This is a genomic window from Streptomyces sp. NPDC055955 (assembly GCF_042270245.1).
GTDB lineage: Bacteria > Actinomycetota > Actinomycetes > Streptomycetales > Streptomycetaceae > Streptomyces.
In genome coordinates, this window is sequence record NZ_JBHJYS010000006.1 from 55,842 (window position 1) to 113,512 (window position 57,671).

At 69.4% G+C, this 57,671-nt stretch carries 44 protein-coding genes and 1 pseudogene (2 of these 45 cut by a window edge); 21 read left to right on the plus strand and 24 right to left on the minus strand.

Features of this window, described 5'->3' with window-relative positions; all coding sequences use genetic code 11:
* Together ACFC96_RS13930 and ACFC96_RS13935 are read left to right on the plus strand one after the other, a co-directional pair.
* Positions 1-154 carry the 3' portion of a hypothetical protein gene (locus tag ACFC96_RS13930; RefSeq protein ID WP_376612365.1) on the plus strand. Its footprint begins 65 nt before the window's first position, so only the last 154 of its 219 coding nucleotides appear in the window; its start codon lies beyond the left edge, outside the window; the stop codon is at positions 152-154.
* 111 nt (positions 155-265) lie between these two features.
* Positions 266-1,423, plus strand: coding sequence for an RNA-guided endonuclease InsQ/TnpB family protein (locus tag ACFC96_RS13935; RefSeq protein WP_376612366.1), 1,158 nt, complete (start codon positions 266-268; stop codon positions 1,421-1,423).
* Positions 1,424-1,806: 383 nt separating this feature from the next.
* On the opposite strand, the gene ACFC96_RS13940 is transcribed toward ACFC96_RS13935, so the two are convergent.
* Both ACFC96_RS13940 and ACFC96_RS13945 read right to left on the minus strand, forming a co-directional pair.
* Positions 1,807-4,044: a SpoIIE family protein phosphatase gene (locus ACFC96_RS13940; protein ID WP_376225674.1), complete on the minus strand. Its 2,238-nt coding sequence runs from the start codon at positions 4,042-4,044 to the stop codon at positions 1,807-1,809.
* A 702-nt stretch (positions 4,045-4,746) separates the two neighbouring features.
* Positions 4,747-6,441 carry a serine/threonine-protein kinase gene (locus tag ACFC96_RS13945; RefSeq protein ID WP_376612368.1) on the minus strand — a complete coding sequence of 565 codons (1,695 nt, stop codon included), beginning with the start codon at positions 6,439-6,441 and terminating at the stop codon, positions 4,747-4,749.
* A gap of 623 nt (positions 6,442-7,064) precedes the next feature.
* Here ACFC96_RS13945 and ACFC96_RS13950 point away from each other — a divergent pair.
* Positions 7,065-7,286, plus strand: a complete 222-nt coding sequence (locus ACFC96_RS13950; RefSeq protein WP_340458678.1) for a hypothetical protein — start codon at positions 7,065-7,067, stop codon at positions 7,284-7,286.
* A 433-nt stretch (positions 7,287-7,719) separates the two neighbouring features.
* Here ACFC96_RS13950 and ACFC96_RS13955 read toward each other — a convergent pair whose 3' ends face one another.
* The 3 genes from ACFC96_RS13955 to ACFC96_RS13965 form a co-directional block, all read right to left on the minus strand.
* Complete coding sequence (locus ACFC96_RS13955; protein ID WP_376225675.1) at positions 7,720-8,388, minus strand: DUF4097 family beta strand repeat-containing protein; 669 nt, start codon at positions 8,386-8,388, stop codon at positions 7,720-7,722.
* A 722-nt stretch (positions 8,389-9,110) separates the two neighbouring features.
* Entirely contained in the window at positions 9,111-10,532 is a 1,422-nt protein-coding gene (locus ACFC96_RS13960) for a lipase family protein (protein ID WP_376612370.1), read from the minus strand.
* A 21-nt stretch (positions 10,533-10,553) separates the two neighbouring features.
* The gene (locus ACFC96_RS13965) at positions 10,554-12,161 is read right to left on the minus strand and encodes a GMC oxidoreductase (protein WP_376226866.1); all 1,608 of its coding nucleotides are present in this window, start codon (positions 12,159-12,161) and stop codon (positions 10,554-10,556) included.
* 292 nt (positions 12,162-12,453) lie between these two features.
* Here ACFC96_RS13965 and ACFC96_RS13970 point away from each other — a divergent pair, with 292 nt between their 5' ends.
* From ACFC96_RS13970 to ACFC96_RS13990, 5 genes are all read left to right on the plus strand, one after another.
* Positions 12,454-13,065, plus strand: a complete 612-nt coding sequence (locus ACFC96_RS13970; protein WP_376612690.1) for a TetR/AcrR family transcriptional regulator — start codon at positions 12,454-12,456, stop codon at positions 13,063-13,065.
* Positions 13,066-13,109: 44 nt separating this feature from the next.
* On the plus strand, positions 13,110-13,526 hold the full coding sequence (locus ACFC96_RS13975) for a substrate-binding domain-containing protein (protein WP_376227118.1): 417 nt from the start codon (positions 13,110-13,112) through the stop codon (positions 13,524-13,526).
* 430 nt (positions 13,527-13,956) lie between these two features.
* Positions 13,957-15,171, plus strand: coding sequence for an MFS transporter (locus ACFC96_RS13980; RefSeq protein ID WP_376612691.1), 1,215 nt, complete (start codon positions 13,957-13,959; stop codon positions 15,169-15,171).
* A 117-nt stretch (positions 15,172-15,288) separates the two neighbouring features.
* Positions 15,289-15,645, plus strand: coding sequence for a hypothetical protein (locus ACFC96_RS13985; protein WP_376612372.1), 357 nt, complete (start codon positions 15,289-15,291; stop codon positions 15,643-15,645).
* A 373-nt stretch (positions 15,646-16,018) separates the two neighbouring features.
* Positions 16,019-18,622: a PEP/pyruvate-binding domain-containing protein gene (locus tag ACFC96_RS13990; protein ID WP_376612374.1), complete on the plus strand. Its 2,604-nt coding sequence runs from the start codon at positions 16,019-16,021 to the stop codon at positions 18,620-18,622.
* Between the two features lie 114 nt (positions 18,623-18,736).
* Here the strand turns inward: ACFC96_RS13990 and ACFC96_RS13995 are convergent, their stop codons facing one another.
* The 4 genes from ACFC96_RS13995 to ACFC96_RS14010 form a co-directional block, all read right to left on the minus strand.
* Positions 18,737-19,246, minus strand: a complete 510-nt coding sequence (locus ACFC96_RS13995; RefSeq protein WP_376612376.1) for a hypothetical protein — start codon at positions 19,244-19,246, stop codon at positions 18,737-18,739.
* Positions 19,247-19,445: 199 nt separating this feature from the next.
* The gene (locus ACFC96_RS14000) at positions 19,446-20,186 is read right to left on the minus strand and encodes a heparin lyase I family protein (RefSeq protein WP_376612377.1); all 741 of its coding nucleotides are present in this window, start codon (positions 20,184-20,186) and stop codon (positions 19,446-19,448) included.
* A 69-nt stretch (positions 20,187-20,255) separates the two neighbouring features.
* A complete protein-coding gene (locus ACFC96_RS14005) occupies positions 20,256-22,682 on the minus strand; it encodes a polysaccharide lyase 8 family protein (protein ID WP_376612379.1) in 2,427 nt (808 codons plus the stop codon).
* A gap of 119 nt (positions 22,683-22,801) precedes the next feature.
* Complete coding sequence (locus ACFC96_RS14010) at positions 22,802-23,917, minus strand: substrate-binding domain-containing protein (protein ID WP_376612381.1); 1,116 nt, start codon at positions 23,915-23,917, stop codon at positions 22,802-22,804.
* A gap of 416 nt (positions 23,918-24,333) precedes the next feature.
* On the opposite strand from ACFC96_RS14010, the gene ACFC96_RS14015 reads away from it, so the two are divergent.
* Both ACFC96_RS14015 and ACFC96_RS14020 read left to right on the plus strand, forming a co-directional pair.
* Positions 24,334-25,161 carry an SDR family oxidoreductase gene (locus tag ACFC96_RS14015; protein ID WP_376612383.1) on the plus strand — a complete coding sequence of 276 codons (828 nt, stop codon included), beginning with the start codon at positions 24,334-24,336 and terminating at the stop codon, positions 25,159-25,161.
* Between the two features lie 230 nt (positions 25,162-25,391).
* Positions 25,392-25,847 carry a hypothetical protein gene (locus ACFC96_RS14020; RefSeq protein WP_376612385.1) on the plus strand — a complete coding sequence of 152 codons (456 nt, stop codon included), beginning with the start codon at positions 25,392-25,394 and terminating at the stop codon, positions 25,845-25,847.
* Between the two features lie 500 nt (positions 25,848-26,347).
* Here the strand turns inward: ACFC96_RS14020 and ACFC96_RS14025 are convergent, their stop codons facing one another.
* From ACFC96_RS14025 to ACFC96_RS14050, 6 genes are all read right to left on the minus strand, one after another.
* Entirely contained in the window at positions 26,348-27,685 is a 1,338-nt protein-coding gene (locus ACFC96_RS14025) for an MFS transporter (protein WP_376612387.1), read from the minus strand.
* Between the two features lie 516 nt (positions 27,686-28,201).
* Complete coding sequence (locus ACFC96_RS14030; protein WP_340458251.1) at positions 28,202-28,426, minus strand: hypothetical protein; 225 nt, start codon at positions 28,424-28,426, stop codon at positions 28,202-28,204.
* 647 nt (positions 28,427-29,073) lie between these two features.
* Positions 29,074-31,185: a glycoside hydrolase family 6 protein gene (locus ACFC96_RS14035; RefSeq protein WP_376612389.1), complete on the minus strand. Its 2,112-nt coding sequence runs from the start codon at positions 31,183-31,185 to the stop codon at positions 29,074-29,076.
* 82 nt (positions 31,186-31,267) lie between these two features.
* Positions 31,268-31,438 carry a hypothetical protein gene (locus ACFC96_RS14040; RefSeq protein WP_376226825.1) on the minus strand — a complete coding sequence of 57 codons (171 nt, stop codon included), beginning with the start codon at positions 31,436-31,438 and terminating at the stop codon, positions 31,268-31,270.
* Positions 31,435-31,770 (minus strand): hypothetical protein, encoded by a 336-nt coding sequence (locus tag ACFC96_RS14045; RefSeq protein ID WP_376612390.1) that lies wholly within the window; start codon positions 31,768-31,770, stop codon positions 31,435-31,437. Before ACFC96_RS14045 ends, ACFC96_RS14040 begins: the two co-directional genes overlap by 4 nt.
* Before the next feature lie 1,147 nt (positions 31,771-32,917).
* Positions 32,918-34,186 carry an MFS transporter gene (locus tag ACFC96_RS14050; RefSeq protein ID WP_376612392.1) on the minus strand — a complete coding sequence of 423 codons (1,269 nt, stop codon included), beginning with the start codon at positions 34,184-34,186 and terminating at the stop codon, positions 32,918-32,920.
* 296 nt (positions 34,187-34,482) lie between these two features.
* Between ACFC96_RS14050 and ACFC96_RS14055 the strand changes: the two are divergent.
* Positions 34,483-34,638, plus strand: a pseudogene (locus tag ACFC96_RS14055) (IS5/IS1182 family transposase); the annotation flags it as partial.
* Between the two features lie 120 nt (positions 34,639-34,758).
* On the opposite strand, the gene ACFC96_RS14060 reads toward ACFC96_RS14055, so the two are convergent.
* The gene (locus ACFC96_RS14060; protein ID WP_376612394.1) at positions 34,759-35,397 is read right to left on the minus strand and encodes a LysE family translocator; all 639 of its coding nucleotides are present in this window, start codon (positions 35,395-35,397) and stop codon (positions 34,759-34,761) included.
* Positions 35,398-35,740: 343 nt separating this feature from the next.
* Here ACFC96_RS14060 and ACFC96_RS14065 point away from each other — a divergent pair, with 343 nt between their 5' ends.
* A complete protein-coding gene (locus ACFC96_RS14065; protein WP_376612396.1) occupies positions 35,741-35,995 on the plus strand; it encodes a hypothetical protein in 255 nt (84 codons plus the stop codon).
* Positions 35,992-36,366, plus strand: a complete 375-nt coding sequence (locus ACFC96_RS14070; RefSeq protein ID WP_340458242.1) for a fic family toxin-antitoxin system, toxin component — start codon at positions 35,992-35,994, stop codon at positions 36,364-36,366. Before ACFC96_RS14065 ends, ACFC96_RS14070 begins: the two co-directional genes overlap by 4 nt.
* Positions 36,367-36,776: 410 nt before the next feature.
* On the opposite strand, the gene ACFC96_RS14075 is transcribed toward ACFC96_RS14070, so the two are convergent.
* The 4 genes from ACFC96_RS14075 to ACFC96_RS14090 all read right to left on the minus strand — a co-directional run bounded on the left by ACFC96_RS14075 (position 36,777) and on the right by ACFC96_RS14090 (position 41,830).
* Positions 36,777-37,478: a hypothetical protein gene (locus ACFC96_RS14075; RefSeq protein ID WP_376266524.1), complete on the minus strand. Its 702-nt coding sequence runs from the start codon at positions 37,476-37,478 to the stop codon at positions 36,777-36,779.
* A gap of 605 nt (positions 37,479-38,083) precedes the next feature.
* Entirely contained in the window at positions 38,084-38,782 is a 699-nt protein-coding gene (locus tag ACFC96_RS14080; protein WP_340460054.1) for a hypothetical protein, read from the minus strand.
* Positions 38,783-39,053: 271 nt separating this feature from the next.
* A complete protein-coding gene (locus ACFC96_RS14085; RefSeq protein ID WP_376612398.1) occupies positions 39,054-40,691 on the minus strand; it encodes a hypothetical protein in 1,638 nt (545 codons plus the stop codon).
* 140 nt (positions 40,692-40,831) lie between these two features.
* Positions 40,832-41,830, minus strand: a complete 999-nt coding sequence (locus tag ACFC96_RS14090; protein ID WP_376612399.1) for a LacI family DNA-binding transcriptional regulator — start codon at positions 41,828-41,830, stop codon at positions 40,832-40,834.
* A gap of 78 nt (positions 41,831-41,908) precedes the next feature.
* Between ACFC96_RS14090 and ACFC96_RS14095 the strand changes: the two genes are divergently transcribed.
* The 4 genes from ACFC96_RS14095 (at position 41,909) to ACFC96_RS14110 (ending at position 47,486) form a co-directional block, all read left to right on the plus strand.
* On the plus strand, positions 41,909-42,886 hold the full coding sequence (locus tag ACFC96_RS14095; RefSeq protein ID WP_376612400.1) for a 5-dehydro-4-deoxyglucarate dehydratase: 978 nt from the start codon (positions 41,909-41,911) through the stop codon (positions 42,884-42,886).
* Positions 42,883-44,151 (plus strand): glucarate dehydratase family protein, encoded by a 1,269-nt coding sequence (locus ACFC96_RS14100; RefSeq protein WP_376612402.1) that lies wholly within the window; start codon positions 42,883-42,885, stop codon positions 44,149-44,151. The genes ACFC96_RS14095 and ACFC96_RS14100 overlap by 4 nt, the downstream gene beginning before the upstream one ends.
* A gap of 27 nt (positions 44,152-44,178) precedes the next feature.
* Positions 44,179-45,699, plus strand: coding sequence for a sodium:solute symporter family protein (locus ACFC96_RS14105; protein ID WP_376612404.1), 1,521 nt, complete (start codon positions 44,179-44,181; stop codon positions 45,697-45,699).
* Positions 45,700-45,839: 140 nt separating this feature from the next.
* Positions 45,840-47,486: a hypothetical protein gene (locus tag ACFC96_RS14110; protein ID WP_376612406.1), complete on the plus strand. Its 1,647-nt coding sequence runs from the start codon at positions 45,840-45,842 to the stop codon at positions 47,484-47,486.
* A 268-nt stretch (positions 47,487-47,754) separates the two neighbouring features.
* On the opposite strand, the gene ACFC96_RS14115 is transcribed toward ACFC96_RS14110, so the two are convergent.
* A complete protein-coding gene (locus ACFC96_RS14115) occupies positions 47,755-48,393 on the minus strand; it encodes a DUF998 domain-containing protein (RefSeq protein ID WP_376226256.1) in 639 nt (212 codons plus the stop codon).
* A gap of 387 nt (positions 48,394-48,780) precedes the next feature.
* On the opposite strand from ACFC96_RS14115, the gene ACFC96_RS14120 reads away from it, so the two are divergent.
* Positions 48,781-49,323 carry a SpoIIE family protein phosphatase gene (locus ACFC96_RS14120; RefSeq protein WP_376612408.1) on the plus strand — a complete coding sequence of 181 codons (543 nt, stop codon included), beginning with the start codon at positions 48,781-48,783 and terminating at the stop codon, positions 49,321-49,323.
* Between the two features lie 64 nt (positions 49,324-49,387).
* Here the strand turns inward: ACFC96_RS14120 and ACFC96_RS14125 are convergent, their stop codons facing one another.
* Complete coding sequence (locus ACFC96_RS14125) at positions 49,388-50,545, minus strand: RNA-guided endonuclease InsQ/TnpB family protein (protein ID WP_376612410.1); 1,158 nt, start codon at positions 50,543-50,545, stop codon at positions 49,388-49,390.
* A 130-nt stretch (positions 50,546-50,675) separates the two neighbouring features.
* Here ACFC96_RS14125 and ACFC96_RS14130 point away from each other — a divergent pair, with 130 nt between their 5' ends.
* Entirely contained in the window at positions 50,676-51,164 is a 489-nt protein-coding gene (locus tag ACFC96_RS14130) for a PP2C family protein-serine/threonine phosphatase (protein WP_376612411.1), read from the plus strand.
* Positions 51,165-51,468: 304 nt separating this feature from the next.
* Entirely contained in the window at positions 51,469-52,056 is a 588-nt protein-coding gene (locus tag ACFC96_RS14135; RefSeq protein ID WP_376266492.1) for a lamin tail domain-containing protein, read from the plus strand.
* Between the two features lie 244 nt (positions 52,057-52,300).
* Here ACFC96_RS14135 and ACFC96_RS14140 read toward each other — a convergent pair whose 3' ends face one another.
* On the minus strand, positions 52,301-53,338 hold the full coding sequence (locus ACFC96_RS14140) for a rod shape-determining protein (protein WP_376265988.1): 1,038 nt from the start codon (positions 53,336-53,338) through the stop codon (positions 52,301-52,303).
* Between the two features lie 206 nt (positions 53,339-53,544).
* On the opposite strand from ACFC96_RS14140, the gene ACFC96_RS14145 reads away from it, so the two are divergent.
* Positions 53,545-54,822 carry an MFS transporter gene (locus ACFC96_RS14145; RefSeq protein WP_376266043.1) on the plus strand — a complete coding sequence of 426 codons (1,278 nt, stop codon included), beginning with the start codon at positions 53,545-53,547 and terminating at the stop codon, positions 54,820-54,822.
* A gap of 110 nt (positions 54,823-54,932) precedes the next feature.
* On the opposite strand, the gene ACFC96_RS14150 is transcribed toward ACFC96_RS14145, so the two are convergent.
* A protein-coding gene (locus ACFC96_RS14150; protein WP_376612413.1) for an SAV_2336 N-terminal domain-related protein crosses the window boundary here: on the minus strand, positions 54,933-57,671 show its 3' portion. Its footprint extends 1,878 nt past the window's final position; 2,739 of the gene's 4,617 nt are visible here — the last part of the coding sequence; its start codon lies off the right edge, out of view; the stop codon is at positions 54,933-54,935.

The window sequence follows — 57,671 nt, forward strand, 5'->3', positions numbered from 1 at the left end:
CGCCCTGCCGGGGACCCTTGCCTATGCCGCCGGTCCCGCCGTCGCAGACGCCCGTCCAGAGCTCGTCGACCCGGCGACCCCGCTCGACGCGCAACCACACGTGGGGCCCGTGGCGGCACGGGCCGCGTCCACACTCGTCTTCAGCGGGATCTAGTGAGGAACCCCGGGCCTTCGGGCCCGGGAGGAATCACTTCTCAAAATTGGGGTGGCCTGCGCGTACGCGCGGGTCTGCTGTGTTGTCAGTGCCCCCGCATAGGGTTCCGGCATGAAGATCGTGGTGCAGGTGAAGCTGTTGCCGGAGGCCGAACAGGCCGCCGCGCTGCGCTCCACGCTGCGCACGGTCAACGATCTGGCGTGCTGGGTTTCCGAGGTGGCGTTCGCTCGCGGCGTGCCGCGTGAGTATGAGCTGCGTAAGCACACGTATCCGCATCTCAAGGCCGAAGGGCTGGGGGCGCAGGCCGCGCAGCATGTGATCAAGAAGGTGCGTGACGCGTACACCACGCTGCACGCCAACCTGCGCGCCGGACATCTCGGCAGGCCGAGGTCGAGGCGTCGGGTCAAGGCGGAGTCCAAGCCGATCGTGTTCCGCCCCGAGGCCGCGCAGCCGTATGACGACCGGTGCCTGAGCTGGCAGTACGACCAGCAGACGGTGTCCATCTGGACGGTGGCCGGGCGGATCAAGAACGTCTCCTTCGTGTGCGCCGCCGACGCGCTCAAGACGCTCCGCGACTACCGCAAGGGGGAGTCCGATCTGATTGAGCGCGACGGCGTGTTCTACCTGATCGCCACCTGTGATGTGCCCGAGGCTGAGGCGTACGAGCCGGACGGTTTCATCGGCGTGGACCTCGGCATCGTCAACATCGCTACCACGTCCACCGGCTACCGGGCCGCCGGGCGCGGTCTGGGCCGCTACCGCAAACGCCAGCTGGCCCTGCGGCGGAAGTTGCAGAAGAAGCGCACCAAGTCCGCCAAACGCCGGTTGAAAGAACGCTCCCGCCGCGAGCAGCGGCACGTCAAGAACACCAACCACATCATCGCCAAGACGATCGTGACCGAGGCTGAACGCACCTTGGCCGGGATCTCCCTGGAAGAACTCAAGGGAATCCGGCAGAGGGTACGGCTCCGTAAGCCCCAACGGGTCACACTCCACTCCTGGGCCTTCGCCCAGCTCGGAGACTTCATCGTCTACAAGGCCCGCAGGGCCGGTGTGCCCCTGGTCTTCGTTGATCCCGCGTACACGTCGCAGATGTGCTCGCAGTGCCGGCACGTCGACAAGCGCAACCGTGTGGACCAGGGGCTTTTCATCTGCCGGGGGTGCGGGGTCGTTGCCCACGCCGACCGGAATGCTTCCCACAACATCGCCGCACGTGGCGTTGCTGTGTGGACTGCGGGGCGTGAGTCACGCGTCCCTGCCACCCCATAACGGGGTGTCTGGACGGAGGGGTCCATCCCAGCAGCCAGTTGGGAACTACCTCCAAGCCCGGTCCTTGAGGGCACCTTCAGGGCCGGATCAAGTTGACTTACGACGGCACCCATCACCGCCCCCGATCTGATCAGCCAGGTCCGAGAGTTTCCCATCGCGTCCCACGAGGTCATCCCGTACGCCCAGGGCAACATTGCCGACGCGCCCCTGGACTACACCTCCACCATGTACGTGGACTACATCCGGGTCTGGCAGTAGTCACCCGGACGACGAGAGTGAACCCAGGAGGAGTCGGTCAGGAAGGAGGATGCTTCGCGGCGGCGTGCGACGACCGGTGCCCTCTGCCGTACCCCTCGAGCGGGTGCTGACAGGCTGCGCGTAGCTCATCCGGTGCCCGGTCCCGTGGTTCGCGACTCGAGTTCGGCCCAGACGGTCTTGCCGTCCTCGCGGTAGCGAACTCCCCAGTTCTCGGCGAGTGTTGCGCAGATGTACAGTCCGCGCCCGCCCTCGTCCGTCGCCTTGGCGTGGCGGGGGTGGGGGGCGGCGAGTGCGGCGTCGTCGATTTCGCACGTCAGAGCTGTCTCCCCTCTGATCAGACGGAGGGTGATCGGGGGAGCGCCGTAGCGGATGGCGTTGGTGACCAGTTCGCTGACGACCAGTTCGGCCGTGAACGGATCGATGTCGAGGCCCCATTCCCTGAGGCGTGTCTGTGTCTGCTCCCGGGCCGGTCCGGCCGACTGGAGTTCCGGCGGCACATCCCACTGGGCAACCTCGTCCGCAGACAGGTGCCGGGTGCGTGCGACGAGCAGCACACGGTCCAGGGCCAGGAGGTGCTGGACGTCGTCCGCCATCTCCTGCGGTCCGTGATCCGGATGCGCGAGGGCAGCGGCCAGGCTGCGGCGCGTGGGGCCCTGCTCGCGGGTGGCCGCGGGAGAGGCGAGGCAGACCGTGCTTCCCTCAGGCAGGACGAGACTGACGGAGGCGAACGGAGGACCGTCCCCTCCCAGAAGTGGCCCCGCAGGCAGCGGGGCGGTGTCCACGGTGCCGTCCGGACGGACGATCGCGAACAGTGAGCGGCCGGCCCGTGCGGCGTCCAGCCGTCCGCTGACGGGGTCGTGGACAGCGATGGTGCAGTGCGCGGTGGGATGGTCGATACTGCCCCGCAGGCTCTTCTGCTCGCGGGCGAGGCGCAGCACGGTGGAATGCAGCCGGGCCAGGAGTTCGTGCGGGTCGAGGTCCAGGGTGGCCAGGGCCTGGACCGCGGTCCGCAGACGGCTCATGGTGGCGACCGCGCTCAGGCCCGGACGGTCGACCTGGCCCACCACCAGCGCGACGCGGGCGCCGGGCAGGGGCAGCGCGTCGAACCACGATCCCGCACCGCTGCCGCCCGGCCGATGGCGCTGGGCGATCTCGGCGGCTCGCTGGGTCTGCCGTTCCTGCCCGATGGGCCAGTTCTGCAACGCGGTCATGACGATGTGCTCGCGGGTGAAGCGCAGCGCGTTCTCCAGACTGCTGGCGGCGCGCGTGGTGATCCCTTTCGCCAGGTCCACGTCCCCGGCAGTGAACGGATCACCGCCGAACCGGCGCTCGAAGGCGACGGCCCCGAAGACCTGACCCCGTGCCGACAGCGGTGCCACGAGCCGCGGCCCGTAGGGAGCGCTGCCCGAGTGAGCGCCCTCCACAGGCAGAATGGTGACCGACGACGGCAGCTTCGGGCCGAACAGAGCGGGCAGCAGAGTCGAACCCGTCGTCGGCGGCGGGTCGTCGGCGCGGGTACTGCCCGCCGCGGCACAGCGCAGCAGCATCTCGCCGTCGAAAGCGGCGAGTTCAGGCGCCTCGCCCCGCAGGACGGCGTCGGTGAGCGCCACCACGGTACTGTCGGCGAAGTCCGGCACGGTGACGTCCACCAACTCGCCGGCCGTGCGTTCCACGTCGAGGGTGCGCCCGATCACTTCGCGGGCCCGGTGCAAGAGGCGCAGGCGGGCCTGGGCGCGCTCTCGCGCGCTCACGTCCACCGTCGTCGCCACCAGTCCGAGGATGCGCCCCGCGCCGTTGCGCACGCGGTAGACCGAGACGGAGAAGACGTGCTCACGTTCCGGGTCGGCGGGTGGCCGGCTCCGCACCAGGACATCACGGGCCGGCCGGCCCGAGACGAGGACCTCACGGAGCATGCTTTCGTCGATCCGCAGGCCTACGGACGCGTATGCCTCCGTGGCCGGCAGACCGATGATGGTCTCCAAGGGGACGCCGCGCATGCCGATGGCCGATGGGTTGACCCGCAGGACCCGCAGCTGCGGGTCCAGGAAGTGCAGACCGACGTCTGCCTGGGTGAACACGGCGTCCAGGATCGCCTCACCCAGACCCGGCACTCCCTTGCCCCCGCTTCCTGTGCCGCCCTCGTCCTTCTCCTGCCACACCCCCCAGGTCCGTGCTTGGGGCTCCTCCACCAGGGGCACGATGCGCCACGCCCGACCGTGGGAAAGGGAGCCGACGACCTCGAACACACTGCTGCCCAAGACGTGGGCGGCCGTACGGCCGAACAGGTGCTCCGCCGCGACGCTCCACCCCACGACCAGGCCGTGAGCATCCACAGTGAGGAGAGGCTCATCGTGAGCCGGCATCGGCGTCCTCACCTGTTCCTGTCGGCAGCACTGTCCGCGGGTCGGTCCCCTCCGGGCGCCGGCGCGGTGCCGCACCCCAGCCTCGGGTTCCGCAGCCCGCATGCCGGCATCGGCTTCGGCTTCGGGGTCGATGTACGGTCCACCGCTGCCGTCGACCCCCACACGGCGCGGCGTGCCGCCGGTGAAGGCCCAGGGCCCGCGCCGAGGCAGGCCGCCTGCGGCGGTTCGGCCGGTCCGCCACACACGCTCATCGCGCCGAATCCGACGACTTCCGACCCGACGTTCGGCGCCCCTGCACGGCCCTGCGACGGCTCGTGGACCGACCAGCCCGTCACGGAGTCACCGACGTCGAGAATCGCCACGCCGCGAGATGTCGAAGTCACCGCTCACACCTCTTACCCCTGGACCCCCACCGCCGGCTGGCAGAGGCTCTTGCCCCCCATGCTTGGCCCACATCGAGCAGCGCGCCTGGTGACAGACGGTCCGTGTGGGCCGGGCGAGTGGGCCGTCCGGGGGAGTGGCGGGCTGCCGCTGGAACGGCAAGGAGGCGGGCGCACGAGGCACCGGACCCCGAGTGAGCAGGCCGCGGTGTGTTCCGGTGGCCCGGATCGCCTCGCTGGAGGGAGCGCCCATCGCGGCCAGCATGGCGGGGCCCGTGGCCTGCGAACAGGTCGGTCAGCGCACCCACCGCCACCGCCTCGACTACTCCTGGCCCGCCTGCCGCCACACCGTCATGTCCATGGACAAGAAAGCGATGTCCGGCATCGCGGTCGACTTCGTCTGGATCACGAGCAGCGCGATGTCTCCGTCGCTGCGCCGGACACAGATCTCGGTGCCCGACGCCGCCGCGGCGAGCGGGAGGCGATGTGCCGTTTGCCCCTTGGTGAGGCTGCGGCACTCGTCGAGGTCCGCGCCCGGTTCACCGAAGACCATGGTGAACACGCTGGTGTCGCTCTCCAGCGTGCAGCTGACCTCCTTCGCGCAGGTGAAACGGATGTCTCCCTTGCGGTCCTTGCGCTGGAAGGGTGCCTTGAAGCTCAGCGAGTTCTTCGCGTCCAGCCACTGCCCGGAGTGGGGCTCGCCCCGCACCGGCCCGGCCGCGGTGGGGGTGTCGCCCGCCGCGCCCCCCGCCCGGGCCGATTGCTCGCCGGCTCCGTCGCCGTCCGCCCCCGACGTCTTCCCCGCTGCCTGAGGTGCGGCCGATGACGACGCCGTCGCGCCTGTCGAGGCCCCCGGATCGGCCCCCGCCGACGTGCCCGTACGATCCGATCCCGTGTCGCCCCGGTCGCGGAACACGCCCGTCGCGTCCATGACCGTCCACGCCAGAACGGAGAGGACCAGAACGGCCGCCGTCACGCCCACTCCCACGGCCAGTCTGGGCCCGCGTCTTCCCGACGGCGCCGCCCCCGAGCCGGCCGGCGGCGCCCACGGGTCGTGCGCCTGCCATGGCTCCGCGGCGGCCAGCGGGAGCGTGCGCGCCGGCGTGGGATCGGGCGCAGGCGGCGGCACCGCCACCTCCGGCCCCATGATCTCTCGCCAGACGGTCGGCCCCGCGCCCGCGTCGGCGTCCTCGCCCAGTTCCTGCCGACACCACTCCAGGACCTCCGCGAGGGTGGCTCGTTCCGCTGGATCGGCGGCCAGGCAGCGGGCGATCAGCGGACGGAGCCGTGCGGGCAGCAGCGACAGATCGGGTTCGGAGTGAACGATCCGGTACAGCACGCTGACCGCGGGACCGTCCCCGTACAGCGGCTCACCGAGCGCCGCGAACGCCGCGGTCTGGCCGAGCGCGAACACGTCGGTCGCCGCGGTGACCTCGCCGCCGGACGCCTGCTCGGGAGCCATGAACTGGGGTGTGCCGATGGTGGACCCCGTGGCGGTGTACGAACTGACGCCCGCGGCCAGCGAGATACCGAAGTCGATCACGCGCGGTCCGTCGGAGGCGAGCAGGACGTTCGACGGCTTCAGGTCGCGGTGCACGATCCCCGCGCCGTGGATGGCCTGGAGAGCCTCGGCCACTCCGGCCATCAGCCACAGCACCGCGGGCACCGGCAGCGCCCCGCTCCGGCCGACAGCATCCGCCAGAGAAGGGCCGGGCACGTACAGCGTGGCCAGCCAGGGCGGCGCACCGTCCGCGTCCCCGTCGATCAGCTCCGCGGTGTACGCGCCCCTGACCCGCCGGGCGGCCTCCATCTCCCGGCGGAAACGCCGCCGGAACGCGGGGTCGTCGGCCAGTTCGGGCCGGACGACCTTGATCGCCACGGGCCGGCCGCCCTGCGTGTGGGACAGATAGACCCGTCCCATGCCGCCTGCGCCGAGCCGTGCGGCCAGCCGATAACCGGCCATCACGGGCGGATCGTCCGCCTGCAGCGGCTCGAACACCTCATGCGCGTCGCACATCGCCACTCGTCATCCCCTGATCCTCGGGATCACCAGACCCCGGATCCCCTTGCCCCCTGGTCAGCAAGCGAGTTGCTGCCGACCGACGGCAGTAGCCTAAGCCGTCCCCGCGCCCGGGGGATCTCCATGCCGAAAGGGCTTTCGGCTCGCCTGGCCAGGGCTGCAGCCAGTTCGTCCACATCCACGCCGTACGTGCCGTCGACCGTCTCGGGGCACTTGGTTGCGGAGCTGCCGGCGGTGTCGGTCAGGCCTCGAGTGCTGCTCGCCGTCGCAGCGCCACCTCGGGACCGTCTGCGACCCGAGTGCGCAGTTCGATCTCCGCGACATGCCCACCGGAGCGCTGTCGTGCGGCGACTTCGGGCCATGCGCGCGGCCCACGGCGTTACCGGCTGGTTCGCCCTCGACAAGGGCATCGCCGTCGTCGGCGACCGCACGGTCGTCGCGTAGACGCCCGCCGAGCCCTCGTGCAGCGCCCGACGTCTTATCGGCCGAGCCGACCGTGCGGCCGAACGTCCTTGCCTCGGAGAAATGGATGAGGCCACCGGGCCGTTTTGGACACATCCGGTGTGTGTCTGGCAAGGTCGCCCGTCCGTTCCCCTATGAACCCGGAAGGACGTGGCGCGGTGACCGAGGTGAGCACTCGCGGTGTCCAGGAAGCCGCCGCGGTGGAACAACTGCGTGCGAGTACCACGACGCTCTCCATCCCCCAGGGCTTCGACCTGTGGCAGCCCCACGAGATGGAGGACTGGCTGAGCGAGGTGGAGGAAGACCCGGACGTCTCGGACGTCGACTTCTACGAGGCCCGCCAGGCGGTCCTGCGCGCGATGGGCAAGGACGCCGACTGACGGCGCAAGGCGGGACGTCTTGCAGGACGTCCGGCCGGGGATCCCGGGGGATGGTGCGCGAGCGCATCAGCTCTTGGGCAGGAGCACGGAATCGACGATGTGGACCTGGGCGTTGACGTTCTTCACGTCGCCGGGGACCACGTCGGCCGTGTCGTACACCGTGTCGGACTCGCCGGTACCCGCCATGGTGACCGACGTTGAACTCCGGATGTCGCTGCGTTGCTGAGGTGGGTCTGATGGTCAGGCCCGTCTGGGCAAGGCGCCGCTGTTCGGCCGAGCAGGGCGAAGACGGTTCCTTGCACGATGGCGACCAGGTCGATGCCGTCGAGCACGACCTGGTCGCCGTAGAACTTGCGCAGCCTGCTTGCCGCGATTGGCCTGAGCACTGGCCTGGGTACTCAGGCCAGGTGCCCCTTCGATGGCTGCGGACGGCTCACAGGCTGCGGGCGGTGATGTCGCCGTAGGCGGTGGTCGCCCGGATGTTCAGGCCGGCGGTGCCTTCGGCGTTCTTGAGAGAGTTGATGATCCGGCCGAGGCCGGTGCCCGCGTCGAGTGAGGCGGAGATGCCGCGGGCGGCGCCGATGGTGATGTCGCCGGACTCGGTGCGCAGTTCGACGGTGCCGCCGGTGGCCTCGGCCACAGTGAGGTCGCCCTTCTGCGTGCTGACGTCTGCGGGGCCGTTCAGGCGGCCGACGAAGACGTCTCCGGCCTGGAGGGTGAGGCGGGCGCTCGCGGTCTCGTCGAGCTTCACCGAGCCCTGCGCGCCTTCGAAGCTGACATCGCCGAGCCGTCCGACACCCCTCAGTTCGGCGGCGGCGGCCTTGGCCTCGACGCGGGAGCCGGTGGGCAGTTGGACCGTCACCTCGACGGATCCGGAGTTGCCGAGGATCCGGCTCTTCGTGGTGGCCGCCTCGATGCGCAGAACGCCCTCGCTGTAGTCGACCGTGACCTGTTCCGCGGCCTTCGCGTCGCGGGAGCTGGAAGTGTCGGCGGCCAGGACCTCGACGGTGGTGTCGGCGCGGTCGGCGGCGATGAATCGGATGTGTCCCGCGGGGATGTTCAGGACGGCGAGGACGGGGGCGGGGGTGTCGAACTTCTGCATGGTGCTCTCCTTGGGTTCGTTGTTTCTGATGGGGAAAACGCTACGTTGCATTCAATGATCAGGCAACAGACTTGTTGTTCAATAGTCCTGTTATTGCAGGTAGTTGCGGGAATATCGTTGCAATGGCCTCGACCCTAATGCAACGAACCTCATGGTGGTTCGTTGCAATGAATTGGGAGTGAAGGCTCCGATCGTCACCGGACGCGGCGCACAGACGCCGCGCACGGACGGCGAACGCCGGGCGCCTTGAGGCATCGTCAAGTTCGAAGCCGGCGGCCGTATCGCGCCGGTCGTTCACACACGGCGGAGGAGGTTGCATGCCGGGCTGCTGTGCAGCCCCGGCGCCGGTGAAGACGCCGCACTCGCATATGCGCAGGGGATCGAGCTCACCGAAAACGCCGCGGAACGAGCCCGACTGGAAGGCCAGTTGAAGGGTCTGCAGTCCGGTACGGGGGGGCGAGGTATCGGCGGACAGCACGGCTGCCCTGTTCCCCCAGGGCGCACGGAGCGCCAACCGCATTGGTCGGCAAAGGGACGTCACGTCCGGAGCGGCCGTGGGGCGTGAAGGGTTCGCCCTTGGGGGCGTTCACGATGCCGACGTGGCTCAACCGTCACGGCAGCCCCGATGTCGTTCATCCTCCCCGCGCGCCGCCGTGGAATGGTTCGGCAAGAGGGAAAGCCCCTTCTGCCGGGGACCGCTGTTCCGGCAGAAGGGGTGTGGGTCAGGGCTGGAGTGGCATCGCCCGGCAGTTGGAGGTGGCCGGCTTGCCGGAGAGCCGGTCCGTCAGCCAGGAGATCGCGTCCCCTTGGTCGGTGATGAGGGGCACGAGGTGGTTGGTGAGGATCTTGTCGCCGAGGTTGGGCAGCTTGATGGCCTCGTAGGTCACGGCGGCTCCCTTGGCGCACCAGTCCACGGCCAGTTGTCGGGCCTGCGTGTGGGGCACGATGTCGTCCTGGATGCCGGTGGCCACACGCACCGGTCCGGCCGGCTCGAGTGTGCCGATGCGCTGCTTGTCCAGGGCTGCCTTCGCTCGGGGGTCGGCGGCGATGATGTCCCCGATGGACTTGCCGTTGGTGGTCCACGTGCTGCTGTGGGTGAAGCCGAGGCCGAAGAGCGCGTCACCGACACACATGGTCGAGGCGTCGTTCAGCGCGGCCTTGCCCGCGTCACTGACGTTGGCTTCGACGACCGCCCGCAGATCGGGGTCCGCCTGGGCGAAGCCGTTGATCGACCAGGCCAGCGCTCCGGCCAGTGCGCTGCCGTCGATGCCCTTGATGGCTGAGGTCAGGTTCGCGGGTGGAGCGCCGGCGTAGGTTCCGGCGAGCTTCACGTCCGGAGCGTAGGAGGGCTGGAGTTCGGCGGCGGCCGCGCTGGCGCCGCCGCCTTGGCTGTAGCCGTACAGGCCGGTCGGGGAGTTCGCGGTGACCGACGCCCCGGGCACGGCGCGGGCTGCGCGGGCCGCGTCCAGCAGCGCGTGCCCCTGGTCGAGCCGGTTGGCGTAGGTGTGCAGGCGGTCGGTGGCGCCGAGGCCGACGTAGTCGGTGATGACTACTGCTGCGCCGGTGGCCAGGATCCGGTAGATGGCGAGGGACTCGTAGCCGACGGACACTGTATTGCCGTTGAGAGTGAGCGGATGTTGCAGCGCGAACGAGGGTGCGCACTGGTCGCCTTGGCCCATGGTGCCCGAAGCCACCGCAACCAAGGGGCGCGGCCCGGGTTTGTGCCAGGTGGCCGAGGGCTCTATGTACGCACCGGTCACCGCTACCGGCTGTCCGGCGGAGTCGGTGGACTTGTACATCAAGCGGGTCGCGGTGCCCGGCATGGGGCGGCCGTCCAGGCCGGGAATGCCGAGCCCGAGCGGCATGGCCTCGCTCCGGATCAACGTGCCGTCGGCGGCAGGCAGTTCGGTGGGCGGGTTGTAGAACGTGGGGATGGTGACGCCGCGGGACACGACGGGCTCCGCGCCGGATGCGGAGGCCGGCGCTGTCGACAGGCCCACGCACACGACGCCCGCTACGACACCGGCCAGCAGGCTCACCCGAGCCGGACCGGCACGGCGGGTGGGAGCGGTCGTGGTGCGGGTGGCGGGGCTGCCGGGGTGAACGGTGCGGGCGGAACGGGAACGGGTTTCTCTGCGGTTCATGGCGTGCTCCTCACTCGTCGTTCAGATGAAGGTGTCGATGTCGTGAGCGGTGATGGCGTCCATCGCCCGTTCCGCGACGGCGGCGATGGTCATGGACGGGTTGCACGCTCCCGTGGTCCCCGGAATCAGCGCACCGTCGAGAACGTAGAGGCCGCGTTGGCCCTGCACCCGGCCCTCCAGGTCGCACACGGTGCCCATCGGTGCACCGCCCAGCGGATGCCACGTGCTGTTGACGAGGGAGTTCGTGTCGGTCAGAACACCGATCCCCTTCGAGATGTCCGCAACCCGCTGCTGGATCGTGCGGTGGCTGCCCGTGTCTCCGTTGCGGGGCCAGTGCAGCGACACGGTGTCGGTGGCGGCGTTGTACAGGAACCGGCCACGGTCGGGGCTGACCCCGAAGCCGACGAGCATCGTCGTCCTGGTGTCGAGGCCCAGCGGCGGGAGCGACGCCTGGATGACCGTGTTCGCGGTGGCCGGGTCCTCCCACGCCTTGCTGCCGAACACCACCGGACCGCCCTGCTCGCCGCCGAAGTCCTCCTGCAGGTTCGACCACGCGTAGATCCGGTCGCCGTTGGTGCCCCAGCCCTCGCCGAGTCCGTCGGGCAGATCGGGGATGGCGCCTGTGGCCCCCGCGCGGACGAGGAGCTTGCTGGTGTTGACACTTCCCGCCGCCATGATCAGGGCGCGGGTGGAGAGGACCTTCTGCTCCAGCACGCGCCCCGTGTCGTCGGTGCGATCGACATGGACCTCCCAGCGGCCGTCGGCGGCCCGCGCCACGGATGTGACGTTGTGGTGGGTCGCCACGGTGACCTTGCCGGTTGCCTCGGCCTGACGGAGGTAGGTCACGTCGACGGAGTGTTTGCCGCCGTTGTTGACGCCGAGTGCGCAGTCGCCGTTCGTGTACGACGGTTTCATCTCGCCGCGCAGTTCGGCCAGGGCATAGTCCCAGTCGATCGGCATCGGGATCTTCGACAGGGCGTATCCGCCCTTGCGCACCCGCTCGGCGAACACCCGTGCCGCGTAGTAGGTGGAGGTGCTGATCAGCTCGTCGGGCGCTGTCGCCACCCGGAGCGTGGCGGCGACCCGCGGATAGTGGATGCGGTCCATGCGCCTGTAGTCGAGCTGTTCGGGCAGCCAGGTGTTGAACACCGGCTCCGAGGGCTGGAGGGTCATGCCCTGATAGACGAGCGATCCGCCGCCGACCCCGGCCGCGCAGACGCTCAGGATGTTGTCGCCGAGAACGGGCTCCAGGAGTCCTGCGTACGGAGTGAAGTCGAGCGGGGTGCCGATCAGTCGTGCGAGCGGCCTGACGGCTGCCGGGAGGGTGCCGTACCAGAGCATTCGCTTGTCGAGCCCCGAGACATGGGGGAACGTCTCGGCGTTCGGTCCCGTCGGCCAGCGACGGCCGCGCTCCAGGACGGTCACCGGCACGCCGGCCTGCGCCAGCCGGAGCGCTGCCACGCCACCGCCGAAGCCGGATCCGATCACGACGACACGGTGGTCCTCTTCTGTCAGCCGGACACGGGTCGGAGCGGCGGAGGCGGGTGATGCGGCCGTCGTGGACAGGGCACCGGCGGCCGCGAGACCGCCGACCCTGGCGAGCACGGCGCGCCTGCTGGGCGTGGGCATGCGTGACTCCTTCGGGGGAGAGGGAGATGCCGCCGTCCGTTCGGCGGCTGACCGTCCCCGACCCTGCTGGTCGGGGGAGCGGTACGAGGGAAACTTGATGCGCGCATGCCAAGAGTGACCGCGGAGAACTGTGGTTACCCGCTGGTTACTTACGGCAGAGTAAGTTGATGTGTCACTCACTGACAAGACGTCTGCATGCGTCAGTTCCGGACGCCTTCGCTATGCTGCGCAACCGACAGAAGGTGGTGGAGCGAGCGTGCGTGAGACGCCCTTCCCGGACCGCGGGCGGACGATGGAGGCGGATGCCAGGCCACTCCTCGCCCAGCGGCGCAAGGCGGCTCTCCGCTTCGAAATCGCCCATGAGGCCGTCCGGATGTTCACCTCGCAGGGAGTCACGGCCACGACCGGCGAGCAGATAGCCCAGGCCGTCGGCATCTCCGCCCGCACGCTGTGGCGCCACTTCCCCACCAAGGAAAGCTGCGTCCTGCCCCTGCTCACCGCGGGACTCGACTTCGTCATGGACCAACTGCGCCACTGGCCGGCGGAGTCGAGCCTGCTGGAGTTCTTCACGGACATCTGCCAGATCGGCAGACTGCCCTCCACCACGCCGGTCATTCTCGACCTGATCCGCATGACGTCCACCGATCCGGCCCTGCGCTCCGTCTGGCTCCAGGCACACGACGACGCTCTGCCCGTACTCACCGAGTTGCTCGCCCAACGATCCGGCGCCGGCTCGGACGACCTGCGCGTGAACGTACACGCGGCCACCCTCAACGGCGCGTTGCGCGCAGCGGCTGAGGACTTCGCCCGACGCTACGCTGCCGACCCCGAAGCGTCCGGCAGCGAGATCACCGCATGCCTCCTGGCCGCCTTGCGTGCGGCGGCCGAAGGCTTGCCGTACTAGGCCGTGTGTCGAAAGTGGATCTTGAGCGGGAATGATCGCGGTTCATGGCGCGGGGAGATCTCACGGACGAGCAATGGGTGTTGTTGGAGCCGTTGTTGCCGAAGGGGACGAAGTTAAGGCGGCCGCCTGTCTGGCCACGGCGACAGCTCGCCGCCGAAGCGGTGCTGCGGACGGCACCCGATACGGACGGCTTCTTCTGCGGAAACGACCAGATCGCTCGGGGCGTGGCGGACACGCTCCGCGAGCGCGGCGTGAACGTCCCGACAGACGTCGCCGTCGTGGGCTACGACAATTGGGGCACCATGGCACTGGCCAGCCGCCCGCCTCTCACCACCATCGACATGAACCTCGCCGAGATCGGCCGGATCGCCGCCCTGGAGCTTCTGCAAGCCATCGAGGCAGAGCCGCGACCGGGAGTGCAGACGGTTCCCTGCCGCCTGATCGTGCGGGAGTCCAGCTGAAATCCTGCCGGGGGCCGGTTCCGAGCAGCCGCCTCAATGGCACCCGCGCGGCGACGCCGGCGCTCACCCACGACTCGGCACTTCCGCGGGAATGATGCACAGGAGCCCAACGAGAGCCCAACGCCCTCGCGCCCGCCCTAGGGGTCGAGGCGGACGTCCGGCGAGAGCCACGCAGGGTGGGGCAGGCCGGAGCATGCTCCTCGATCATCAGCTCGGCCGTCGTGAGCGCACCGTAGACCCGGCCCTGCCGTGTCGTCCCAACTAGTCTTCCTACAGGGTGGGTTGAGGGCCGATGATGCGGCATGCTGTTGACTTCGGTCGATCTCCGTTCGGGCGAGGCGCGAGGAGCGAGGTGCAGCGTGTGACAGGGCCCGCAGACAGCGAGGACCCCGGGACGAGCGGCCGGAAACGGTGGCCGCTCCTGGCGGCAGTGGCGGTCGACTCACTCGGCACGGGGATGTATCTGCCGGTGTCGCTGCTCTACCTTCTGCAGCGCACAGACCTGAGCCTCGCGGCGATCGGCGGGCTCATGAGCCTCGTCAACATCGCCAGCCTGCCCGTGCCCTTGGCCGTAGGAAGGCTGGTGGACCGATTCGGGCCGCGGGCGGTGGTTGCCGGAGGCCAGGCGCTGCAAGGCATCGGCTTCCTTCTCTACTTGACCGTGTCCGGAGCGGATTCGCTGCTGGTCGCCGTCGGTGTTACGACCGTCGGCCTGCGCGTCTACTGGTCCTCCGTCTTCACCCTCATCGCCGACCAGGCGGACTCCGAGGGACACGGGACCAAGGACCAGTGGTTCGCGCGAACCGGGATGATCCGGGAAGCCGGTGCCGGCGGCGGAGCGCTGATCGCCGGCGCACTGCTCGCTCTGGATTCCGTACGCGTCTACAACGGGATCATCTTGGGAAGCGGGCTGGCGTTCCTGCTCGCTGCCTGCGTGGTCGTCTGGCTGGTGCCCGCCACCCCGCGCGGCCTTCCGTTGCCGCAGGAACGCTCCGGCCATCGGGCGCTGCTGAGGGATCGTCCCTTCCTGGAGCTCATTGCGACGTGCACCATCTTCGCCTTGTGCAGCTCCTTTCTGGCACTCTCGCTGCCCGTCTACGTCGTTGAGGGCCTGCGCGGACCGAGCTGGGCCCCGGGCCCTCTGCTGGCCCTCAACACCGTATTGCTGGCCACTTGTTCGGTCGCCGCGACCGGCTTCGTCCGCCGCCGCTTGAGCCGCGCCCGCGCCATGGCGTGGGCCGGCGCACTGTGGGCCCTGTGGTGCGTCCTGTCCGCGGCAGCCACCCTGCTTCCGTCCGCGACCCTCGTGCCGTACCTCGTCATCGTGGTGGCGTGCTTCTCTCTTGCGGAGATGACCTACGGTCCGGTGGTGAACGCGCTCGTGGCAGACGCGGCACCGGTCGGGTCACGCGGCACCTACATGGCCGCGTTCCAGTACACCTTCGCCTTCGCCAGCATTATCGGCCCCAGTCTGTTCGGCCTGCTCTTCAGCCGGGACCGACTGCTCCCATGGCTCGCCGTGGGGCTGCTCGCGCTGATGGGTACGGTGCTGATGCTGCGGCTGGAGCGCCGACTGCCCCCAGACCCCCGGACGCCGCAGCGGTCGGAGCCGGCTCGGGACACCGTCCCAAGGATCGCGGAGTGAGGCGATTTCACCGCCGCGCTGAGGCGTAGTGAAATGCGAGAAGGTCGATCAGTCGTCCGTCCTCGGCCTTCCTGCCGGCTGGACGCCGCATCGGGGCGCGGACCGAGGGGATAGGAAATGGGACTCATGGAGGAACGAAGGCCTGCCGAGCAGGCCCTGGGCCGCTCGTTCGTCACTGCTGACGGAGTCCGTTTCGATGTCGTCAAGTTGTCGGTCGAGCACGATCAAGATCGCAGCGTTACGTTGACGTACTGGCTTACCGTGGGCCGCCGAGGCCGTCCAAGTGAGAGGTGGGAGCTCGCTCTGCCCTGGGCTGACCAGTCCTGGACGGATGTGCTCACGTCGTCCGCGCCTCCTCCCGAGCGGCTGCAGCAGCTCGTGCACCTCGTGCACGCCCACCTGGAAGAGTGGTGGGACACGAAGGCGCACAATCGGCAGTCGGCCAAGTTGGGGCATCGGCTTGACCTGATCTGACCTGACCTGACCACTTCTCCCGCGCACGTCCCGCTCGGCTGTCGGGGCATTTTGGCGAGCAGAGCGAGGGACGGTCGGCTGCTCCCACGGGGCGGCGGACCTTCGAGAGAAGACGTTGACGCCGTGGCGTGACCACCCGAACGTCGACCCCGATGTCGGTGAGCCGGTCCACAGCAGGCGTCCGGCCCCCGATGTGCCTGCACTGAACCACAGCGCTGCACATCGGCGATGGATCCATGTATGCGCCACACGGTCTACGGCTGTCGGCAGGGGTACGGCTCGGTGGATTGACGTACACTCTTTATTCATCGCATGATGAATAAAGGGACGGTCCAGCGTCACTGGACGGTCACCACGGGCAGGAAGGAACGCCATGCCGCTCGTCCTCGACTTCGGTGCCATTGACGCCACGATGCCGGCCACCGTGGGCGGCAAGGCTGCGAACCTCGGCGAACTGACCAGGGCCGGGCTGCCCGTGCCCGAGGGCTTCTGTGTGACCACCGACGCCTACCGGATGATCTCGGCCACGGACGGCCTGGCGGGTCTGCGGCCCGACGAGGCGAGGCGGCGGATCCTCGAAGTGGAGGTGCCGGGCGAGTTGAGAGGGGCGATTCTCGCCGCCTACACGGCATTCGGCGCCGATGTGCCCGTCGCCGTGCGCTCCAGTGCCACCGCCGAAGACCTGCCGTTCGCGAGCTTCGCCGGGCAGCAGGACACGTATCTGAACGTCGTCGGAGCGGACGCCGTCGTCGACGCGGTACGCCGCTGCTGGGCATCTCTGTGGACCGACCGCGCGGTGAGCTACCGCGAGAGCAACGGCATCGACCATGGCTCGGTCCACCTGGCCGTCGTCGTGCAGCGGATGGTCGCCTCGGCTGTGGCGGGCGTGATGTTCACCGCGAATCCCGTCACCGGCAAGCGCGATCAAGTGGTCATCGACGCGAGCCCCGGCCTCGGCGAGGCCGTCGTCTCCGGGGCGGTCAACCCGGACCACTTCGTCGTGGACGGAGCGGGCGGAGCGGGCCGCCCGGACAGAGCGGCAGGCGGCGAGATCATCGAACGGCGCCCGGGCGACAAGCGTTTCCTCATCTGCCCGCTGGCCGGTGGCGGCACGGAGAAGGTCGACATCGGCGAGAACCACGCGCCCTGCCTCACCGACCGCCAAGTCCTCGAACTCGCCGAACTCGGCGCCAAGGTCCAGGCACACTACGGAAGTCCGCAGGACCTCGAGTGGGCGATCGACGCGTGGGGCGAGCTGCACCTCACCCAGTCACGACCCATCACCACGCTGTTCCCTGTCCCCGAGCGCGCCGGCGACCACGACGGCTTCCACGTGTACTTCTGCTTCAGCCTCGCGCAGGGACTGGAGCGGCCGATCACCCCGGCCGGGCGCGCCGTGATCCGGGAGATCGCCGGGGCCGTCGGCCGGATCATCGTGGGGGACCCGGGGTCGGAGGGCTATGCAGAGTCGGCGGGCCGCGTCTTCATCGACGTCACCACGGTCCTGCGCAGCAGGGCGGGAAGGGCCTTCTTCCCGCGCGTACTCGACGTCATGGAGGCCCGTTCGGCGCAGGTCCTGCGCGGTCTGTACGACGATCCGCGCCTGACCCTCACGCATACGTCACCCTGGCCCGCGGTCAAGCGGGTGGTGCGCCTCGCCCGCAGGTTCCACGCCCCCTCCACCGCCCTGCGCGCCCTTGCTCGTCCCGAGGCGGCGGTGCGGCGCGCACGGAGCACGGAGACGAAACTCCTGCGGACGGCCCGGGAGAAGTCCGTCGAAAACGCCCTGCGCGACTGCGTGGTCCCGGTGCTGCCCACGGTCGCCCCGACCGCCCTGGTGGGCTTCGCGATGCTGGCACTCACCAGCAAGCTCGTCCGTACGGAACCGGGCGAGCTGCAGACAGTCCTGCGCAGCCTGCCGAACAACGTCACCACAGAGATGGACCTCGACTTGTGGCGCCTGGCGGTGACGATCCGTGAAGACCGCGACGTGGTAAGGGTGTTCCAGGACGACGATGTCGAGCAACTGGTGTCCCGTTATCGCGACGGTGAGTTGCCTGAAGCCGCGCAGCACGGCATCCGTGCCTTCCTGAACCAGTGGGGTCACCGCGCCGTCGCCGAGATCGACCTCGGTCTGCCGCGCTGGTCCGACGACCCCACGTATGTCATCGGCGTCGTCCGCAACTACCTGCGCCTGGACGGCGAACAGGCCCAGCCGGACGCGGTGTTCGCGCGCGGAGCGGCCGAGGCGGAGGCGATGATCGACCGGCTCGCGCGACGTGCGAAGGGGCGCGGCCGTCTGGTCCGGTTCGCGTTGCACCGCACCCGGATGCTGGCAGGCCTGCGCGAATACCCGAAGTATCTGGCGATCACGCTCTTCGGGACCCTCCGCGAGCGCATCGCCGAGCGGGGAGCCGAACTGCAGGCACAAGGACGCATCGACGCCGCGCAGGACGTCTTCTTCCTGGACTTCGAGGAGATGCGTGGGGAGGACGCGGACCTGCGCCGGACCGTCGCGGAGCGGAGAGCGGAGTACGAGCAGGAGATGCGCCGCCGGCGCATCCCGCGCGTCCTTCTCTCCGACGGCACGGAGCCCGAGGTGACGCAGCACGTGCAGGCCGCGCCCCACGCACCCGGTGACCTGGTCGGCACCGCGGCGTCGGCAGGCGAGATCACCGGCCCCGCGCGGGTGGTGACCGATCCGGTCGGAGCGCACCTGGAGCCGGGCGAGATCCTGGTCGCCCCGTCCACCGATCCGGGCTGGACCCCGCTGTTCCTGACAGCGGGCGGCCTCGTGATGGAGATGGGCGGTGCCAACTCCCATGGCGCGGTCGTCGCCCGCGAGTACGGCATCCCGGCGGTGGTCGGCGTACGGGACGCTGTGGCGCGGATCCGGACCGGCGACGTCATCACGGTGGACGGGAGCATGGGCCTGGTGGGGACGCACGGGGAGGCCGCGGCGGAGCGGGGGCGGTAGGGGATCGGGGCCGCGTCGCGGTGGCGCCGGGCGCGAAGACGTACAGGATCGAGAACGCTCGCACGCCCCCGTCAGCCGCGGATGCCCGCCACCGGTGTACCGCTCACCGGGAGGTCAGCTGCGGCGGGTGTGCTGGGCGCCCCAGAACACGGAACGGGCGGCCCTGATGCGGGCCGCCTGGCGCTCGGGGTCGCGGGCATGTGCGTACGCGGTGGCCAGCGTCTCGTGGTCGGCGAGGCGGCCGCTGCCGTCCGGCGGGGTGCGCCACAGGAAGGCGTGGCGCTGAACTCCCGCTATCCCGTCCGCGCTGGGGGAGGGGAGGATCAGGTCGTCGCCGGTGGTGAGCAGCAGACTGTGGCCGTCGGGCTGCCAGTTCTCGGCTGTGCCGAGCTCGGTGAGGAAGTAGAAGGCGGGACGACGCTCGAGGTGTTCCTCGAGGACCGGGATCTTCTGGGCCAGATCACCGAGTTCCCACAGAACGGTCAGGGCGAGTGGCTGGAACAGTCGCAGCACGTCGAAGCGGACGCCGGCCGGTATCGAGGCCAGATGAGGTGACCTCTCCCACTGCTCGTACACGAGTGCGGGATTGGGGTGACACGACGTCAGCCACTGTGTCCCGTCCATGAGTTCACCGTAACCCTCGTTCGGGAGGATGTCAGGAGAATGCCCTATGCAACGGAGGGCGGCTGCGGGCAGTGAACCGACTGCAGGGGACTGAGGCCGGCTCCGCCGTCGTCACGGGCGTGCCGAGGCGGAGCCGTCGGGATTCTTTTTGAGGTGACTTGCCGGAAGCGCCTGGTGGGCCCCCTCGCAAGGTGATCTGCTAGTCGACGTCCGCGCGGGACTGGCCCAGCTTCAGGTCGTCGATCCAGACGTGGGAGTTGACGCCGTTGATGCCGGTGCCGTACGTGCCCCACCGGGGGTTGTTGCCCATGTCGTCCCAGGTGCGGGCGCCGGTCTTGCCGGCGACCTTGGTTCCGTCCATCCAGACCTCGAACGAGCCTGTGTCGTCGGAGCGGGTGGTGATGCCCAGCTCGAGCTTGTGCCAGCTGCCGGCCGTCCACGCCATGGTGCCGACCGACTGCCACGTCTCACCCGGCGCGACGTACCAGACCTTCAGCAGGCCGTCCTCGACCTTCATGATGACCGGGTAGTTCTGCTGCTGCTGATCGCCGGTGCCCCAGGACTTCCACTGGAACACGGTCTGGGCGTTGTCCGAGTTCGTGTCGAAGTACCAGCCCCACCAGTACGTGGAGTTGTTGCTCCACGTGCGGCCGGCCGCCCCCGCCGCCTCGCAGCGGTCGATCCCCGCCGGCTTGTTGAGGCTGAAGATGTCGCCGTGGCCGTCGTTCCAGTTCGTCGTCGAGATCTGTCCGCCGTCGCAGGCGGTGTAGTCGAAGGCGGCGGCTCCGGAGGCAGGGTCGGCCGTCCACAGGACGGCCGCGCCGGCGGGGGACGCCGTCAGGAGTGTCATGGCGGCGCCGATCGCCGCAGAGGTGAGCAGGAGCTTGCCGGTCGTGGCGCGTGCGGCGCCCCGGGCGGAACGGACTTTGCGTCGGTGCACGGTTTTCTCCTTGGTGGGGGGAGTTGTACGCGGGCCCGCCGCCGTCAGCGGGCCCGCGCGTGCGAGAGGTCAGCCGAGCTTGACCTTGATCTTCAGGGGGGCGCCGAAGGCGCCGGTGAGGTCCCCGAAGGTGAGCTTGAGGGAGGAACCGGTGGCGGCGGTGACCGAGCCCGGCCCGGAGAGCACCTTCGACACCCGCTTGTGCCAGGTGACCTGGAGGGACGTGGCCTGGCGGGCCGGGTCGGAGACGACCACCGTGGCGGTGCCGTCGCGGTGCTCGCGGATCAGGACGGAGGCGGGGGCGCTCGCGGTGACCTTGTCCACCGTTCCCGCGGCCCAGAAGTTGACCGCGGTCAGGCCGAGCCCGGCGACGCGCACGCCCTGCTGGTCGCCGCTGTTGGCGAGGATCTTCAACCAGCCCCGGTCGCGGGCACGTCGGGCCGTGGTCCGCGCGCCGGCGCCGGGCAGGAGCACGTAGGCGTACGAGGCATCGGCGGGGTCGGTGCCGTGGTCGGTGTAGAGGGTGAGGTAGCGGCGGGTGATCGGGTCGGCGGGGCCGCCGGTGTTGATGTCCTTCCAGGCGCCGGTGCGCTCCTCGCGGACCGCGCTCAGCTGGGCGCCGCCCGGGAAGACGTACCCGGCGTGGCCTTCGATGTGTGCCCACTCGGCGTCCTCGAAGGACTGGCTCCAACCCTGTTGCCCCGGCTGGGACCTGCCGTCGACGGTCAGTGCGGGGGCACCGGCGGCGCCGAGGGCGCGGTTGTCGACCGTGGTCTCGACCGCGAACCCGTCGGTGGAGGTGATGCCCGCGCCGAGGCAGACGACGGAGTCGTCCAGCCAGAACCAGGACTTCTTCGCGGTCATGGTGGATGCGAGCCCCTTGAGGTGCTGGCCCGTGGCACCGAACTCGCCGTCGGTCGTCCCGCCGACCCAGTCGACGTCCGGGCACGGCTGGCCCCAGTTGCCGCCCTGGCCGTCGGCGAGCGGCTTACGGGAAGCGGTGATGCCGGGGAGGCGGTACGGATCGACGGTGGGCCAGAAGGCGTCGGAGTACTGATCCAGGCCGAAGTCGGAGCCCCACCAGGAGAGCCAGCCGGCACCGGTGTGGTAGCCGCGGGCGTGCTCGCCGTTGCCGAACTCGTAGTGGGCGATCCGCCGGGAGGCCATGGAGGCCGAGGCGGCCCAGCCGCGGCGGCGGTGCGTGACACGGTCCATGTTGTGGAAGAGCCGGTGTTCGACGGGCTCGGGGGCGGGCTTGACCGTGGTGTCGTCGAGCACGGACTGGAGCTGCGCCGCCCGGGTCAGGCTCAGACCGGGGTTCTTCAGCGGCGGGGCGTAGTAGTCCCGTTGCATCCAGCCCTTGACCATGGCTCGCCACCGGGCGTTCTCCTCCGGAGAAGCCCCCTGGCCTATCAGCACGAGGGTGCCGAGGAGTCCGATGGCGCGGGTGTGCTCGGAGGTCCCGAATCGGCTGATGCCACGGGAGGACACATTGTCCATGATCAGGCCGTTGTAGATGAACGGGGCGATGGCCCTGTCGACGGTGTCGAGGAAGAGCTGGGTGTTGGGGTCGTTCAGCTCCCAGGCGGAGCCGCGCAGCAGGGCCAGCAGGCGGCCGACGCCATCATGGAGCACGGCGCCGTAGCCGCCGATGTAGGGGACGTTGCGGTGCTGGATGAACGATCCGTCGGCGTAGAAGCCGTCCCCGGTGGTGACGTAGGGGAAGACCGGGGCCAGGGATCTGGCGGCGAGTTCGACCTTCGTCGCATCCTCGCCCACGATGCCGCGCAGGATGACGCTGCGGCACAGGTCGACGCGGTTGGCGCCGGTGCTGGTGCCGGTGTACTGGTCGAAGACGGAGTCCGGGACGAAGTGGTCGACGGCCGCGCAGTACTTCGCGATCTGCTCCGGGGTGAGATGGTCATGGACCAGGACGCAGGTGTCCATCAGGGCCTGAGGCGCCCCTATCTGGAAGTTCCACCAGTTGCCGTACTGCCGGGTGGCGGTGTTGAAGACCTCGGAGTTGACGTGGTCGAGGCCGGTCAGGACCGCGTCCAGCACCTCGGCATCGCCTGTCAGCCCGGTGCCGGGCTGCGCCCACGCCTGGGCCATGGCGCCCAGCCTGGTGTAGCTGTCGTTCATCTTCGCGGAGAAGGCGTACGACTCGGCGTCGGTGTTCGGGTCCGGGTCCGCCCACACCGCGTCGGGCCACAGGGAGCCGCTGGCCGGGGCCATGGTGGAGAGGTATTTCTGTGCGGTCGTGCCGAGGTTGGCGAGCAGGGTCTTGAACGGTTCGGCGGTGGGGCTGAAACCGGTGCCGAGCACGAGATCCCGCCACTTGGCTCGCAGCGCGGCGAACTCCTGGCTGCCGTCCGTGGGTTCGGTGGCGGACGCGGCGAACGAGGGGGCGGCCGCGGCCGTACCCGAGAGCCCGAGGGCCAGAGCGGTGCCCCCGGCAGCGTGGAGGAAGGCACGGCGACGCAGAAAAGAAGCCATGGGGAACCAATCTGTGCAAGACGGGAATCTCGCCGACGCGAGTGCGGCGTGTCGTTGCGCAGCTTGGATTCCGGCTCTGACCGGCGTCAAGACCGAATGGCGAAGCGGGCAGTAATCGGTCAGTTGCTGGGCACTTGGGCGGACTCGGGAGCGCCGCAGGACTTCCTGACCAGAAGCCGGGGGAGCCATTCGACGGCGGAGTGCTCCACGCCGGGATCCTCGACGCGGCGCAGCAGCAGCTTCACCGCGGTCTCGCCGAGCGCGTGGTTCGCGGGGGAGACCGAGGTCATGGGCGTGTCGGTGAGCGCCGCGATCTCGTCGTTGTAGCAGACGAGCGCGAAGTCCTCGGGCACACGGATCCCCTGGGCCAGCAGCCACTGCAGCAGGTTGGCCGCGTCCGTGTCGTCATGGACGAGGGCGGCCCGCATCTCCCCCGAGGTGATGAGGGCGGTCAGCCGCTCGGCGTGGTCGTCGAACTCGCCGTAGCGCCCGTGCGAGTCCGTCGTCGAGGAGACGTCGTCGTCGGGGAGGCCGAGCGCATCGATCGCCGCCCGGTAGCCCCGGCGGATGTGGGGCCAGGTGTGCGTGTTCCGGGAGAGCAGAGCGATACGCCGGTGCCCGAGGGCGGCCAGGTGCTGCACGGCCATCGAGGCGCCGCCCGCGTGGTCCGAGCCCGCCCTGTCGAGGTTCGCCCCGGGCAGGCCCAGAGGGATCCGGCGTTCCACGAGCACGGTCGGCACCGCGAGCTCCGCCACTTGGAGGGCGTCCGCCCGGTCGGGGCCGTGGATGTTCCAACTGGGGGTGAGGAGCAGGCCGTTCGCGCCGGCCTCGAGCATGTTCCTGATCTGTGTGGCATCCCGGTCCCGGTGGTAGTCAGTGATGCCGACCAGCAGGCGCGCGCCGGCCGCGGTGGCGGCCTCGCGGGCCCCGCGGATGACCGACTGGTAGAAGTAGTTGGCCGTAGGGACCACCATTCCCAGCAGGAGCCCGCTGGGGGACGGGGCGGGGGCCTTCCGGGCGAGCCGCGCATCGCGGGCGTTGAGCGCCACGGTCGGCCAGACCACGGAGCCGTGGAGCCTGCGGACGCGACCGATGTCGGCCAGCGCCGTCACATCCCGCCGCGCCGTTTCCACCGATGTGCCGAGCTCCGCGGCGAGTTCGGCCACCCGAACACTCTCGCGCTCCCGCACGATCCGCAGCAGCCGCTTGTGCCGCTCCTCGACGCTCTCCCGCATCTCTCCCCCTCGCCCAAGCTATTGGTGCGAGGAGTATAGACCGAAGAACGTGGATTGAGTGACCGATTACTGACCGAGTGTGTGAGTGCTGTATCCGTAATTGTGTCCGTAGCTGTGTCCGTACGTGGGAGGATCCACAGACCGTCCCCAGCAGAGTCGAGGCACACGAAGGCGCAATCCTGGCAAGGATCGGGACCTGCGCCAATCTGCCAACAGTGCGAGGGCTGACCGACGTTGACGACTTCCGATGAGTCGTTCCTCCTTCGACATCCGCCGCCCGTTGACCCTTGCCGACCTGCGACGGAGCGCGTAGCCGGCAGACGGCGGAGGACGCACCGACGCGATAACGGGCCAGGCCGCCCCGGAGGGGAGCACGCTGCCGGCCGGGGCCGTGAGCCGGTCTACTGTGTTTCCGCATGAAGCTTTTGATCATCGGCGGCAGCGGTTTCCTGGGTGCTGAGTTGATACGGCAGGCCGTAGCCGGCGGGCACACAACGGCGGCGACGTACGCGACCAGACCTGGCAGTGCGTCCGAAGTCGATTGGTATGCGCTAGACCTACGGAGTACCAGGGACGTGGAAGCCGTGGTGGCCGACGTCGGGCCGCATCTCGTCGTCAACGCGTCGAGCGGCGGAGCCGACTGGGCGGTCACGGCCGAAGGCCCTCTCCGCCTGGCGATTGCCGCGGCGAAATACGGCTGCCGCCTGGTCCACGTATCCAGCGACGCGGTCTTCTCCGGCACACGTGTCCACTACGACGAACCTTGTCTCCCCGACCCTGTCACCCCCTACGGCGCGGCGAAGGCCGCAGCGGAGACGGGGGTTCGCCTCACGCACCCGGATGCCGTCATCGCTCGCACCTCGCTGATCATCGGTGACCGGCGGTCCACGCACGAACGCATGGTGCACGACCTCGCGGCCGACACGCGAAGCGGCGTCCTGTTCACCGATGACATCCGCTGCCCCGTGCATGTCGCTGACTTGGCCGCGGCCCTGCTGGAGCTTGCGTGTGGTGAAGCGAACGGCGTTCACCATCTGGCGGGAGCCGATGCCGTGAGCCGTCATGAACTCGGAATCCTCATCGCCAAGCGTGATGGGCTCGACGCGTCCCGACTTCCTGCGGGTCTGCGGGCCGACAGCGAGCTTCCCGGGGCACTCGATGTCCGCCTCGACAGCCGCACCACTCAGCGCAAGCTGCACACCACGTTGCGCGGCGCCCGCCAGTTCCTGGCTCTGGGCGCTTGAACGCTTCCTGGGTGCGACGCGATCGACACGCTCACATTTCGAAAAGACTGCTCAGGTATCGATGAGTCGGGACAGACCGAGGTTGAAGAACAAGCTGGGAGTCTGCTGTGGAACCAATGATCCGGATCGTCGAGCGGTACTAGCCTGGTGTGGCGCGTCCGGGTTCGTCGGGCAGCCAGGTGTGACTACCCGTCAGCACCGGACCTCAGGCCGGGGCGCGGGCAGGCGAAATGCAGATCGGGACTGTTGGCGTCTTGAGGGCGGTGGTGTGCGTGGGGAACCTCCTGGCGGGCCTTGCAGGGGCGCTCATCGGGTTGGCCGGTGTGTTACTCGGCACGTGGGTTACCGGCCGCAATGAAGACCGGCGCTGGCTGCGGGAGCAGAAGTTGAAGAGCGCGGCAGAATTCATCACCGCGGGCCTGCATCTCTACGAGTCCCAGCTCGACGGAAGTGACCAGCGCCACCTTACGAGAGCAGACCGTGTGGCCTGGCAGGGCAAGCTGCAAACCGGCAGATCGGTGGTGCATCTGTTGTGTCGCGCCGAGACGCGCGAATCCGCTGATGAGTTCGCCGGGCTGGTCTGGCGAGCAGAGGGCACCGAGAACGTGACCGCCCAATCAGATGTGGTGCAAGCTCTACGGACTTTCAACGTGCGCCTTCGGCAAGAGATTCGCTCCGATCGGTAGACAACGGACCAGCGGAAGCCATGTCGAATTGCCGAGCCGGCGTCTGGGCCGCCCCTTGATCTGGACGAGAGTGTGACCCGCCTGAGCCGTGCAGATGGCCCGCGGTACATCGACGAGCCGCCGCACCTGAGACTTTGCCGATCTAGCAGCCGGCTTGCTGAATGGCCTGCGGGGAGACCGGGCCCATGGAGCTCCCCACCGAAGCCATTGCCGCGACCGAGCTCAGGTCACAACCTCCCTGCGTGCGCCGGGCGGCAAGTTCGGTGGTGGCGGAGGTGTTGCGGCGTGGACGTGTTGCCTGAAATCGGTGGGCAAGTGCATGCGGCCCACCGACCCGGCTGCGCTGAGCGCGTGGTCCCGCGATTGCCTGGGATTCTGGGCATCTGGGCATCTGGGCATCAAGGCACCTGGGCTTCCGGGCGCTCGCAGGTGCCGTCTGGGTCGATGCTGACCCTGCGGCAGTCCCGGGGGCATCCGGCGGAACGTACGTAACATCTCCGCTAGGCCGTGCCCCCTTCGCCGAGGACTTGACGGGCGGGCAGCTCGTGAAGCGAACGCAATGGCGAGGCGATGGCAGTTGACGCACCGAAAAGCATCATGCAGCCACTGGCGATCAGTGTGGCCCTGAGTCCGAGCATGGATCCCGACATGCCTCCTGCCAGGGCGCCGAGTGACTGTCCTCCAAAGACGAGGAAGCGCCAGGTGGCGTTGGCGCGGGAGAGAAGCGGCGGGGCGATCACGGCCTGGCGGAGGGTCTGCTGGTTGACGCCGTAGATCGAGGGTCCGATTCCCCGCAGGACCTGCGCCAGAAGCAGGATGGACAGCGACATGGGGGAGGGATCGACCGCCGCGGCAACGACGAGACCCCCGCACGAGGCCAGAAGCACACCGGAGATGAAGGCCCGACCGGATCCAACCCGTCGTGTGAACCAGGTCGCCATGGTGGCCCCAAGGATGCCGGCCGCGCCGCTGACAGCGATCGCAGTTCCTACCAAGCCCGAGGACAGATGCAAGTCCCGGATGAAGAACATCACCAGGACGACGGCCTGCAGCTGGCCCGCGAACGCGCCGATGGTGGCCGCGAGTAGCACGGCGCGGAGGATCCGGTCGGCGAACACCGCGCGCAACCCTTCGAGGACGTTGGTCCGCAGTGACAGGTCGCGTGGAGTGACCGAATCAGCGATCCGTCCGGAGTGGCGGATGGACGCTTTGCACAGCCCGGAGATCAGGAAGGAGAGGGCGTCGACAGCGACAGCCATCGGCGCACTGAGCACCGTCACCATGAGGCCGCCCAGGGCCGATCCCGTCGTGTTGACGGTCGCGTTGCTCAGCATGAGAGCGCTGTTGGCAGGGAGCAGTTCCTTGCGCGGCACCAGCAGAGGTGTGAAGGACTGCGCGGCTATGGTCTCGAAGAGGTTGGCAACGCCGGCGAGCATCACGACCGCGCAGAGGTGCCACATGCGTAGCAACCCGCAGGCAGCCAGGATCGGTACGGAGCCGAGTACCAGTGTCTGGGCCATGTCGGTCATGGTGAGGATGCGTCGATACGGAACGTGGTCCGCCCATACCCCGGCCGGTAGCCCCAGGACGAGATGCGGCAGCAGACCCATCGCACCGAGCAAACCCATGTCGGCCGGCGAAGCGTGCAGGTAGACCACTGCTGTCAGCGGGAGCGCCACCGTCGTGACGCTCGATCCGAGCAGTGATATCGAGTTGCCGAGGAACAGTTTGCGGAAGTTGCGATGGCGGGCGAGCACCTCCCAGGGCCGAGTTGAGTGATCGGGCTCCTCATGGACCTCTCGCATCCGTTCCGAGGCGTCCCCTGCTTCCGCTGGCATGGCCGGACCCTAATGGCCAGGCCGGGTGCGACCCCTACCTTTCGCGTTCAGCCGAACCGATCACTCGCTTCACGACGCTGTTGGTCGTCGACGGGGGCTGAGGGTGCTGGACGCCGGCCAGCCCCAGCGCGTACTGCCCGTGCCGACGCAGGCGAGTCGGAGTGCAAAGGCCTTGGTCGACTCGCCCACCGAGAGCGGCCCCGATTGCCTGGGGAAACCGTTCTCCTGCTCCGAGACACCGACTCAGACTTCGCCCCGCCTGTACGAGCGGCACGACGTGTAGGTCGCGCCGATGCTCCCAGAGCTTCCGCTCCCGGTCGTATCGGCGAGGTCATGGCCTAGTGCGACAACCTCGCCCTCGCCGACCGGGACCAGCACGCCTCGTCCTGTACGGCGCACCGCGGGGATCGTCCAACGCTGAGGTAGTGGCCCCGCTGAACGTGCCGGGCACTGAGAATGTCGGCTGGTGGCGATAGCGCGTGTCCCGACCTCGGTGGACGCGACGCACCCCAGGAGTCACTCCTTGACGCGGTGCAACCGGATCTCTCGGTTGACGAAGAGGTGCACGTAGCCGCAGCGCCAGCAGATCAAACCCGTGGCGGTTTCATCGGCCCAGGCCAGATTGAACAGCTCGCCACCTGTGCTGTTGAGCTTCACGCCTCGCTCACGGAAGAGATCGCTCTTGCAGACCTGACACGTGATCCACATTTCTCCCAGCGAGGCCCGTACCGCTTTCGCCATTGTCACTCCCCCCAAGCCTGCCCTTCGTGGACCGCACCCCGGGCCACGCCACGCGATCAACCGCGTGAGGCGATCTTCACCGTAATCGGGTGGCAGGTGAAGCGAGTTGAGCAAGACCTGAGCAATGGGGAGCAGCGTCCGCTGAGGCAGATCGGATTGTTGGCGTCGCGGAGGTGCAGAAGGTACTGATCTTCGGAGTTGACGAGGGGCGGCGGTCGTGGTGCGCAACGGCATGACGGTCACTGGAGGGTTCCTTCCACGGGAAGACGCGGCAGCCCGGCCGTGGGCGGCGCAGTGGGATGTCATCTGTCGTTGGACAGACCGATGTCCATCAGGATCAGCCCGCCGAGCAGGGCGGCGTCCAGCACACCGTGGTCGTCGTGGTCGGTCAGCAGCAGGTCGCGTCAGCACGTCACACCGGCACGTCTCCACGAAGGCGGTTGAGCTGTCCGGGCCTCAGGTGCTCACTTGCCGGCATCGCGACGCTGTTGCGCGCAGGTACGGTGCTGTGTGCCGTGGCCGCACCATGACAGGAGTCGTCCCCGCCACCGCATGACGCATGCGGCGACGGGGACGACGTGGACAGTGGGACGGACAGGGGTCGCACCAGGGCCGTGAGGCCGGTCAGATCGGTTCAGGTCGTCAGGTCAGGGCGCGGTGCCCCAGCTCAGGGTGCCTCCCACGTACACGCCGATCTTCGGCGCGTCGGCGTACGCCGTGTTCGTGGAGCGGCTGTAGTCGTCGGCCTCGTTGAAGTTCGACCAGTCGGTCTTGTTGAAGCGCAACTGCATCTCTCCGGTGGAGGCCCCCGCCGCCAGGGTGCCGCTGCCGAAGCCGACCTCCAGGTAGTGGCTGGCTCCGGCGGCCGAGCTGCCCGAGGTCGTCACGTTCTGGGTCAGGGAGCCGCAGCCCATTACGGCGTAGTCGCAGGCGGTGCTGAAGGTGCTCGCACCGGACTCGGGGGTGAACCAGTAGCGCACCTTCACCGTGGACAGGTTCACCGCGCTGGTTCCGGTGTTGACCAGCTGCAGGCCCATCCGGATCTGGTTGTCGGTGGCCGAGGAGTCATTGTTCTTGTACTGGACCTTGAGGGTGCCGGTGCCGGTTCCGCCCCCGTCGGACGTGGTGGCCGAGGCCGCCGAGGAGGCCGCCGAAACATTCCCGGCCGCGTCGCGGGCCTTGACCGTGTAGCTGTACGACGTGGAGGCGGTGAGCCCTGTGTCGGTGAAGGAGGTGGTCGCCGAGGAACCCACCTGCACCCCCGCGCGGTACACGTCGTACGCGGTGACGCCAGTGTTGTCGGTCGACGCCGTCCAGGACAGCGAGACGCTGCCGCTCGTCTTGCCCGTGACCGTGAGGCCGGTCGGCGCGGTGGGCGCCTGGGTGTCGCCGCCGCTGCTGCCGCCCAGGGGCGGGTACGCGTTGTGCAGCAGCTCCTGGAACTGGGCGGAGAACCAGTGGCCCGCCAGCGGCGAGTCGGGCAGTGCGCCGGTCAGGTTGTTGCCGTTGCGCCCGTTCCCCGTGTACGTCGGATCACACATCTGGTCGAAGCCCTTGCCCTCGTCGTTCGCGATGGGCTGGCTGTTGCCGTCCGACTCGCCCGGGGGTTTGGCCCAGACGTACGCGTCGATGCCGGTCTCCGGGGCGGTCGTGGGCCGCTCACCGATGCCGGCCCCCTTCTGGTTGCACCAGTTCCCCGCGTGGATGCGCCGGTCGATCCGTCCGCCGTTGACATAGTCGTCGACGCTGGTCTGCGGGCCGGCGGCGGTCGGCCGCGCGGAGCCGCCCCAGCCGTTGCGGGCCGTGTCGATGAGCATGCCGATGTTCGAGGCGAAGCCCTGGTTGACCATTTCCGTGCGCAGGGCCTGTGCGTAGGAGAGCTCGTCGACGTAGAAGTTCCAGTCCACCCATTTGGACTGACGCACCGTCGTGCCGTTCACCGAGTCGGTGACCTTGAAGTACGGCTCCTTCAGGGCCGAGTAGTTGGCCGTGTTGACGATGAAGCCCTGGACGTCCGCGACCGTGGCGCCCTCGGTGGTCGCGGCCTTCTTGAACTCCTGTGCCGCCGGCACGAAGTTGGTGTCCCAGCCCAGCCAGCCGTGGTGTCCGGCGTCGACGTAGTTGTAGACGTTGGGGATGGCGCCCAGGGTGTGGAGCGCGTAGCCCACACCCTTCTCGTAGTTGCCGTTCTCCTTCATGGTCGCGCACTGGGTGGTGGATCCGGCGGTGCCGCCCGCGTTGGTCACGAGGTTGGGCAGCGAGTCCGGTTCGATGATGGTGACGATGCGCAGGTCCGCGTAGGCGGGATCGTCGAGGATGTCGGCGATGGGATCGATGTACTCGCTCTTGTACCGGTCGAGTTCGGTGGGGCCGAGTTCACCGTTGGAGGCCAGCGCGGCGCAGTCGCGTCCCGGTAGGTCATAGATGACGACCTGGAAGAGGTTCGCGCCCTGGTCGAGCGCCGCGTCGAGGTGCTCGCGCAGACTCATCGCGTCGCCCGCGCCCTCGATGGCCGCGATGCGGTCCATCCAGACGAACGAGGGTTCGTCGGCGATGGCACTGCCGCCCGGCTCCGCGGCGGCCTTGGCGGACCACTGCGGGTTCACATACGCCTTGGCTCCGGCGTAGGGGTTGTCGACGCGGGCCGCGGCGGAGGCCGGAGTGGGGACGGCCACGGCCAGGGCCGCCGCGATCGCCAGGGCGGAGAGTGCGGCGAACTTTCTGCGTATGCCGTGCCGGGTGGAACTTCGTGATCTCATGCGGCTCCGTATTCCTTTCGTGCGTGCTCCTTCGGGCAGTCCCCGAAGGCAGGTCGAGAGGTCGATCCGGGGCTCCGCGTGCTTACGGCTCGGTGCCCCGCACCAGGTCGCCGTCGGCAGGGATCCGGTGGTGCGGCGAGGCGTTGGTGAGCGTGGATGCCGTGGCGAGCGGCAGGGCCGCGGCGATGGCGTCGAAGGACGGGAGCAACGGGTCGCGGTCCCGGGCCGTTTCGGCCGTGCCGGGTCCGCTCACGGCTCGACGCCCCGGGCGAGGGCTGAGCCCACATAGGCGGCGAGCCGGGGAGAGTCGGCGTAGGTGGCGGTGGCGGCCCGGCTGTAGTCGTGGGTTTCGTCGAAGTTCGACCAGTCGGTCACGGTGGCGGAGTAGGTGGCGTCGGAGAGCTCGCTGTTGTCGGCGGCCGAGCCGAAGTGCTTGCCGTGCGCGACGGACAGGTCGCGCAGGCTGCCCTGTTCGGCCGCAGTGGCCGGCACACCCCACTGAGGTGCGACGGCGGCACACGCGGCGAGTGACAGGCCGGTCAGCCTGCCCGGGCAGCTGGGCTTGGAGCGCTTTACCGGAGTCATGACGTCCGCTTTCCTCGGCCGAGGTGACCGGGGCAAGGGTGCGCGACAGCGCCCATGCCTCGGGTTCATGCCTCGAAGAAGTGGGGTGCAGAGGGTGGGGAAGCGCGTAAGTCTTGATGGTGGGAGCGCTCCCAAAGTGGCGCGGTGATGCGCACCTGTCAAGTGTTGAATCGCAACTGCCTTACGTACGCGTTAACTTGAACGCGACCGAACGGCCCAGCCGCGCACCTCGCGGCCACATCCCACGCTGCAGAGTGACCGGGCGATCCCACACTCCGGTGACAGTGCATTCAGACTCCGTGCCCCAGCCCGGGTTCTTCGAGTCGGCCTCGCGCGGCGATCCGCCCCGGAGGGCGTCCAGAGCGTCCTGGGTGTCCCGGGCGTCCTGGGTGTCCCGGGCGTCCTTGGCGTCCTTGGCGTCCAGGGCGGACAGTGGCGGCGCCGATGCCGGTCGCGCGGGTGGGGGAGGGCATCGAAGAGGGTCTGATCATGGGTAGTTGGGGCGATGATGGTGTCGCGGCGCGGTTTCCCGTAGGAGCAGTCCAGTCTCGTCGCCATGAACCGAACCTTCCTCGAAGTGGGGCCTGTTCGCTGGCGCGGGACGGTTGGCCCTTGGAGGGCTCGGAGGGGCTCGGAGGGGCTCGGAGGGCTCGGCGGGTTCCGTGGGCTTGGTGGCGCGGGACAGGGATACCAGTACCTTCTTCCGGTCACGCAGACGGGAGTCGCAAACCGTAACGATGTGCTCGGCCAGGGGAAGGCAGTGGGTGTTCGAACCGTCGTCGACCGAGGTGGTCATCATCCGCGGCGGTGGAACGGTGCGGAGGGGGCCGGACGCGTGTGAATCTAGGTCAGGGCGACGGGTCGCGCAGGTCAGGGCGGAGCCTGAGCCGTTCCATGCCTGCCCGTGGTCTGCGCTATGAGGGCAATTCCCAGCTCGGCCAAACAGGTATGGCACACCGTCACTCATCGTTGCCGAAGCCAGGTTCGAAGGTCGGGGTCACTGCGTACCGTGCGACCCCGAACGGCTGGAAAGCTACATCGGCAAGGACGCGGTGGAGGAACTCCGAGGTGGGCTTGTCGTGCTGGTGCCACGTGCCCTTCTTGGCCCGTGCGAGGACGGGGCATTTGCCGGGCCGGCCGGCAGAGTTCACGGAGCCTGGCGGTTCGTGGACGAGTCCCGCGGCGTCATCGGCACGCTGGGTGCCGTGGTTTCCGCGGGAGCGTAGGGCTTCGGCCCCTCCGGTGATGAACCACGCAGCCCGCCGAGCGCCAGGGCCGTCATCGCCACCGCGGCGCCCGCCGCCACACCGAAACCGCCGTGCGCACCGCCCGCGTCCACCACCCGGCCCGTGATCGCCGCGGCGCTCGCTATTCCGGCCGCGCTGGCGGAGTTGCCCCAGGTGAATGCCTGGGTGAGGACGGCGCGCGGGACCGACGACTCGGTGAGGACGGAGGTGAGTATCAGGAGGACCGGCACGGCGAGTCCGGTCAGGGCGAGGGTGGCGCCGACCGCGAGGGGTTCGTCGAGGAAGGTCAGCGGAAGGCTCGCAAGGGTGAGGCAGGCGGCGGCTGCGGCCTGATGGCGCCGGGGTGAACCGCCGTGACGCCATGCTCCGTAGGCCCAACCACCCACCAGATTGGTGCAGTTGGAGGCGAAGTAGAGCAGCGCTGCAGCGTCCGGCGTGCCGCGTCCGACGGCGTACGCGGTGACGGACACCTGCATGGCGCCGAAGAACACCCCGAGCGCGAGGCCGAGCCCGACTTGCCGCAGAAAGGCGGATCGGAGCAGGGCGCGTCCGGCGTGTCGGCGTTCGGCGCGGCCGGTGAGGGGCGGCATGGTGCGGCGCTGGGCGGCGAAGGTGAGTCCGCCGCCGACGACGAGCGCGGCGGCGAGGAGCACCCCAGCGCCTGGGCGGCCCGCTGCACCGAGGGCGCTCACCAGGGCCGGGCCGGCCAGGAAGGACACGCCGTTGGCGAGGGCCTCCAGGGCGAAGGCGGTGGGCAGCGCGGCAGCCCGTTCGCCGGACAGCAGGGCGGACCAGCGAGCGGCGGACAGGGCGCTGAGCTGGGGAAGTGTTGCTCCGATGAGCACTCCGGCGACGAGGTCCGGAACGGCGCCGGTGAGCAGAAGCGCCACGGCCCCGGCATGTGTGACGAGCGCGCAGGGAAGTACGCGCGCCTGCCCGAACCGGTCGACCAGGCGCCCGATTTGGGGCCCGGCGACGGCGTCCGCGACAGCGAAGCCGCCGGTGACGAGACCTGCGGCGGCATAGGAACCGGTGCGAGCGTGTACCAGCCAGACGATGCCGATCCCCGTCATGGCGATGCCCACGCGCCCGACGGCGGCAGGAATGAAGAAGGCTGCGGCACCCGAAGTGCGCAACAGAGTGCGGTAGTTCGCCGACGCCGAAGGCACGACGCATCCCTTTCGCCGCCCGGCGGGACGCGCCACACGGAGTCGCCGGCGTCCGGATGTGCCGACCCGTGGCTGCGCCTGAAGCCGTCCAGTGGTGGCGTGGAGCGGGGACGCGCACCCCACGCCGACTCCGTCACCGAGCAGATGTCATGCGGTAGTTGATGACCTCCTTTGAGAGTAGAGGAACGGCGCGCAAAAGCGAACATGGAGGAGCAGCACGGATTACGCCCTGCTCCTGGGGGCCGTCGCACGCCTCCGCCTTGCTGCGTCGCGGCCGATTCGGCATCGCATGCAGACCGTGTCCGGGGCGGCAGTGGGCTGACCGCTGCCGGACGCTTGAAGCGATCGCGTGGGAAGTACCGAACCTGTTCGCCGTGGCGGGACCTGACAGTCCCGCCAAGTTCGTGCAAATCGCCAAGAAGCGGCTGATCAGGTGGGCAGTCGACGGAACGCGCGGCCTGGCGCCTCGAACCGACAAACTCGCCATCGCCCACCAGGCCGCACTCACCTCGCCGCCGTCCTGAATTGGGCTCGGCGCTGACTACCGCTCTGCGCCGAAACGGGGGCGGCGTTCAGTCGCTGAGAGCGAGCCGGATGCCGAAAGCGGCGATGACGGTACCTGTGATGCGGTCGAGCAAGCGACGGGCCTGAGGCTTTCGCAACCAGCCGTGCAGCACGCGGGCACATCCGATGAGGACGGCCGACCACATCAGACCCATGAGGATGTGCTCCATGGTGAGCAACAGTCCCATGGCGAAGTGGCTTGCACCCGCAGGGATGAACTGGGGCAGGACGGCGACGTAAAAGGCACCCACCTTCGGGTTGAGGAGGTTGGTGAGTGTTCCCTGCCGCCAGCCGCCTCCGACCGAGTCCTTCCCGGTGAGCAGGTCGGAGTCGCTGACGCTGCTCCTGGGCAGGCCCCGGAAGGTGTCCTGCAGCATGCGCAGACCCATCCAGACGAGATATGCGGCGCCGGCCCAGCGCAACGTCACGTAGGCGAGGTGCGAGGCCGTGAGGAGCGCGGTGACTCCCAGAGAGGTGAGCGCACCCCACAGAAGGGTGCCGGTCTGGATTCCGAGGACGACGCCCCAGGCTCTCCGGCGCCGGCCGAGGGCCGAGGTGCGCAGGATCAGGGCGGTGTCCAGACCTGGAGTCAGAGTGAGAAGCCCTACGACAAGGGCGAAGGACCACAGCGAGGTACTTATTGCCATGGAAGGCCAGCCTATGACACTGCCCATCTGCCCTGCGCACACGCCCATCGGCCATTCATGCAGTCCGGCCCCTGGTCCAGGAGTCAGCCCCAGCTCCGACCTGGCCACCCATACCGGCCCTCCCGCCATACCGGCCCTCCCGCCATGCCGACCGTCCCGGACACCGGCCGTCGTCACACTGCCATCGCCACACCGCGACGTCGTCGATATGCAGGCCTTGCCGACCGTCTCAGGCTCCGTGAGAAGCGCTGGAGGTGATCCGGGGAGGAAACGGATCATTCCGGAGGTAACGGAATTTCGACGAACTTCGGTAGCGTCGTGTACGGGACGCTACAGTGGTGTCATGGCGAAGAAGCAGATCAACGTGCGGGTCGACGAAGCCGTGTACGTGGGGATCGAGGAACGCGCGGCCGCCGCCGGCATGGAAGTCAACGAGTACGCCCGCCAGCTCCTCGCCGACGAGGCCAACGACCTGCGCCACCGTTTCCTCGTCGCAGCCGACCATTTTGTGGGCGAGTGGGCCGACCACTTCGACGAACGCTTCGGCGCCGACGGCCATGGCGCCGCCCCCGCCCGCAAGGACGGCCGCGCCGCGTGATCGTTCACATCGACCGGGCCTGGCTCCTCGACCTGGCCCACCGCACCCTGCCCGACGACCCGGAAGTCACCGACTTCGGCAGCCTCCAGGCCGCCGTCGCCCGGCACAGCGACAAGGTGATGGACGTCTACGTCTACGCCGAGCCGCACCATCGAGCGGCAGCCCTCATGCATCAACTGGTGCGCGTGCCGGCCCTGGAGGCGCGCAACAAGCTGTTCGCCGCCGTTGTCGCCGCCGCCTACCTGAGTGCGTCGGGCCTGTTCGTCACCGTCGGCGCCAAGACGGCCGCCGACCTCGCCGAACGTATCGACCGCGACGCCCTGGACGTGCGGAGCGCCGCTGCGGAGATCCGCACGTGGACGCGGAACTGAGAGTCAAACCGTGGCGCTCAGGGAAGGGGATGGACGGCGAGTCGATCTCAGCGCCAGAAGTCACCCAGTGCAAAGCCCTTCGGGCGATGCGGGGTCGCCTGGCGATATCTTCGCCGATCCTGCACTGCTCGCTGAGCTGCGGAGTGAGCTGACCGCCGACCGCCGGCCTGCGTGAGGCGCTGCAGAGGTCGCGGACTCGACAGCAGCTGTCGCTTCGGGGCTGTGTTCGTCCAACGGAGGCCGTTCGGCGGCACACCCCACCACCCGCTGATGACCACTGTCACCCCCTCGCCCGAGCACGTCGCCTGCGCCGTCGAACCCCGGCCGTTGTCTCTTCCCCGTCGCCGTCAGGCGGCGCGCTACGAGCAGCCCACCCATGACGCCGGCCGCAACAACCAAGCCAACCGTCCCTATGCCGGGATGAGGACGGTGAGCCATTCCGCTTCGCGTGGGCGGTACCCGTATCGATTCCACAGCCCCGACACGATGGCCGGTACGTGGCCGGCCCCGTAGACGATGGCGACCCGGAGTGGCTCGTCGCCGCGCTCCGTGTGGATTTCGCCGAGGGCGTCGAGCAACCGCTGGTCGCGACGCCCCATCATTGCGTGCCCGACGTCATTGTCTGCCAGCATCTCCGCCCGCAGTGTCGATGGCAGGTCCTCGACCTCCAGGTCCTCGTCGAGGAAGGCGCGCGGGCCGCGCAGCGCGAACACCAGGCCCATCACGGGCGCCGCGATCATGAGCAGCAGGTACGTCGAACGCGGCAGCGTCTTCAGTTCCGCGAGCGCCTCCGCCGCGGTCACATCCGGGTTGATGACCGGCACGCCTTCGGGAAGCAGCAGCCCGTCGCTCTGTTCCTGCAGGCCGTTGCGCCGCCGACGCGGTGCGAACCGGTAAGCGAGGGTCAAGGAGCTCACTCCGGCCGACCTTCCTCGGATTCCCTCGACGACGATGAGGTCGCATTCTTTGAGCCTGAGGCGGACTTGGGAGTAGAACGTCGGCGAAGCCACGTGCAGCATCGGGAAGATCACGAACTCGAATGGTTTTCCCGTCCGTCGCATGGTGATGACAGCAGATCGGACGGCATAGCCGGTCACCTCGATAATCTGCATGATTCTTCCCCCGCGAACCTCGCCCGGTCTTCGTTCGCTTCTTGTCTGTCCATACCAGGACACGAGCTTGCTGACGCCGCGGTTCCCTCCCCGGGCCGAACGGCCGTGCCATCGGGCATAGGAGGTATCGAGCAGTGGTGTACGCGATACGAACCGGCCGCTGACCACCCTGGGCGTCACGCAGTCGGGCGGACTGTGACACGACCCAGTTCCCAAAGCCCGTTCTCTGTAAGGCCAGTTGGGAAAATCGACTGGCGGGGGGAGTGCACGGTGCGGATGGAGCCGGGTCGTTCCGGAAGGCCGCTAGGAGGTTCAGGGGCGCCATGTCCACCGAGGTGGCACGTGCGCCAGCGGGGGCGCGTGCCGTCGGTGAAGTCGACTTCGCCGGGAACTTCGACGTGGTTGGTCAGTGGCGGCGCGGGGGATCGCCGTTGCGCCGGGGCGGTCGGCGCGGTCGACTCGAACTGGCCTGGGTGCCCCAAAGACAGTGGCTGCGGCCGCGCGTCTGGCTACTTGGCCGGGCCGGGCCGGCTTTCGCGGCCCGGCCCGGCCATCAGGCGTGGGTTACGACTCCGAAGGCATGGGGAGTCGGATGCTTCGGGGCGTCAGTCGTTGTCGTTGTAGAAGGTGATGCCGCGCCAGTCGGTGACGCACGAGCTGCTCAGGAAGATCCATCCGATCGCGCTGTCGCGGACGACGATCGCCGGGTTCGGTCCGTTCGTCGTGAAGCGGTACATCACCGTGGAGCCGGGGTTGCCCGCCGCATCGCGCAGTGAACCGTCGCTGTAGGCGCTGGTCGTGTAGTAGTTGTAGTACGCCGTGCACGCCGGGTTGACCGTGATCGCGGTGCCGTCCGTGGCTGCGTGCGCGGCCGCATTGAAGTTGTAGCCGATGGTCCGGCGATGCGCGATGTTGTCCTTGGTCGCGTCGCTGCATGACTCCGCGACCGATGCGGTGGGGCTGGAGCCGAGGGCACCGGGCGGGATCCAGCCGCAGATGTCGTTGCCGCCCCAGCTGCGCCCGTAGTGGTAGTCGCTTGCATTGGTCTGGTGGACGTCGAAGGACGAGCCTGCCATGGCGGTGCCGACCCAGTAGCCGCACGGCTTGTTCTGCAGCCAGGTGCCGGCGGGGACGGTGCCGGAGTTGTTGCACGCCGCCGGTTTGGGGGAGTTCGGCTGGACGGTGTACCTGTTCACGTTCGCTTGAGAGGTCGCGGGCAACAGGCCGACGACCGCGGCTGTCACGGCGAGTACGGTGGCGGCGCGGATGTGTCGCCGTAGGGGCGTGACTGTCTTGGTCGTCACTGCGTCTCCTTCGTGGGGATGGGAGTGTGGCGGGTGGCGCGCTCGGGGGGACGGCCAGCGGTGCAGGAGCAGTTGGGGGCGCGGCGGATCCGTGGCGGTGCGCCCAGCCGGTCCCGCTCGGCGGCCGTCGTTCGCGGTGTCCTCGGCGCGCTCGGGCTCCCTGATCGGCAGGGGAGGGCCGGAACGCGTTGGCGTAGACGGGTGTTGCGTAGCCACGGCGTGCGGTGAGTTGGGCAGGCGGTCGCTCAGGGAGCTTCGGCAGCCTGTCCGTTCAGCGGGAGATGCTGATGATCTGCGCGCTGCCCGGGGCCACGGTGACGGTCGAGGTGCCCGCGGCGACGTGCACCGGTGTGCTGTGCGGTGTCCGGTCCGCGGTTCCCGCAGGGGTCATCCTGGCGCCGCCGAGGGTGATGGCGCCGGCATCCAGGGAGGAGAGGCCGCCGGGGGCTGAGCTGACGAGGGTCGTGGCGCGGGCGGTGTGCATGCTGCGGGGGAGTTTGATCGTGACCGTGTCGTCGGTGGCGTCCGCCGCTGCCGGGTCCTGGACGTTGATGAGGACGACGTGCAGCGTGCCGTGCTCGTCCTCGATGCCGTAGGCACGCAGATCGCCCAGGGCGTCGTCGGGCAGTCCGAGGTCGACGAAGTGGCCCTTGGGGAGCTGGCGGAAGGTCCACAGTCCGTAGTAGAGGGGCGAGGCGGAGAGCTGGTGGGCGTCGAGCTGGGCCTGTTCGACGGCGCAGAAGGCGCCGTAGTAGCGGTACGAGATGGGGTAGTCGCTCGAGTCCCTGGGCTTGAAGTCGCCGCAGATCGCGGCGGTGTTGGTGTGGAAGAGGAGTCGGCTGACGTCGTTCTGCGATGTTTCGAGGAGGTGGTCCAGCGCCCACAGGGAAGAGCCGTAGGCGTCGCTCACGCCGGGCTGGCCGCTGCAGGAGGCACTGTTGGACTCGTTGAGCGTCATCGGCACGGTGTGGTGCAGGCGGTCGCCGACGGCCTTGATGCCCTGGAGCTTGGTCCTGGCCTTGAGGTAGGTGTCGGGAGACATGAGCTGGGTCATGGTGGTGGTCGAGGTGCCGCAGTGACTGCCGGCGTACAGGTGCGAGGCCATCTCGGCCAGGGTTCGCCGCGGGGCATCGGCGCCGTTGGCGAGCGCGGCGTCGGCGAATCCGTCGATGACGGAGTTGGTGAGGGCCGTATTGGCCGACGGGCCAGTCATCTTCAGGTGCGCGTGCGGCAGCGCGGCGTCGATCTCGGCCTGGTAGTGCTTGACGGTCGACCACATCTCGGCCGGGGTGAGGGTGGTGACGTTGTCGTACTCGTTGCCCACCTCGACGGAGAGCAGGTCGTCGCCGAGGGTGGCGTGCGCGGCCTTCACCTCATCCACCACCTGGTCCATCGTGACCTGCGGTGCCGGGTCCTTCGCGGGGTTCTTCAGCTTTGACGGGTCGATGAGGGACTTCAGCGGCACGCCCAGCGTGACTTTCCAGCCGGTCGAGTCCAACAGCTTCTTGAGGCCGTCGAGGTCCGACTGGTCGACGGTGCCGCCGATGGCCTGCGCCGGGGCGGGAGCGTCGGCGGCGGCGCCGAACGCGGGCCACACGAGGTCCATGGAGTAGCCGCCGAGGCGCAGTACGCCGTGCGGGCCAAGGGTCTTGAGCCTCTTGGCGAGCAGGTCCTGGGTGAGGTAGCCGTGGGCGAAGTCGGCGGACTCGACGGAGAAGCCCTGCATGGCGCTGTCGAACCTGGTCTTTGAGGGCGACCCGGTGGCGTCCAGGGCGAAGGGTGTCGTCGACAGGGCCGAGTTGTCGGGTGCCGGGGCGGCAAGGGCCTGTCCCGTACAAGCGAGCAGGGCGACCGCCGATGCCAGGACCGCCGTGCGGGCGAGCGTTGAGGGCGCGGGGCGAAGACGCATGGCTGGGGCTCCTTGGACGGGGCGGACGCCTCGACGAACAAGATCCACCGAGTAAACGTTTTCTCGTCGGCGGACCCTTCCGCGTCGTCGCCTCCCGTGTCAACGCCTGCGACAGAATTGGCGATTGTGAAAGGCGCGGCTCAGGTCCCGGTGGCCCGGCCCGTCGACGCCCGCACCACGAGCTCGGTCGGCAGCCGCACCGTGCCGTGCCGGCCGGCCCGTTCCAGCTGGTCGCGCAGCAGAGCCCACGCGTGCCGGCCGACCTCCTCGGTCGGCAGTCGTACGGTCGTCAGCGGCGGCGCGAGGAACTCGGCGACCGGAATGTCGTCGAACCCGGCCAGCGAGATGTCCCCCGGGACGTCGAGGCCCAGTTCGCGCAGCCGGGCCAGCGCCCCGATCGCCACCAGGTCGTTGAAGGCGATGACGCCGCTCACCCCCGCTGCCAGCAGCTCGGGCAGCGCGCGATGGCCGTCGTCGCTGGTGGAGCCGGCCTGCACCACGCTCCGCGGGAGCCGCAGGGAGGCGGTGGTGTCGTCGAAGGCGCGCTGGCGCTCGGCGTTCGACCAGGACGTCGACGGGCCGGCGAGGTAGCCGAGGTGCCGGTGCCCGAGCCCGGTGAGGTGGTGTACGACCGCGGCCATGCCGGCGTACGAGTCCACACCGGCCGAGCTCATCGACAGGTCACCGACCTCGCGATTGGTGCACACCATCGGGGTCGCGACGAGCTGTGCCAGGTCCTCGAGGGGCAGTCGCGGTGAGCAGAGCACCAAGCCGTCGCAGTGCAGGGCGAGTTCCTGGATCAGGGCCCGCTCCTCGTCCTGGCTCTCCTTGGCGTCGGCGACCAGCAGCCGGTGGTCCTGGGCGCCGGTGGCGTCGGCCAGCCCTCGCAGGAGTTCGGAGAACGAGGGGTTGCCCAGGTCGGGCACCACGACGCCGATGAGCCGGGTGACGCCGGCCTTGAGGCTGCGCGCGGTGCCGCTGGGCCGGTAGTTGAGCTCGGCGGCCGCGAGCCGGACCCGGTGCACGAGGTCGGGATCCGCCACACGCCTGCCGTTGAGAACGCGCGAGACAGTCGCTGTCGACACCTGTGCCACACGGGCGACGTCCACGACGGTCGGCTTGCGTATCACCTGGGCCATGCGAGGACCTTAGACGATGCAAAGGGGTTGACCCGCTGTCGGCCGGGTCCCTACAGTCCACGCCGGGCGTTTGCAAGCATGGTTTGTGTTCACATACATATCCTCAGCTCTACGAGGAGTTTCCTGGTGCCGAATCTCGACGGCGTGCTGTTCTTCCCCGTCACCCCCTTCGATGCCTCCGGCGCGGTCGACACCTCCGCCCTGGCGAAGCACGTCCAAGCCGGTCTGGCGGCAGGCCCCGGAGGCGTGTTCGCGGCCTGCGGGACCGGAGAGTTCCACGCCCTGGAGCCGCAGGAGTACGCGGAGGTCGTACGCGTCGCCGTCGAGGTCGCAGCCGGGCAGGTGCCGGTCTACGCCGGTACCGGCGGGCCGCTGCCGCTTGCCCGCCAGTTCGCCCGGGCGGCCCGCGACGCCGGCGCGGACGGCCTGCTCCTGCTGCCGCCCTACCTGGTCAAATCGCCCGCCGCGGGCCTGGTCGCGTACGTCGAAGCAGTCGCGGCCGCCACGGAGTTGCCCCTGGTGGTCTACCACCGCGACAACGCCCGCTTCGACTCCGTCTCGGCAGCGGACGTCGCCCGGCTGCCTCACGTCACAGGGTTCAAGGACGGCGTGGGCGACCTCGGCCACCTCTCCCGAATCCTCTCGGCGGTCCGCGGCGAACTGCGCGGCGCCGACAAGCCGTTCCAGTTCTTCAACGGCCTTCCCACGGCTGAGGCCACCGTCACCGCCTACCGCGGTCTCGGCGTCGAGCTGTACTCCTCGGCGGTCTTCTGCTTCGCCCCGGAGATCTCGCTCGCCTTCCACCACGCGGTGCGCGAGGACGACCGCGAGCTGGTCGACGCTCTGCTGACATCGTTCTTCCACCCGCTCGTCAGCCTGCGGGAGAAGGTTCCGGGCTATGCGGTCTCGCTGGTGAAAGCCGGCGTACGACAACGCGGGCTCGACGTCGGAGGTGTCCGGCCACCGCTCGTCGACCCGGCGCCCGAGCATCTCGACGAGCTGCGCCGGATCACCGAGGCCGGGCTGGCCGTGTGCGCCGGGGCGGGTGTGCGATGACCGACCAGTTGCGGATCACCGGCATCACCGTCACTCCGGTCGCCTTCCGCGACCCGCCGCTGCTCAACGCCGTGGGTGTCCACGAGCCGTACGCGCTACGGGCGATCGTCGAGATCACCACCGATCAGGGACTCACCGGCCTGGGCGAGACCTACGCCGACGAAGGCCATCTGCGCCGCCTCGACCGGGCGGCCCGTGCCCTGACCGGCATGGACGTGTTCGCGCTCGGCGCCATGTACCAGCGGATCGCGGCCGCACTCGCCGACGACACCGGGGCGGACGGCAGTGGTCTCACGGGACTGATCACCTCCAGCTCGACGGTCGACCGGGTCTTCTCGCCCTTCGAGGTCGCCGGCCTGGACATCCAGGGCAAGGCCGTCGGCAGGCCCGTATCCGACCTGCTGGGCGGCGCCGTCCGGGACGAAGTGCCCTTCAGCGCCTACCTCTTCTACAAGTGGGCGTCCCATCCCGGGGCCGAACCCGACGCGTGGGGCGAGGCGCTCGACGCCGACGGCATCGTCGCCCAGGCCCGGCGCATGATCGACGCATACGGCTTCACCGCCATCAAGCTCAAGGGCGGCGTCCTGCCGCCCGAGGAGGAGATCGAGGCCGTACGCGCCCTGCGGGCGGAGTTCCCCAGCCACCCGCTGCGCCTGGACCCCAACGCCGCCTGGTCCGTGCCCACATCGCTCAAGGTCGCCACCGAGCTCGAGGGAGTCCTGGAGTACCTGGAGGACCCGACGCCGGGTCAGAGGGGCATGGCAGAGGTGGCCCGCGAGGCCCCCATGCCGCTGGCCACCAACATGTGCGTCGTCGCCTTCGACGAACTGGCGCCCGGCGTCGCCCGGAACGCGGCGCAAGTGGTGCTCTCCGACCACCACTACTGGGGCGGGCTGCACCGCTCCAAGCTGCTGTCCGGCATCTGCGAGACGTTCGGTCTCGGCCTGTCGATGCACTCCAACTCGCACCTCGGCATCAGCCTTGCGGCGATGACGCACCTGGCCGCGGCGACGCCCCATCTCAGCTATGCCTGCGACACGCACTGGCCCTGGAAGGACGAGGACGTCATCCAACCGGGCGTCCTCGCCTTCGCCGACGGTGCGGTACGGGTGCCGCGCACCCCCGGCCTCGGGGTCGAGCTCGACCGCGACGCCCTCGCCCGGCTGCACGAGCAGTACCTGACGTGCGGACTGCGCAACAGGGACGACACCGGCTACATGCAACGGCTCCACCCCGGATACCGGCTCCGCTCGCCGCGCTGGTAGGCGACGGCCTCCTCAAAAGGAGTTCTCATGGCATGGCTCGACTGGGTAGCCCTCGCCGGCTACTTCCTGGTGATGCTGCTGATAGGCCTCTGGTCGCACCGCCGCATCAGCGGCGTCGGCGACTACTTCACCGGCGGCGGCAAGATGCCGTGGTGGCTGTCCGGCATCTCCCACCACATGTCCGGCTACAGCGCGGCGGTGTTCGTCGCCTACGCGGCCGTCGCCTACAGCTACGGCATCACTGTCTACTTCTGGGCCTTCGTACCGCTGGCGCTGGCCACCGGTGTCGGCGCGTTCCTGTTCGCACCCCGCTGGAACCGGCTGAGGTCCCGCTTCAACGTGGTCTCCCCGCTGGAATACCTGGCCAAGCGCTACAACATCCCCACCCAGCAGGCGCTCGCCTGGAGCGGCGCGTTGCTCAAGGTCTTCGACGTCGCCGCCAAGTGGGCCTCGGTGGCGATCCTGCTCAACGTCTTCACCGGCATGCCGATGGCCACCGGCATCCTCATCACCGGTGTCGTCACCCTCCTGTACTGCACAGTCGGCGGCCTGTGGGCGGACGCCCTCACCGACTTCGGGCAGTTCGTCATCCAGGGCGTCGCGGCAATGTCCATGCTCATCGCCGTGATCGTCAAGCTCGGCGGGTTCTCCGGCCTCGGCTCGATGTGGCACAAGCTGCCCGACGGACACACCCACCCGCTGGTCGGGCAGTGGACCGCCGGCTTCCTGACCGCGTACATCGTCATCAAGCTCTTCGAGTACAACGGCGGCATGTGGAACCTGGCCCAGCGCTACATGGCCACCGACTCCGCCGGCTCCGCCCGCCGCTCGGCCGGCCTGTCCGCCGTCCTCTACCTGATCTGGCCGGCCGTCCTGCTGTTCCCGTCCGTCGCAGCGGCGGTCCTCATGCCCCACGTCACCGATCCGCAGCAGGTGTACGCGCTGATGGCGAAGGCGTATCTGCCCGCAGGGCTCGTCGGCCTCACGCTCGCCGGGATGTTCTCGCACACCATGGCGATGGCCTCGTCCGACGCCAACGCCATCTCGGCGGTCATCACCCGCGACATCCTGCCCGTCGTCTCCCGCCGTGCCCGCACGATGAGCACACAGGCGGGACTGCTGGCCGCCCGCGTGTGCACCGTCGTCTTCGTGTCGGTCAGCATGATCGTCGCGATCGAGGCCGACCACTTCGGCGGCGTCCTCGGCATCATCGTGGCACTGGTCGCGGCCGTCATGGGGCCGATCTCCATCCCCATGCTTCTCGGGCTGCTGCCGGCCTTCCGGCGCTGCGGCCCGATCGCGGCGATCAGCTCGTGGGCGCTGGGTCTGGGAGCGTACTTCCTCCTCAAGTACGGCATCGAACCTGCCAACCAGACATGGCTCGTGGCCACCCCGCTCGTCACCTCTCTCGTCGTGTACGTGGGGCTCGGCCTGCTCAAGCCCGAGCCGAACGACGAGGCCGACGCGATCGTTGCCGCGGTCTCCTCCGACGGACCCCAGGGAGGCGCCGTTCAGGCGCCCGCGCCCACCGCTGCGACCGCCGACTGACCCACGGAGCATGTGTTGCCCCTCGGCCGGGTGTCTCGGATGCGCGACCGGCCGAGGGACCGGCTCCAGCCCAGCACCCCCATTGCCATACGCGGCCACGGCCCCCGCCGGTGAGCGTGGCCTGCGAGCGAAGGAGCGGCATGGAACGGCACCGCACACGTCCCAGGCGTACGGCACGAGCGCTGGCCTGCGCCCTCGCCCTGGCCGCCGCAGCAACCACACCGGGAACGGCGGCACAGGCCGCCGCCCCTGTGCCCGTGACCGCCCCGGCCCAAGGCGGCCGCATCCCCGACCACTTCGTGGGACTCAGCATCGAATGGTCCCTGGTCGAGCGGTACATGAACCCCTCCGCCCGGCCGGCCTTCGTCAACCTGCTGCGCAACCTGCACACCGGAATCCTGCGCATCGGTGGATCCTCACAGGACCAGATGCCCTTCGACGCGACGGCCGTCAACACCAACCGGGTGATCACCCCGGAGGACCTGGGATACGTACGGTCCACTCTGGACGCCGCCGGCAAAGTGCCTGACCACGGCCACGGCAAGCCCCGCTGGGGCGCTGTCCTCGGCACCGCCATGTCCCCGCCGACCGACGCCAGGCCGTGGGCCGGCCCGGAGCACGCGAGGACGTTCCTCACCCACGGGGTCGAGCCGGCCTTCCCCCGCGAAGCCGCGAAGGAGATCGCCGGCATCGAGCTCGGCAACGAGCCGGACCTGTCCTACGGTGCCGACCTCGACCGCTACCTCGGCGACCTGGCCACTTACGCGGACCCGTCCGTCTCGGGCCCCTTCCCCGTCATCGCCCCCAACACCAGCGAGGACATCCTCCCCTGGACGACCCTCGCCGACCCGACGGCCGCCACCCGCTACTTCCACGACTGGCCGCGGATCCTGGACACCGGGGCCCCACTCATGTCACAGCGGGCCGGCGCCTTCGGCGCGTGGGCCTCCGACCACTTCTATCCGCTGGCCCGCACCTGCACCAACAAGCCCTATCGCTGCGCCGGCACCACCGCGCTGCTCTCCGACGAGCACCTGGCGAGCCTCGACTACGAGGTCTACACCCACGCCCACGAGGCGGCGGAACACGGTCTCGGCTACCGGCTCGAGGAGACCAGCACAGCCGCCAACCGCGGCGCGGCCGGTGTCAGCGATGTCGCGGCCTCCGCCACGTACGCCCTGTCCCTGATGTTCCACACCGCCTGCCCGCGCCCCCCGGACCAGCCGGAGGCGAACGCGGGCTGCACCACCGCCGCCCAGGGCGTCAACTTCCACAACGCCGAGGTGCGCGCCTTCTTCCACCCCGAAGAAGGCAACGCCTACTACAACGCCATCGACTACGATCCCACCGAGACCATGGGAGCGCCCAGCCCAGCACCCCTCTACTACGCGATGCTGCTGTTCGCCCGCTTCGCGCAGGGCACTACGGGCTTGCGCCCGGCAACGGTCACCACGACAAGCGCACAGGACCGCACGCCCGAGGCCTGGCAGCTGACCACCGCATCCGGCGACCACCGCCTCTTCGTCATCAACAAATCCGAGCACCCGGTGAGTGTCACCGTCTCGCTGAAGGGCTCGCGGGCCGAGATCGACCGCATGACCCCGTACGATCCCGACGGCGGCCGAACACTCGACGCTCCCCACGTGCGTATCGACACACGGCAAGTGGCCGCCGACGGTACCTGGCCCGGCTTCCATCCGACCGTGGTGCGCGCCACCGGGAACCGGACGGCCCTCACCTTGGCGGCGGGCGAAGCCGCGGTCGTCACCTCGCCGGGCAGGCCATGACGCAGGCAGCCGCATCCCGCGCCGCACGGTCCTTCTCGCAACACCCGCCTCGCCGCCCGCATTCAGCAGTTGGAGAAATGGCTGTCGCAAGCGCTGGGAGCACAGGCGTGGCAGGAATCAGGGCTCGGAGCCCCAGCGGACATCGACGAGCTCCAGCGGAAGATCACGAGGCTGGAGCAGCAAAACGTTGAGCTCACCGCCAAGTTGGAAGAGACTCGGTCCGACCTCGATGCCGCACGGGAGGCCAACCGGGACCTGACCAGGGCTCTCAACCAGCGTGGCTGAGAGGTTCTGTCAGCATCGCCTCGTGCATACGACCTGCCCGATGGATGACGGCACGAACGCCGACAGCCAGCGCCCAGAACAGGAGAGGAAAAGCAGCGACCCGTTCCATACCTCCCATGCCGAGACCGAGGTAGTGGTGGGAGAGGAACAGCCCGAAGGCCGTGATCGCGGTGACTCCCAACAGGCTGGTGCCCCACCGCAGGGGGGTCGGTATGTGTTCTGCCAGGGCGAACCCGGCCAGAACAAGACCGATGTTGCCCGCCGCCATGATGAGGAGGGCGCCCAAGACATGCTGGTTCTCGTTGACGTCCGCCGGAGCCAGCCCGGCCAAAACGAATCCCACACCCGCACCAGCGAGCAGCAGGCGGGCCACGGCAGCGGCCCGTCTCCTGCGCCACAAGACACCACCGGTCAGGGCGGCGCCAACAACGAGCAGCACTCCCAAGGCGATGAATGAAACATTCATCAGGCCATGCTCGGGGGAACAGATATACCGCGGCTCAGGATCTGGCTGCAGAGCGCAGTGAGCGTTGCCTAAGTCGCTGATGTTGTTCCGCTCCCAGCTATACGGTCTGGCCCAAGCCGACTCGGCAATCAAGTGGATGACGAAGAACTGCACCACGCCCACGATCCATGCCGAGTACCCGATCCGGACTCTCACCTGTCCACCTTCCGCCACGCGAATAACGTGCGGACAGCCGATCATGCCGCGCCGGACTCAGGCACTCCGACAAGCCCCCTGGAACAGGGTGGGGCAGACCCTACTGCGGCCTGGCGCGGGAGTCCGCGGAACGAGTGTCATCACAAGTAGCGCCACAGGTATTGCACACGATGCTCTCGATCACACCGGCGCTGAGCTGCACAAAGTGGTCTCCACTCGCCTCGCGCCACACGGTTACCCCCAGAGAAGGCGGCACATGGCGCTGGCGGCCCAGAGGCTGGTGCGAAGTGCTGGGCGGAGTGGGACCTGGCCGACGGCCGCGTCGAGGCGTCCCTGGGCTTCGCACATGTGCTCGGCCTGGACGAGACGGCGCCGGTCCCCGGTCTGGCCGACTTCGCCGAGCAGGTCGACGGCGGCAGTCCTCCCACGCTTTACGGTCTTCTGTACGACGTGCTGCTGCGCAAGCGGCAGTCGGAATGTCTGCTGCGCCGGTCCGGCCCTTTCGAACGTCTCGTCCGCATGGTCGCCGAGCCAGTCCGCGCGAAGGTGCGACGGGAGGCGCGCAGGCAGGTAGAGCGTGCTCGTGCGCTGAGTGAGATCGCGGACGTACTGCGCGATGCCGTCCTGCCCCGCCTCGGCGCCGAGGTGGCCCCTCGGGTCTCGACGCCGCCGCCGTGTACCGGCCGGAGGCGAGCCGGTATCGGCGGGGACTGGTACAAGGCACGCAAGCTTCCCGGCGGGCGGCTGCTCATCACTCTCGGCGACGGCCGCGGCCACGGGCTAGATGCGGTCACCCTCATGGCCAAGCTCCGCTACGCGCTGGCCGGACTCGCCTACACCGGTCATCCGGTCGAGCACCTGACCGAGTGGGTCAACTTGGCCCGGCCCTGATGGACCGGGCTTGGAGGTAGTGCCCGGCTGGCTGCTGGGTTGGCTCCTCCGTCCAGACACCCCGTTATGGGGTGGCAGGGACGCGTGACTCACGCCCCGCATTCCACACGTTCTCGCCGCGTTGGGCGATGTTGTGGGAAGCGTTCCGGTCGGCGTGGGCAACGACCCCGCACCCCCGGCAGATGAAAAGCCCCTGGTCCACACGGTTGCGCTTGTCGACGTGGCCGCACTCGGCGCACGTCTGCGACGTGTACGCGGGATCGACGTAGACCAGGGGCACGCCTGCCCGCTTGGCCTTGTAGACGATGAAGTCTCCGAGCTGGGCGAAGGCCCAGGAGTGGAGCGTGACCCGTTGGGGCTTGCGGAGCCGTACCCGAGTGCGGATGCCCTTGAGTTCTTCGAGGGACAAGCCGCGCCCGGTGCGTTCAGCCTCGGTCACGATCGTCTTGGAGATGATGTGGTTCTGGTTCGCCGCGTGCCGCTGCTCGCGGCGGGAGCGCGCCTTGAGCCGCCGCTTGGCGGACTTGGTGCGCTTCTTCTGCAACTTCCGCCGCAGGGCCAGCTGGCGCTTGCGGTAGCGGCCCAGACCGCGCCCGGCGGCCTGGAAACCGGTGGACATGGTGGCGATGTTGACGATGCCGAGGTCCACGCCGATGAAACCGTCCGGCTCGTACCGCTCTGCCTCGGGCACATCACAGGTGGCGATCAGGTAGAACACGCCGTCGCGCTCGATCAGGTCGGACTCCCCCTTGCGGTAGTCGCGGAGCGTCTTGAGCGCGTCGGCGGCGCACACGAAGGAGACGTTCTTGATCCGCCCGGCCACCGTCCAGATGGACACCGTCTGCTGGTCGTACTGCCAGCTCAGGCACCGGTCGTCATACGGCTGCGCGGCCTCGGGGCGGAACGCGATCGGCTTGGACTCCGCCTTGAGTCGGCGCCTCGACTTCGGCCTGCCGAGATGTCCGGCGCGCAGGTTGGCGTGCAGCGTGGTGTACGCGTCACACACCTTCTTGATCACATGCTGCGCGGCCTGCGCCCCGAGCCCTTCGGCCTTGAGATGCGGATACGTGTGCCTACGCAACTCATACTCACGCGGCACGCCGCGAGCGAACGCCACCTGGGACACCCAGCACGCCAGATCGTTGACCGTGCGCAGCGTGGAGCGCAGCGCGGCGGCCTGTTCGGCCTCCGGCATCAGCTTCACCTGCACCACGATCTTCATACCGAAACCCTATGCGGGGGCACTGACAACAAAGCAGACCCGTGCGTACGCGCAGGCCACCCCTATTTTGAGAAGTGATTCCTCCCGGGCCTGAAGGCCCGGGGTTCCTCACTAGATCCCGCTGAACAAAGTGGCGTGCGACGACGGAACCGAGTCGACCGCGACCGCGGTCATCGCCCACTACTACCCGGAGCGTCGCCTCCTGCGCTGGACCTGCGCCGGCCACCCCCGCCCCATCCTGCTGCGCGGGGGCAGGGCCACCCAGTTTCCCGTCCCGGCAAACGGCCCCGACCTGACTCTCGGCGTCCTTCCACGGGCCACGTACGTCGCCACTGAGACCCACCTCACCGCCGACGACGTCGTCCTGCTGTACTCGGACGGACTGGTCGAGCGCCGTGACACGGATCCGGACGAGGACGCCGCCCGACTCATCGAGGCAGCCGAACACTGTGCGCGTGGGGGAGCACTTCCTCCCGGTCACGCGGCACTGCAGACCTACGCCGAGAGCCTCCTGAACCACCTCGACGACCCGGACCGGACCGACGACGCCACCCTCCTCGCGCTGCGCCGCACCGCGGAGCCCCGGCAGGCCGGTGACGCGAGAGCCGAGCAGCAGTGAGCGGTGGTGCGCTGTTACGCACTTTCGGGTGACGAGGGCAGGGAAGCGGACCTGACACCGGGCACAGACCCGTTGAGAGAGAACGCCTGTGACGCTAACTGGGGCTATTCGGGACATAAATGGATGTTGCAAGCGAGAGTGACAGAAATGTGTCTGAACGGTAACGACGTTCACGCCTTGCTCACATTTGGCGGCGGCTGAGGCACGTTGTGGGTGCTCGGCCATCGGGCCGGGATCAGCACACAACGGACCTGCGGCGCACAAGCCGGGACACAGGTCTGCAAGTTCGAAATGAGGGGCATTCATGTCCGCTTTCATGTCTGTCGCTGCCCGTCGTACGGGTGCCGCCGTCGTGGCGGCCGGCGCGCTGGTCGGCACCTTCGCGGCGTCGGCCTCCGCCGCCCCGGCGGCGCGTCCGCACCGCGAGTCCGTGGAGATCAGCGGTGTGCAGTACGACGCGCCCGGTTGGGACAACCGCAGCATCCGCTCGCTGAACGGCGAATGGGTCGACGTCACCAACACCTCCCGCCGCGCGGTGAACCTCGACGGATGGACGCTCTCGGGCAGGAACGGTCGCACCTACACCTTCCACCACTACCGTCTGGGAGGCCGCTCCACCGTCCGCGTGCACACGGGCTTCGGCCGCGACACCTACCGTGACGTCTACCAGGGCCGGCGAAACCATGTCTGGGACAACCGGTCCGACACGGCCACACTCCGCGACGACCGGGACTGGAAGGTCGACACCTTCTCCTGGGGCCGCGACCGCGACCGCAACGACCGCGACTACCGTGACCGTGGCCGCGACTACCGGCACGACCGTGACTACCGCGACTACCGCGACCGTGACCGCCACGACGGCGGTCACCGTGGTCACGGTGACCACCGCTGACCTGACGTGAAAGCAGGCACGAACCGAGTCGTCCGTGCCTTCCCACCTGGCTCTTGAGGGGCGGGGGGCGCGCCGCCCCCCGGGGGGGGGGGGGCGGGCCCCCACGGCGGTGAACCGGCCCGCCCGCATCCGGTCGCCTCCGCGCCGGGGGATCACCTCCTGCTGTGCCCCGACGGCGTGACCGAGGCCGCGGCACGCAACATCAAAGGATGTCCGCGTGCCGCGTCGAACCCGGTCGCCGGAGTCAGCGGGCCACCGGGGTGAGGGTGAGGGGCTGGACCTTGCCCTCCAGCATCGCGCCGAGGCCGAGGACCGCGCAGACGTCCGGGCGTTCGGCGATATGGATCGGCACACCCGTGGCGTCGCGGAGCATCTGGTCGAAACCGGGCAGCAGCGCGCTCCCGCCGACCATCATGATGCCGCGGTCCGCGACGTCTGCCACCAGGTCGGGCGGGCAGTCCCGCAGGACCTTGCCGATGCCGTCGAGGACGGCGGTCAGGGGGGTGTGGATCGCGTCGCGCACGGCCGCCGTGTCGACGTGCACCGAGCGGGGCAGGCCCGTCGCCACGTCCCGGCCGTGGATCTCCGTCGACTCCGGGCCGTACGGAGTGAGGCCGTTGCCGCTGAGGGCGAGCTGCAAGGGTCGTACGGACTGCGACGGGAGCATCAGTTCGTGGTGCTGGCGCAGGTGCTGGACCACCGCGTGGTCGATGGCGTCGCCGCCGACCGGGAGGCGCTCGGCGGTCACGATCGAGCCCAGGGAGAGGACGGCGATCTGCGTCGTGGCCGCCCCGCACACGATGATCATCGTGGCTTCGGGGCGCTCGACGGGCAGGCCGCAGCCGACGGCGGCGGCGATGAGGGTGTCGACGAGTTCGACGCGGCGCGCGCCGAGTCCGACCATGGTCTCGACGGCGGCGCGCTGCGCGAGCGGGTCGGCGTCGTGCGGGGTGCAGGCGGCGGCGCGCAGCCGGGGCTTGCGGCGCAGCGTGCGGCGCAGCTTCTCGCCGAGGAGGTGGCGCAGCATGCGCTGGGCCATGTCGATGTCGATGACGGTGCCGCCGGAGACGGGGCGCATGACGCGGATGTAGTCGGGGGTGCGGCCCGTCATCCTCTCGGCGAGCTCACCGACCGCGATCAGGGCGCCGGTGCGGGTGTTGACGGCGGCGGCGCTCGGCTCGTCGACGACGAGGCCCAGGCCCTTCACGAACACCCGGGTCCGCGCGGCCCCCAGGTCGACGGCGAGATGGCAGCGGCGCAACTGCTCCAGACTGACGGTCATGGCAGATCCTCCCGAGAGCGCAGACCGTGACGGGTCGTCAAATAACGGCCCTTCTGGAATCCTGCGGCGGGGCGGCGCCGGGCGCGCGCTGGAATGAGCCGGGCGGGGTTCCGCCGGACGGGTGATCTTGCAGGGCGTTGTTAGCATCCCGTGTGACCAGCACCCCCTCCTCGCCGGACCAGACAGACGCTTCCGAGCCCCCCGGGATAACCGCCCCGGAGCCGCTGAAGGCCCCCTCGCCGGGTGGTCGCCGCCGGATTCTCGCCGATCTCACCCCGCTGCGTATCTCCGTCGACTACCGGCGCCTGTGGGTCGGCAACACGGTGTCCTGGACCGGCCAGGCGATGACCGCCCTCGCCGTTTCCCTCCAGGTGTACGACATCACGCGCTCCAGTTTCTCCGTGGGCCTGGTCGGCCTGTTCTCGCTGGTCCCGCTGGTCGTCTTCGGCCTCTACGGGGGTGCCATCGCGGACACGATGGACCGGCGCAAGCTCGGCTTGTACAGCGCGTCCGGCTCGTGCGCGCTGTCCGTGGCACTGGCCGTCGCGGCGCTCGCCGGCTATCACCGGGTGTGGCTGCTCTACGCGGTCGTGTCCCTCCAGGCGGTGTGCGGGGCGCTCAACTCCCCCGCGCGCACGTCGATGATCCCGCGCCTGCTCCCCCCGGAACACCTGCCGGCGGCGAACGCCCTCAATTCCATGACGACCACGGCCGGCACCCTCATCGGTCCCATGCTGGGCGGCGTCGTGGTCGGCCTGTGGGGCTACCAGACCGCGTACCTGATCGACGCGGTCGCCTTCTCGGCGGCTCTGTACGCGATGTGGCGGCTGCCGGCGATGCTGCCCGACGGGCCGGAGGGGGAGCGGCGCAAGCGGGCCTCCGTGGTGGACGGCCTGCGGTTCCTGGCCGGGCGGCCCAACCTCCGGATGACCTTCTTCACGGACATGTGCGCGATGATCCTCGCGTACCCGCGGGCGCTGTACCCGGCCGTCGCGCTGCTCTGGTACGGCGGCGACGCGCGGACCACCGGCCTGCTCGTCGCCGCTCCCGCGGTGGGTGCGCTGCTGGGCGGGGTGTTCTCCGGCTGGCTCGGCCGTGTGCACCGGCACGGCCTGGCGATCGTGATCGCCGTGTGCGGGTGGGGCCTCGCCATCGCCGTCTTCGGCCTCACCAGGGACCTCTGGCTCGGTCTCCTCTTCCTCGCGCTCGCCGGCTGCGCGGACACGGTCTCGATGGTCTTCCGCGGCACGATGCTCCAGGTCGCGGCCCCCGACGAGATGCGCGGCCGCCTCCAGGGCGTCTTCATCGTGGTCGTGGCGGGCGGCCCCCGCCTCGGCGACTTCGTCGCAGGCTCGACGGCCGACCTCGCGTCCCCCGCGGTGGCGATCACGGGCGGGGGCACGGCGTGTGTGGTGGCGGTCCTGCTCCTGGCCCTGAAGTGGCGCAAGTTCCTGAGCTACGACGCCAGGAAGCCTACGGCGTGAGGCGGGGCGCGCATCGGTACTCCGGCGCGCGGACGCGGACCTGCGTGCGGTCGTGCTTCTGGCCGGGGATCGGTCCCGTGCCGGTGGCGTCGCCCGGTGACTGAGGGGCGTCAGTGGTGCAGGGCGTCGAGGAGGTCGGTCAGGTTGTGGACCAGATGGGGGGCACCGGCGTCGGTCAGGCGGGTGGCTGTGCGGCGGTTCGGGGCGTAGCCGATGAAGGGGAGACCTATCGTCCGGGCCGCCGTCAGCTCCGCGGGGGAGGAACCGATGAGTACGCCGTGCGGGGTGGGGGAGCCCGGCTGGTGCAGGGCGCGGTGCAGGGCGTCCGGGTTCGGCATGAGGAGGCGGGGATCTTCGGAGCGGCCGTGGACGCCCGCGCGGACGGCGGGGGCACGCTTTTGGAGGTGCGCCTCGACGACGTGCCGTGACACGTCGCTGACCACGGACACCGGGCGGCCGGTGGAGTTGAGCGTGCGGATCAGGAGGTCCGCGTCGCGTGTGGGCCGCGCCGTGCGCAGGGCACGCAGTTCGATGGCGTCGAGGCGTTCGCGCAGGGGCTGGGCGAGGCGGCGATGGCCGGCGAAGGTCCGCAGGACGTCCAGGGGGTGGATGTCGACCTCCATGGGTGTGTCGACGGCGAGCAGCGGGTCGCCGGACAGCGCCTCTTCGGGGTGGCGGAGTTCGGTGGCCAGTTCGGTGAGTTCCCTGGCCGCGTTCCGGGCCGTCCGGGCACCGGCGTAGAGCTGGAGGAGCGGGCCGTCGAAGCCCACGAGGAACGCCTCGGCGGTGGTGAGTGTGTCGGCGAGGGACGGCGGGCGGCGTGTCTGCAGGCCGAGGGTCAGATCGAGCGCGTGGACGTCCTCGGACTCCGCCACGTCGAGTGCCTCGGTGAAGCTCAGGCCGCGGGCGGAGGGCGCTGGCTCGGTGTCGAGCAGGTGCCAGCGGACCGCGTAGCCGGGCAGGGGGCGGCTCACGAGGCGGCGTTCGAGTTCCGCCCGGTTCAGGGGGCTGGGCAGGCGTCCGATCTCCGTGTCGAGGCGGTCGGTCAGTTCGTCCGCCAGGTCCAGGCCGGTGTGGAGCACGGCCTCCAGGGGATCCGCGACGCGGACGGAGGCCCGGGCGCCGGGGCCGACGTCGATGAACAGGCTCTGCTGCTGGACGTCGACCTCGTAGTACTCCCATGTCAGTTCGGTCTCGTCGGGTGGGGTGAAGGTGAGGCTGCGGTCCGGGCGGCGGTAGACGACGACGGTGTGTGCGTGGGCGGGGCGCGGCGGTTCGCCGCCGGGGGGCATGGGCAGCGGGCCGCGTACGGGGTTCTGTGTGCTCTCCTCCGCAACGGTCTGCGGCAGATGCTGGAACCAGCGCCAGTACGCGCCCGCCGGGCCGGCCGAGGCGTTCTCGGGGAGGGCGGCGCGCAGCGCAGGGGAGACGACGACCACGGCGTCCGCGTCGTCGGCGTCGAGGTCCGCGTGCAGGATGTCGGCGTCGGGCCGGTCAGGCCCGGCGGCGGGCCAGAACGTCACGAGCAGACGCGGGCATCCCGGCACCTCCCAGAGGCGGGCCTGCAAGTGGCCCACGGTCGCGGCCAGCAGCCGGCGAGTGGCCTCCTCTGTCCGCACCAGGACCTCGTGGCCGTCGGGGCGCGGCTGCAGGCCGTGCTCGCGGGCGCCCAGGCCCGCCTCCGTGATCAGAAGCGCCACGGCCCGGCCGAGCGCGGTGTGCGCGTCCGGGTGCGCGGGATCCTCGGCGAACCGGAACATGACCGACGTGTGCGCGTGGGCCGCCGCCCGCGCGTTGCTCTGGGCCTCCCGCAGGTCGCGGTGCAGTTCCTCCAGGGCGGGCCCCGTGCGGCCGCCGACCGCCTCGTACTCCTCGTACGCCTCCAGCGCCTCCCCGATACGGCCGAGTTGGCGCAGGGCGATCATCTGGAGGCGGCGGAAGTCCTCGCGGGAGGGGTGGTCGCTGACGAGGTCCGACAGGTCGGTGGCGGCGCGCTCGAAGTCGCATAGCTCCAGGTCGAGTTCGGCTCGGGTGCGGTGGAGCGTGAGGTGGAGCTGGGTGAGGCGGGTGCGGGCGGTGCGGGCGGCGGGGCCGCGGACTCCGTCCAGGGGGGTGCCCCGCCACAGGGAGAGGGCCGTGGCGATGTGATCGCGGGCGGTGTGCAGGTTGCCCGCCGTGCGTTCGGTCTCGGCGAGGGTGACCAGCTCCTGGCACTGGAGGACGTCCAGGGTGTCGGTGCTGGTGTGCAGGGCGTAACCGTCGGCGAGGGTGGCGAGGGTGCCGGGGCCGAGTGTGTTGCGCAGGCTTGAGGCGTAAGTGCCAAGGAGTGCCTCGGGGTGGGTCGGGTGTTCGCCGGGGGCCCACAGGCCTTCCCTGAGTTCGGCGCGGCTGACGCCGTTGCCGTACCTGAGCAGCAGCATGCAGAGCATGGACCGGACCGCGGGCGAGGACGGGGTGAGCGGGGTGCCTGCGCGGGTGACGGTCAGGGGCCCGAGCAGGCGGTAGTGGCGCCGGTCCGCGGGGGCGGGTGCGAGGTCGTCGGGCGGCAGGTTCCTGAGCAGTGCTGCCAGAGCTTCTCGCTGACGGGCGGCGTCCCCTGACATGAGGCCCTCCGCGGCGAGGACATGAAGCTGCTTTGGGCCGCCGTCGCCGCCCGCCGCCGCACCGATGTTCAACAGATTGAGCAGCACGCCCAGTTGGTGCAGGTCGTCCGCGACGCCCATGGGGCGGCTCGGCCCCGAGGCGAACGGCGTGAGCTTGACCGTGCCGTCCGGCAGCAGGGCCACCTTGGGCATGCCGATCGCGCCGTGGGTGATCCCCGCGGCGTGCACGGCTTCGACCGCACGGGC

Bases quoted from the DNA above. Each gene is read 5' to 3' on its own strand.
- ACFC96_RS13935 (WP_376612366.1), top strand. From the start codon at position 266: ATGAAGATCGTGGTGCAGGTGAAGCTGTTGCCGGAGGCCGAACAGGCC.
- ACFC96_RS13940 (WP_376225674.1), bottom strand. From the start codon at position 4,044: ATGCCGGCTCACGATGAGCCTCTCCTCACTGTGGATGCTCACGGCCTG.
- ACFC96_RS13945 (WP_376612368.1), bottom strand. From the start codon at position 6,441: ATGTGCGACGCGCATGAGGTGTTCGAGCCGCTGCAGGCGGACGATCCG.
- ACFC96_RS13955 (WP_376225675.1), bottom strand. From the start codon at position 8,388: ATGCAGAAGTTCGACACCCCCGCCCCCGTCCTCGCCGTCCTGAACATC.
- ACFC96_RS13960 (WP_376612370.1), bottom strand. From the start codon at position 10,532: ATGAACCGCAGAGAAACCCGTTCCCGTTCCGCCCGCACCGTTCACCCC.
- ACFC96_RS13965 (WP_376226866.1), bottom strand. From the start codon at position 12,161: ATGCCCACGCCCAGCAGGCGCGCCGTGCTCGCCAGGGTCGGCGGTCTC.
- ACFC96_RS13970 (WP_376612690.1), top strand. From the start codon at position 12,454: ATGGAGGCGGATGCCAGGCCACTCCTCGCCCAGCGGCGCAAGGCGGCT.
- ACFC96_RS13975 (WP_376227118.1), top strand. From the start codon at position 13,110: ATGGCGCGGGGAGATCTCACGGACGAGCAATGGGTGTTGTTGGAGCCG.
- ACFC96_RS13985 (WP_376612372.1), top strand. From the start codon at position 15,289: ATGGGACTCATGGAGGAACGAAGGCCTGCCGAGCAGGCCCTGGGCCGC.
- ACFC96_RS13990 (WP_376612374.1), top strand. From the start codon at position 16,019: ATGCCGCTCGTCCTCGACTTCGGTGCCATTGACGCCACGATGCCGGCC.
- ACFC96_RS13995 (WP_376612376.1), bottom strand. From the start codon at position 19,246: ATGGACGGGACACAGTGGCTGACGTCGTGTCACCCCAATCCCGCACTC.
- ACFC96_RS14005 (WP_376612379.1), bottom strand. From the start codon at position 22,682: ATGGCTTCTTTTCTGCGTCGCCGTGCCTTCCTCCACGCTGCCGGGGGC.
- ACFC96_RS14010 (WP_376612381.1), bottom strand. From the start codon at position 23,917: ATGCGGGAGAGCGTCGAGGAGCGGCACAAGCGGCTGCTGCGGATCGTG.
- ACFC96_RS14015 (WP_376612383.1), top strand. From the start codon at position 24,334: ATGAAGCTTTTGATCATCGGCGGCAGCGGTTTCCTGGGTGCTGAGTTG.
- ACFC96_RS14020 (WP_376612385.1), top strand. From the start codon at position 25,392: ATGCAGATCGGGACTGTTGGCGTCTTGAGGGCGGTGGTGTGCGTGGGG.
- ACFC96_RS14025 (WP_376612387.1), bottom strand. From the start codon at position 27,685: ATGCCAGCGGAAGCAGGGGACGCCTCGGAACGGATGCGAGAGGTCCAT.
- ACFC96_RS14030 (WP_340458251.1), bottom strand. From the start codon at position 28,426: ATGGCGAAAGCGGTACGGGCCTCGCTGGGAGAAATGTGGATCACGTGT.
- ACFC96_RS14035 (WP_376612389.1), bottom strand. From the start codon at position 31,185: ATGAGATCACGAAGTTCCACCCGGCACGGCATACGCAGAAAGTTCGCC.
- ACFC96_RS14045 (WP_376612390.1), bottom strand. From the start codon at position 31,770: ATGACTCCGGTAAAGCGCTCCAAGCCCAGCTGCCCGGGCAGGCTGACC.
- ACFC96_RS14060 (WP_376612394.1), bottom strand. From the start codon at position 35,397: ATGGCAATAAGTACCTCGCTGTGGTCCTTCGCCCTTGTCGTAGGGCTT.
- ACFC96_RS14065 (WP_376612396.1), top strand. From the start codon at position 35,741: ATGGCGAAGAAGCAGATCAACGTGCGGGTCGACGAAGCCGTGTACGTG.
- ACFC96_RS14075 (WP_376266524.1), bottom strand. From the start codon at position 37,478: ATGCAGATTATCGAGGTGACCGGCTATGCCGTCCGATCTGCTGTCATC.
- ACFC96_RS14085 (WP_376612398.1), bottom strand. From the start codon at position 40,691: ATGCGTCTTCGCCCCGCGCCCTCAACGCTCGCCCGCACGGCGGTCCTG.
- ACFC96_RS14090 (WP_376612399.1), bottom strand. From the start codon at position 41,830: ATGGCCCAGGTGATACGCAAGCCGACCGTCGTGGACGTCGCCCGTGTG.
- ACFC96_RS14095 (WP_376612400.1), top strand. From the start codon at position 41,909: ATGGTTTGTGTTCACATACATATCCTCAGCTCTACGAGGAGTTTCCTG.
- ACFC96_RS14100 (WP_376612402.1), top strand. From the start codon at position 42,883: ATGACCGACCAGTTGCGGATCACCGGCATCACCGTCACTCCGGTCGCC.
- ACFC96_RS14105 (WP_376612404.1), top strand. From the start codon at position 44,179: ATGGCATGGCTCGACTGGGTAGCCCTCGCCGGCTACTTCCTGGTGATG.
- ACFC96_RS14110 (WP_376612406.1), top strand. From the start codon at position 45,840: ATGGAACGGCACCGCACACGTCCCAGGCGTACGGCACGAGCGCTGGCC.
- ACFC96_RS14125 (WP_376612410.1), bottom strand. From the start codon at position 50,545: ATGAAGATCGTGGTGCAGGTGAAGCTGATGCCGGAGGCCGAACAGGCC.
- ACFC96_RS14135 (WP_376266492.1), top strand. From the start codon at position 51,469: ATGTCCGCTTTCATGTCTGTCGCTGCCCGTCGTACGGGTGCCGCCGTC.
- ACFC96_RS14140 (WP_376265988.1), bottom strand. From the start codon at position 53,338: ATGACCGTCAGTCTGGAGCAGTTGCGCCGCTGCCATCTCGCCGTCGAC.